The 57,671-nt window shown below is 54.4% G+C and carries 43 protein-coding genes, 3 tRNA genes and 11 pseudogenes (1 of these 57 running past the window's edge); 28 read left to right on the top strand and 29 right to left on the bottom strand.

The features are described from left to right. The 6 genes and pseudogenes from purB to B4967_RS17310 all read right to left on the bottom strand — a co-directional run. Positions 1-752 (bottom strand): annotated as a pseudogene (purB, locus tag B4967_RS17330) (adenylosuccinate lyase); it reaches 633 nt to the left of the window's first position. Between the two features lie 55 nt (positions 753-807). After that, positions 808-1,446, bottom strand: coding sequence for a high frequency lysogenization protein HflD (gene hflD, locus B4967_RS17325; RefSeq protein ID WP_083026589.1), 639 nt, complete (start codon positions 1,444-1,446; stop codon positions 808-810). Further along, positions 1,443-2,601, bottom strand: a pseudogene (gene mnmA, locus B4967_RS17320) (tRNA 2-thiouridine(34) synthase MnmA). Before mnmA ends, hflD begins: the two are co-directional and overlap by 4 nt. Before the next feature lie 73 nt (positions 2,602-2,674). Next, complete coding sequence (locus B4967_RS21130; protein WP_340638804.1) at positions 2,675-2,911, bottom strand: NUDIX hydrolase; 237 nt, start codon at positions 2,909-2,911, stop codon at positions 2,675-2,677. 6 nt (positions 2,912-2,917) lie between these two features. Continuing rightward, the gene (locus B4967_RS21125) at positions 2,918-3,139 is read right to left on the bottom strand and encodes an NUDIX domain-containing protein (protein WP_340638803.1); all 222 of its coding nucleotides are present in this window, start codon (positions 3,137-3,139) and stop codon (positions 2,918-2,920) included. Then, complete coding sequence (locus B4967_RS17310) at positions 3,136-3,843, bottom strand: pseudouridine synthase (RefSeq protein ID WP_083026587.1); 708 nt, start codon at positions 3,841-3,843, stop codon at positions 3,136-3,138. Before B4967_RS17310 ends, B4967_RS21125 begins: the two co-directional genes overlap by 4 nt. A 38-nt stretch (positions 3,844-3,881) precedes the next feature. On the opposite strand from B4967_RS17310, the gene B4967_RS20565 reads away from it, so the two are divergent. The 4 genes and pseudogenes from B4967_RS20565 to clpA all read left to right on the top strand — a co-directional run bounded on the left by B4967_RS20565 (position 3,882) and on the right by clpA (position 9,481). Further along, positions 3,882-4,004: a hypothetical protein gene (locus B4967_RS20565; RefSeq protein ID WP_266100062.1), complete on the top strand. Its 123-nt coding sequence runs from the start codon at positions 3,882-3,884 to the stop codon at positions 4,002-4,004. A 153-nt stretch (positions 4,005-4,157) separates the two neighbouring features. Then, positions 4,158-6,391 (top strand): annotated as a pseudogene (locus tag B4967_RS17305) (NADP-dependent isocitrate dehydrogenase). A gap of 350 nt (positions 6,392-6,741) precedes the next feature. Then, positions 6,742-7,050, top strand: a complete 309-nt coding sequence (clpS, locus tag B4967_RS17300; RefSeq protein ID WP_083026654.1) for an ATP-dependent Clp protease adapter ClpS — start codon at positions 6,742-6,744, stop codon at positions 7,048-7,050. A 154-nt stretch (positions 7,051-7,204) separates the two neighbouring features. Continuing rightward, a pseudogene (gene clpA, locus B4967_RS17295) lies at positions 7,205-9,481 on the top strand (ATP-dependent Clp protease ATP-binding subunit ClpA). Positions 9,482-9,657: 176 nt separating this feature from the next. On the opposite strand, the gene infA reads toward clpA, so the two are convergent. The 3 genes and pseudogenes from infA to aat form a co-directional block, all read right to left on the bottom strand. Beyond that, the gene (gene infA / locus B4967_RS17290; RefSeq protein ID WP_007111068.1) at positions 9,658-9,876 is read right to left on the bottom strand and encodes a translation initiation factor IF-1; all 219 of its coding nucleotides are present in this window, start codon (positions 9,874-9,876) and stop codon (positions 9,658-9,660) included. 138 nt (positions 9,877-10,014) lie between these two features. After that, positions 10,015-10,749, bottom strand: a complete 735-nt coding sequence (locus tag B4967_RS17285) for an arginyltransferase (protein ID WP_044627798.1) — start codon at positions 10,747-10,749, stop codon at positions 10,015-10,017. A 30-nt stretch (positions 10,750-10,779) separates the two neighbouring features. After that, positions 10,780-11,528: pseudogene (gene aat, locus B4967_RS17280) on the bottom strand (leucyl/phenylalanyl-tRNA--protein transferase). A 117-nt stretch (positions 11,529-11,645) separates the two neighbouring features. Between aat and B4967_RS17275 the strand changes: the two are divergent. Continuing rightward, positions 11,646-14,873 (top strand): DNA translocase FtsK, encoded by a 3,228-nt coding sequence (locus B4967_RS17275; RefSeq protein WP_083026585.1) that lies wholly within the window; start codon positions 11,646-11,648, stop codon positions 14,871-14,873. 148 nt (positions 14,874-15,021) lie between these two features. After that, positions 15,022-15,678 (top strand): outer membrane lipoprotein periplasmic chaperone LolA, encoded by a 657-nt coding sequence (lolA, locus tag B4967_RS17270; RefSeq protein WP_083026584.1) that lies wholly within the window; start codon positions 15,022-15,024, stop codon positions 15,676-15,678. Positions 15,679-15,724: 46 nt separating this feature from the next. Here lolA and B4967_RS17265 read toward each other — a convergent pair whose 3' ends face one another. Next, positions 15,725-17,050: a replication-associated recombination protein A gene (locus B4967_RS17265; RefSeq protein WP_083026582.1), complete on the bottom strand. Its 1,326-nt coding sequence runs from the start codon at positions 17,048-17,050 to the stop codon at positions 15,725-15,727. A gap of 238 nt (positions 17,051-17,288) precedes the next feature. Between B4967_RS17265 and B4967_RS17260 the strand changes: the two genes are divergently transcribed. The 5 genes and pseudogenes from B4967_RS17260 to B4967_RS17240 all read left to right on the top strand — a co-directional run bounded on the left by B4967_RS17260 (position 17,289) and on the right by B4967_RS17240 (position 26,151). Further along, a complete protein-coding gene (locus B4967_RS17260) occupies positions 17,289-17,834 on the top strand; it encodes a hemerythrin domain-containing protein (protein ID WP_083026580.1) in 546 nt (181 codons plus the stop codon). A 165-nt stretch (positions 17,835-17,999) separates the two neighbouring features. Next, positions 18,000-18,797 (top strand): glutamate racemase, encoded by a 798-nt coding sequence (gene murI / locus B4967_RS17255; protein ID WP_083026578.1) that lies wholly within the window; start codon positions 18,000-18,002, stop codon positions 18,795-18,797. 57 nt (positions 18,798-18,854) lie between these two features. Beyond that, positions 18,855-19,981 (top strand): annotated as a pseudogene (gene trmA, locus B4967_RS17250) (tRNA (uridine(54)-C5)-methyltransferase TrmA). A 177-nt stretch (positions 19,982-20,158) separates the two neighbouring features. Next, a pseudogene (locus B4967_RS17245) lies at positions 20,159-24,980 on the top strand (NAD-glutamate dehydrogenase). Between the two features lie 154 nt (positions 24,981-25,134). Beyond that, complete coding sequence (locus B4967_RS17240) at positions 25,135-26,151, top strand: quinone-dependent dihydroorotate dehydrogenase (RefSeq protein WP_083026577.1); 1,017 nt, start codon at positions 25,135-25,137, stop codon at positions 26,149-26,151. 82 nt (positions 26,152-26,233) lie between these two features. Here the strand turns inward: B4967_RS17240 and rmf are convergent, their stop codons facing one another. After that, on the bottom strand, positions 26,234-26,443 hold the full coding sequence (gene rmf / locus B4967_RS17235) for a ribosome modulation factor (protein WP_009722578.1): 210 nt from the start codon (positions 26,441-26,443) through the stop codon (positions 26,234-26,236). 390 nt (positions 26,444-26,833) lie between these two features. On the opposite strand from rmf, the gene rlmKL reads away from it, so the two are divergent. Then, entirely contained in the window at positions 26,834-28,939 is a 2,106-nt protein-coding gene (gene rlmKL / locus B4967_RS17230) for a bifunctional 23S rRNA (guanine(2069)-N(7))-methyltransferase RlmK/23S rRNA (guanine(2445)-N(2))-methyltransferase RlmL (protein ID WP_422821865.1), read from the top strand. A gap of 138 nt (positions 28,940-29,077) precedes the next feature. Beyond that, complete coding sequence (locus B4967_RS17225; protein WP_083026575.1) at positions 29,078-29,413, top strand: glutaredoxin family protein; 336 nt, start codon at positions 29,078-29,080, stop codon at positions 29,411-29,413. A gap of 33 nt (positions 29,414-29,446) precedes the next feature. Here the strand turns inward: B4967_RS17225 and B4967_RS17220 are convergent, their stop codons facing one another. Then, on the bottom strand, positions 29,447-29,728 hold the full coding sequence (locus B4967_RS17220; RefSeq protein WP_083026573.1) for a hypothetical protein: 282 nt from the start codon (positions 29,726-29,728) through the stop codon (positions 29,447-29,449). An 84-nt stretch (positions 29,729-29,812) separates the two neighbouring features. Between B4967_RS17220 and pdxB the strand changes: the two genes are divergently transcribed. Further along, on the top strand, positions 29,813-30,958 hold the full coding sequence (pdxB, locus tag B4967_RS17215; protein WP_083026572.1) for a 4-phosphoerythronate dehydrogenase PdxB: 1,146 nt from the start codon (positions 29,813-29,815) through the stop codon (positions 30,956-30,958). Positions 30,959-31,034: 76 nt separating this feature from the next. Here the strand turns inward: pdxB and htpX are convergent. The 8 genes and pseudogenes from htpX to B4967_RS17175 all read right to left on the bottom strand — a co-directional run bounded on the left by htpX (position 31,035) and on the right by B4967_RS17175 (position 39,508). Continuing rightward, positions 31,035-31,939, bottom strand: a pseudogene (gene htpX, locus B4967_RS17210) (protease HtpX). Positions 31,940-32,053: 114 nt separating this feature from the next. Then, entirely contained in the window at positions 32,054-33,301 is a 1,248-nt protein-coding gene (locus tag B4967_RS17205; RefSeq protein ID WP_083026570.1) for a pyridoxal phosphate-dependent aminotransferase, read from the bottom strand. Positions 33,302-33,356: 55 nt separating this feature from the next. Continuing rightward, complete coding sequence (gene ylqF, locus B4967_RS17200; RefSeq protein WP_083026569.1) at positions 33,357-34,310, bottom strand: ribosome biogenesis GTPase YlqF; 954 nt, start codon at positions 34,308-34,310, stop codon at positions 33,357-33,359. Positions 34,311-34,403: 93 nt separating this feature from the next. After that, entirely contained in the window at positions 34,404-34,802 is a 399-nt protein-coding gene (gene msrB, locus B4967_RS17195; RefSeq protein WP_083026567.1) for a peptide-methionine (R)-S-oxide reductase MsrB, read from the bottom strand. A gap of 109 nt (positions 34,803-34,911) precedes the next feature. Beyond that, positions 34,912-36,429: a gamma-glutamyltransferase family protein gene (locus tag B4967_RS17190; RefSeq protein ID WP_279384734.1), complete on the bottom strand. Its 1,518-nt coding sequence runs from the start codon at positions 36,427-36,429 to the stop codon at positions 34,912-34,914. A 134-nt stretch (positions 36,430-36,563) separates the two neighbouring features. Then, positions 36,564-37,890, bottom strand: a pseudogene (locus tag B4967_RS17185) (TRAP transporter large permease). A gap of 3 nt (positions 37,891-37,893) precedes the next feature. Beyond that, positions 37,894-38,403 (bottom strand): TRAP transporter small permease subunit, encoded by a 510-nt coding sequence (locus B4967_RS17180; protein ID WP_083026565.1) that lies wholly within the window; start codon positions 38,401-38,403, stop codon positions 37,894-37,896. Position 38,404: 1 nt separating this feature from the next. Next, positions 38,405-39,508: a TRAP transporter substrate-binding protein gene (locus tag B4967_RS17175; RefSeq protein WP_083026562.1), complete on the bottom strand. Its 1,104-nt coding sequence runs from the start codon at positions 39,506-39,508 to the stop codon at positions 38,405-38,407. A 363-nt stretch (positions 39,509-39,871) separates the two neighbouring features. Between B4967_RS17175 and B4967_RS17170 the strand changes: the two genes are divergently transcribed. Then, positions 39,872-39,947, top strand: a tRNA-Glu gene (locus B4967_RS17170). 35 nt (positions 39,948-39,982) lie between these two features. Next, positions 39,983-40,058, top strand: a tRNA-Gly gene (locus B4967_RS17165). 177 nt (positions 40,059-40,235) lie between these two features. Here the strand turns inward: B4967_RS17165 and B4967_RS17965 are convergent. Further along, complete coding sequence (locus tag B4967_RS17965; RefSeq protein WP_243470681.1) at positions 40,236-40,811, bottom strand: methyl-accepting chemotaxis protein; 576 nt, start codon at positions 40,809-40,811, stop codon at positions 40,236-40,238. Positions 40,812-40,870: 59 nt separating this feature from the next. Next, positions 40,871-41,914 carry a cache domain-containing protein gene (locus B4967_RS17960; RefSeq protein ID WP_139794534.1) on the bottom strand — a complete coding sequence of 348 codons (1,044 nt, stop codon included), beginning with the start codon at positions 41,912-41,914 and terminating at the stop codon, positions 40,871-40,873. Positions 41,915-42,191: 277 nt separating this feature from the next. On the opposite strand from B4967_RS17960, the pseudogene B4967_RS17155 reads away from it, so the two are divergent. The 9 genes and pseudogenes from B4967_RS17155 (at position 42,192) to B4967_RS17115 (ending at position 48,965) form a co-directional block, all read left to right on the top strand. Beyond that, positions 42,192-43,153, top strand: a pseudogene (locus B4967_RS17155) (ABC transporter ATP-binding protein). Further along, on the top strand, positions 43,150-43,923 hold the full coding sequence (locus B4967_RS17150; RefSeq protein ID WP_083026560.1) for an ABC transporter permease: 774 nt from the start codon (positions 43,150-43,152) through the stop codon (positions 43,921-43,923). The pseudogene B4967_RS17155 and the gene B4967_RS17150 overlap by 4 nt, the downstream one beginning before the upstream one ends. A gap of 54 nt (positions 43,924-43,977) precedes the next feature. Further along, complete coding sequence (gene queF / locus B4967_RS17145) at positions 43,978-44,811, top strand: NADPH-dependent 7-cyano-7-deazaguanine reductase QueF (protein WP_083026558.1); 834 nt, start codon at positions 43,978-43,980, stop codon at positions 44,809-44,811. Positions 44,812-44,840: 29 nt separating this feature from the next. Then, on the top strand, positions 44,841-45,401 hold the full coding sequence (locus B4967_RS17140; RefSeq protein ID WP_083026556.1) for a nitroreductase family protein: 561 nt from the start codon (positions 44,841-44,843) through the stop codon (positions 45,399-45,401). A gap of 32 nt (positions 45,402-45,433) precedes the next feature. Further along, positions 45,434-45,940: a YiiD C-terminal domain-containing protein gene (locus B4967_RS17135; RefSeq protein WP_083026555.1), complete on the top strand. Its 507-nt coding sequence runs from the start codon at positions 45,434-45,436 to the stop codon at positions 45,938-45,940. 92 nt (positions 45,941-46,032) lie between these two features. Further along, positions 46,033-46,120, top strand: a tRNA-Ser gene (locus tag B4967_RS17130). Positions 46,121-47,214: 1,094 nt separating this feature from the next. Beyond that, positions 47,215-47,715, top strand: a complete 501-nt coding sequence (locus B4967_RS17125) for a replication/maintenance protein RepL (RefSeq protein ID WP_083026553.1) — start codon at positions 47,215-47,217, stop codon at positions 47,713-47,715. 426 nt (positions 47,716-48,141) lie between these two features. Further along, positions 48,142-48,645: a hypothetical protein gene (locus B4967_RS17120; protein WP_083026552.1), complete on the top strand. Its 504-nt coding sequence runs from the start codon at positions 48,142-48,144 to the stop codon at positions 48,643-48,645. Positions 48,646-48,653: 8 nt separating this feature from the next. Next, positions 48,654-48,965: a hypothetical protein gene (locus B4967_RS17115; RefSeq protein WP_083026550.1), complete on the top strand. Its 312-nt coding sequence runs from the start codon at positions 48,654-48,656 to the stop codon at positions 48,963-48,965. A gap of 59 nt (positions 48,966-49,024) precedes the next feature. Here B4967_RS17115 and B4967_RS17955 read toward each other — a convergent pair whose 3' ends face one another. The 3 genes from B4967_RS17955 to B4967_RS17095 all read right to left on the bottom strand — a co-directional run bounded on the left by B4967_RS17955 (position 49,025) and on the right by B4967_RS17095 (position 50,774). Beyond that, on the bottom strand, positions 49,025-49,789 hold the full coding sequence (locus tag B4967_RS17955) for a hypothetical protein (RefSeq protein ID WP_139794533.1): 765 nt from the start codon (positions 49,787-49,789) through the stop codon (positions 49,025-49,027). Between the two features lie 69 nt (positions 49,790-49,858). Continuing rightward, positions 49,859-50,434, bottom strand: a complete 576-nt coding sequence (locus tag B4967_RS17100; protein ID WP_083026545.1) for a relaxase/mobilization nuclease domain-containing protein — start codon at positions 50,432-50,434, stop codon at positions 49,859-49,861. Further along, positions 50,415-50,774 (bottom strand): plasmid mobilization protein, encoded by a 360-nt coding sequence (locus tag B4967_RS17095; RefSeq protein WP_161491534.1) that lies wholly within the window; start codon positions 50,772-50,774, stop codon positions 50,415-50,417. The genes B4967_RS17100 and B4967_RS17095 overlap by 20 nt, the downstream gene beginning before the upstream one ends. A 351-nt stretch (positions 50,775-51,125) precedes the next feature. Here B4967_RS17095 and B4967_RS17090 point away from each other — a divergent pair, with 351 nt between their 5' ends. Beyond that, entirely contained in the window at positions 51,126-51,515 is a 390-nt protein-coding gene (locus B4967_RS17090; RefSeq protein ID WP_083026541.1) for a hypothetical protein, read from the top strand. A 298-nt stretch (positions 51,516-51,813) separates the two neighbouring features. Here the strand turns inward: B4967_RS17090 and B4967_RS17085 are convergent, their stop codons facing one another. After that, on the bottom strand, positions 51,814-53,334 hold the full coding sequence (locus B4967_RS17085) for a tyrosine-type recombinase/integrase (RefSeq protein ID WP_139794532.1): 1,521 nt from the start codon (positions 53,332-53,334) through the stop codon (positions 51,814-51,816). Between the two features lie 292 nt (positions 53,335-53,626). On the opposite strand from B4967_RS17085, the gene B4967_RS17080 reads away from it, so the two are divergent. Beyond that, positions 53,627-54,499, top strand: coding sequence for a GGDEF domain-containing protein (locus B4967_RS17080; protein ID WP_083026538.1), 873 nt, complete (start codon positions 53,627-53,629; stop codon positions 54,497-54,499). 29 nt (positions 54,500-54,528) lie between these two features. On the opposite strand, the gene B4967_RS18095 is transcribed toward B4967_RS17080, so the two are convergent. Both B4967_RS18095 and B4967_RS17075 read right to left on the bottom strand, forming a co-directional pair. Further along, the gene (locus B4967_RS18095; RefSeq protein WP_161491533.1) at positions 54,529-54,675 is read right to left on the bottom strand and encodes a hypothetical protein; all 147 of its coding nucleotides are present in this window, start codon (positions 54,673-54,675) and stop codon (positions 54,529-54,531) included. Between the two features lie 2 nt (positions 54,676-54,677). Next, positions 54,678-55,460, bottom strand: a complete 783-nt coding sequence (locus B4967_RS17075) for a CLCA_X family protein (protein ID WP_083026536.1) — start codon at positions 55,458-55,460, stop codon at positions 54,678-54,680. A 487-nt stretch (positions 55,461-55,947) separates the two neighbouring features. On the opposite strand from B4967_RS17075, the gene B4967_RS17070 reads away from it, so the two are divergent. Then, entirely contained in the window at positions 55,948-56,634 is a 687-nt protein-coding gene (locus B4967_RS17070) for a type 1 glutamine amidotransferase domain-containing protein (RefSeq protein WP_083026535.1), read from the top strand. Here B4967_RS17070 and B4967_RS19905 read toward each other — a convergent pair. Further along, positions 56,590-57,362: pseudogene (locus B4967_RS19905) on the bottom strand (MipA/OmpV family protein). The gene B4967_RS17070 and the pseudogene B4967_RS19905 overlap by 45 nt on opposite strands. Positions 57,363-57,671 lie beyond the last annotated feature (309 nt).

Below are 57,671 nucleotides of genomic sequence, written 5' to 3'. Positions count from 1 at the left end.
TCGTGGGGTTCGATTTGCGTGGTGTAGGGGTTAAAGCTTAATCCCAGGCCTTCAACGAAGGTGCGCGCGTTGGCTTCCCAGTCGATATCCGGGTAGGTGGTCAGGTGAGCATTGTAGTTGCCTACCGCTCCGTTGATTTTGCCCAGAATCTCCACGCTTTCGATCTGCTTGAGCTGGCGCTTGAGGCGATACGCCACGTTGGCCATCTCTTTACCCAGCGTGGTGGGGCTGGCGGTTTGGCCATGGGTGCGTGCCAGCATCGGCTGGCCTGCATGGGCAATCGCCAGCTTGGCAATCTCATCGGCGACCTCATGCATCGTCGGCAGCATGGCTTTCAGGCCATCTGCCAGCATCACGCCGTAAGAGAGGTTGTTGATGTCTTCACTGGTGCAGGCGAAGTGGATAAATTCGGTAACGGCGTTTAGCTCTGCTTGGCCTGCAATCTTCTCTTTTAGGAAGTACTCCACCGCTTTAACGTCGTGGTTGGTGGTGCGCTCAATCTCTTTGATGCGCTCCGCGTCATCGACTGAGAAGTCACGAATAAGCTGCTCTAGAAACGCGGTGGCTTTCGCGGAAAGCGGCGGGACTTCGACAATCTGGCCGTGCTCAGCAAGGCGCTGCAGCCAGCGCACTTCCACAATCACGCGCGCACGGATCAGGCCGAATTCGCTGAAGTGTTCACGTAGCGCGGCGGCTTTGGCGCCGTAGCGGCCGTCAACGGGAGAAAGGGCGGTCAGAGCAGAGAGTTGCATGGCTTGGTTTCCAGAGTGGTCAAGGACGGAGGTCGAAAGTAAGGTATCTTGGCGGCTAGCTAAAGTTATCCAGCGCTCGGCGTAGCGCCTTGCGTTGAAACACCAGCTTCCAGCGGCGGCCGCCCTGCTGATGCCACAACAGCGCAAAGCGAATACCGGCCATTAAGCAAGCGCGTACCCGTTCCGGCATCATGCGGGTTTGCAGTAGCGAGGGGTCGCCCTGCACCACAATGCGCGTTTTAAACGTCGAAATGGTCTCTTGGTAAGTTTCACCAAGGCTGGCAATGACGTTTTCGTGGGTAGTGCCAAAGTGGTCTGCTTGCCCTTGAACATGGGACAGCTTTTGGCCTAACACGTCCATCATTTGGCGGTCGGTGCGCAGCTTATTCATTAGCAGCAGCAGGGAAAAGCCGTAGCGCAATACCACCGGGTTGGCCTGCTTACGGCCGACGAGCGCTTCCAGCGTATCCGGCCCGCGGCGTAGGTTGTTCGGATGGCCGCCGTAGATGGCTTCAAAACTTTCCGGGTTGGTGTCTACCGTCGCGTTGATCAGCGTTTCCCACGCGCGTGTATCAACTTGTCCCGTACGGGCGAGTTCATCGACGAGGCTTGCTGCTTGAAAGACCGCCGCCAGGGCGAGGGCTTGGCGGGCGGCGGGGGTGTCGGGCGCGCGGTGAATAGGGGTTGCGCTCATGCAGCGGTCTCCGAGGCATTCCAGGTGGCGCGAATAACGCCGCCGCCTAAGCAGATGTCGTTATCGTAAAGCACCAGCGACTGGCCGGGCGTGACCGACCACTGCGGGTCGTCAAAAATAACCTCAACGCTGCCATCGGCCTGGGCGACAATTTCGCAGGGGCAGTCGCTTTGGCGGTAGCGGGTTTTGGCGGTAAAGCGGCCTTGCTGAACCGGCGGCTTTTCAGCGACCCAAGTCCATCGCCTCGGTGGCGAGTGCATTGGTGTAAAGCAGCGAATGATGCTTGCCTTGCACCACGATCAGCACGTTGCGCTCGAGATCTTTTGCCGCCACGCACCAGGGGTCTTCGGAGTAGTTGGCCAAACCGCCAATACCTAACCCTTGACGCTGCCCCAGGGTGTAATACATCAAGCCCATGTGCTGGCCAATTTCATCGCCTTCAGGGGTCTCGATGGTGCCCGGCTGGGCGGGCAGGTACTGCTGCAAGAAGTCGCGGAAACGACGCTCACCGATAAAGCAGATGCCTGTGGAGTCCTTTTTCTTCGCGGTGATGAGGTCGTGCTGCTCTGCCAGGGCACGTACTTCGGGTTTTTCAAGCTCGCCGACCGGGAACAGCGTGCGAGCAATGGCGGCTTCCGGTACGGCGTGCAGGAAGTAGCTTTGGTCTTTATTGCCATCCAAGCCTTTCAGCAGGCGCGGTAGGCCATCGCGAATGCCCTGGCGCACATAGTGGCCGGTGGCAATTTTGTTCGCACCGAGCATCTCGGCATACTCTAAGAAGACCTTGAACTTGATCTCCCGGTTACACAGGATGTCAGGGTTGGGCGTACGGCCTGCTTTGTACTCTGCCAAGAAGTGCTCGAACACGTTGTCCCAATACTCGGCGGCGAAGTTAGCCGTGTGCAGCTTGATCCCTAGCTTGGCGCACACCGCTTCGGCATCGGCGAGATCCTCCTTCGCCGTGCAGTACTCGGTGTTGTCGTCCTCATCCCAGTTTTTCATAAACAGGCCCTCGACCTCGTACCCCTGTTGGAGCAGAAGGAGAGCAGAAACGGAGGAGTCGAAGCCGCCGGCCATGCCGACAATCACTTTACCAGTGGCAGCGGTGTGGGTGTCTGACGCGTCCTGGGTGGCTGTGCCATCGGTGGATGTCATTGGCATCCTCAGTTGAAGTGGTGTGCAATTGGGCGGCGATTATACACGATGGGGGCTCGATGCTTCGAGTGCTTCACTCTTGGATCACCGAAAGCGGGAAGTGACGGTGGTTCAGGGCATCGTCAATGCGTTTCAGCACCAGCGGGCTTCTTAACCGCTGCGCGGCCGCGAGTGCGACGATCTCATCGCGTGTTAACCAATGGGTAGCCACAATGGCCGGGTCAATCGCCGTGGTGAGCGGCTGTTCAGGGACGCCGGTAAATCCATGGCTATGAAACGTTTCTCCCTCTGGGGTGTGAAAAACGTACAACCCTAATTAGCCGGTGAGCAATACCTGCCACGCCGTTTCCTCTTGCACCTCGCGCTGTATGGCGGCTACCGGCCCTTCGCCAAGTTCCACATGCCCGGCTGGCTGATTAAAGAGCGTGTGGGCACCACCTTTATCCTCTTCCACCATTAAAAAATGCTCGCCCTGCTGAATTACACAGGCCACCGTGCTGCGAATGGTTGGCCGAACAGTAGGAGAAGGCGTATTCATTTTTTAGGGCCTCTGGATTTGGTGCTTCGTTTGGGGGCTGCTTTTGCGGCACGCGCTTTATTGGTACCTGAGCCTTTTGGTGAGGCGCTTTTCGGCTTGGCGTTTTTTGGCTTAGCCTTTTTTGGCACGGCGCGAGGCTGCTTGGCGTTGCCCGGGCGCGGTGCGTGCAGGGTTTCTTTACGCCATTCTCCAGGTGCCAGGTCGCCAAGCTGCCAGGGGCCAATGGCCGCACGAATCAGGCGCAGGGTAGGAAAGCCTACGTGGGCAGTCATACGGCGCACCTGGCGGTTGCGGCCTTCGCTAATAGTGAGTTCTAGCCAGGTGGTGAGAGGGTGGCGCTTAGGGTCGATCGGCGGGTCACGTTCAGCAATAGCAGGCGGCGCTATACGGCGCGCTTTGGCGGGTAGGGTCGGGCCATCTTTTAACGTAATGCCTGATTTGAGCGCGCGGATGGCTTCATCGGTAATGTGGCCTTCAAGCTGCACCCAATAGGTTTTTGGCTGCTTGTGTTTGGGGGGGGCAATGCGGTGAATAAGGCCCCCGTCATCACTGAGTAGCAGCAGGCCTTCAGAATCAAAATCAAGGCGGCCAGCGGCGTACACCCCTGGGGCGCGAATCACCTCTGCCAAGGTGGCCCTGCCCTGGCTATCGGTAAACTGGGAGAGCATACGGTAGGGTTTGTGCAGTAAATATAAGGTGCTCATCGTCTCACAAGCTGTCTCAAGAACTAGAGGTGGAGGATTTGTCGACAATCGCTCATGCGGTTAAAGTGCAGCGCTGGTATAATCTGGCGCAGCTGTTTGAGATGAACCGTTGGCATCGTGATGACCACCGTTTTCATCTGTCGTCATCGTTACCGCAATAACCACCGAGTGACCAGTAGTGCCACCGACTGACCAAAGGGGCAGCGCATACAGGATGCTCCACCCGCTTCGCGGCATGGCTAATCGTTGAATGAACCGCGTAGCTCAGGATTTTTTATAATCACAGCGACCGAAAAAAAGAGGTTAACGCAAAAATGTCTAAAACGCCGAAGATCATTTATACGCTCACCGATGAAGCTCCTGCGCTCGCTACCTACTCTCTCTTACCCATCATTGATGCCTTTACCGACTCTGCCGGTGTCGAAGTAGAGACCCGCGATATTTCTCTTGCTGCCCGCGTATTAGCACAATTCCCAGATATTCTGAGCGACGAGCAGCGCGTGAGCGATGACCTGGCGGAGCTTGGTCAGCTGGCGAAGACGCCTGAAGCTAACATTATCAAACTACCCAATATCAGCGCCTCGGGCCCGCAGCTAAAAGCAACCAACAAAGAGCTGCAAAGCCAGGGCTACCCGCTGCCTGACTACCCGGAAGAGCCGAAAAACGACGAAGAAGCCTCCGTTAAAGCGCGTTACGACAAAGCCAAGGGCAGTGGGTAAACCCGGTGCTGCGCGAAGGTAACTCCGACCGCCGCGCGCCGAAATCGGTCAAGAACTACGCTCGCAAATACCCGCACCGCATGGGTGAGTGGAGCGCTGACTCTAAGTCCCATGTGGCTCATATGAGCGAAGGCGACTTCTACGGCAGCGAACAGTCGGCGGTGATGGAAAAAGCCGGCACGCTGAAGATTGAGCTGCAGCAAAAAGATGGCACCAACGTGGTGCTAAAAGAGGGCCTTGCGGTACAAGCAGGCGAAGTCATTGACGCCGCCAGCATGAGTAGCCGCCGTCTGCGCAGCTTTATTGACAGCCAAATCAGCGATGCCAAAGAGAGCGGCGTGCTGTTCTCGCTGCACTTGAAAGCCACCATGATGAAGGTCTCCGACCCAATCATGTTCGGTATCGTGGTAGAAGAGTTCTATAAAGAGGTGCTGGAGAAGCACGCTGACGTGCTGAAGAGTGCTGGCTTCAACCCGAACAGCGGTATCGGCGACCTTTACAGCGCTATTGAGAAGCTGCCCAGCGACCAGCAAGAGGCGATCAAAGGCGATGTAGAGGCCCTTTATCAAACTCGCCCGGCCATGGCGATGGTGAACTCCCATAAAGGCATCACCAACCTGCATGTGCCCAGCGACGTGATCATCGATGCCTCTATGCCGGCGATGATTCGTGATTCCGGCAAGATGTGGAACGCGAATGACGAGCTGCAGGATGCGAAGGCTGTTATCCCTGACCGCTGCTACGCCACCATTTATCAGGCGGTGATCGAAGACTGCAAGCAGAACGGCGCGTTCGACCCAACTACCATGGGCAGCGTACCCAACGTGGGCCTGATGGCGCAGAAAGCCGAAGAGTACGGCTCTCATGATAAAACCTTCCAAATGCCTGCTGATGGCACCGTCGTAGTGACCGACGATTCTGGCCAAACGGTGTTCAGCCACCCAGTAGAAGCAGGCGATATCTGGCGTATGTGCCAGACCAAAGATGCCCCGATTCAAGATTGGGTGAAGCTGGCCGTGACTCGCGCTCGCGATAGCGGTGCCCCGGCGCTGTTCTGGCTCGACGCTAACCGCGCCCACGACGCGCAACTGATCAAAAAGGTCGAAACGTACCTGAAAGATCACGACACCGCTGGCCTGGATATTCGTATCCTCGCGCCGGTCGAGGCGATGAAGGTGTCTTTGGAGCGTATCCGTAAAGGCGAAGACACGATCTCTGTCACTGGTAACGTGCTGCGCGATTACCTCACCGACCTGTTCCCGATCATGGAACTGGGCACCAGCGCCAAGATGCTCTCCATCGTACCGCTGATGAACGGTGGTGGCCTGTTTGAAACCGGCGCTGGCGGTTCCGCTCCGAAGCACGTTCAGCAGTTCCTGGAAGAGAACCACCTGCGTTGGGATTCGCTGGGTGAGTTCCTGGCCCTGGCGGCGTCGCTTGAGCACCTGGGCAGCACCTTCGGTAACGCCCGCGCTACGCTGCTAGCCAAAGCACTGGATGAAGCCAACGGCCAATTCCTCGACAGCAACAAGTCCCCGTCGCGTAAAGTGGGCGAGTTGGATAACCGTGGTAGCCACTTCTATCTGGCGCTTTACTGGGCCGAAGCCCTGGCTGCTCAAGACCAAGACGCCGAAATGAAGACGCTGTTCGCCCGCCTGGCCGAAACGCTGAAAGCCAACGAAGCCGCTATCGTGGACGAACTCAACAGCGTTCAGGGGCAGTCGGTGGATATTCAAGGCTATTTCCGCCCGAGCGGCGAGCTGGCCAGCCAAGCCATGCGTCCGAGCAAAACGCTGAACGACGCACTGGCGATGGTTGCCAAGGGCTAATTGCCCCACTCAATCGTAAATTGAGTGCTGCTACACCCCCTGCCTGCTTTGCGGGCAGGGGTTTTTTGTTTGGCCCAGTGTGATAATTTTGAGTTTTTCATGAACCCTTGTTGATGGCGCGCGTCTTATACAGCAGATTATGTGTGTACAACCGAGCCCAGTGTTAACAGCACCTAGTGTTGCCTGAGCTTAGTATTAGCCAAGCATAATGTTGGGCGAGCACAGTGCTGTAATACCTTCGTGTAAGACATCGCCTGTCAGCCGAGAGAAGATGATCCTTGTTGCTTATGCCTAATACAGAAAGCCTATATATGGTGGCCACCTTAAATGCAGGCATGACACGCCCTGGCATGCCTGAGCATGACGATGACCTAGCAGTACAGTCAGCTGAGCCAGCAGTGGCACAGCCGCCGCTGTACAAGGTGGTATTGCATAATGACGACTACACTCCCATGGAGTTTGTTGTCGAAGTGCTGCAAGGCTTTTTTAATATGGATAGCGAAAAAGCCGTGCAGGTGATGTTGGCGGTACACACCCAGGGGAAAGCCACTTGCGGCATTTTTACCCGGGATATTGCTGAAACTAAAAGTTATCAAGTGAATGAGTATGCCCGTGAATGCGAGCACCCGCTAATGAGTGACATCGAAGCTGCTGATTAAGCCTATTTAAAATGAGTAGCGTTGAAAAAAAGTAGCACAGGGGCTTGCAACCACGCCATTTGTACCCGATGTTGAAAGTGCCGGTCGATTAAACTGATCCGACGCAAGCCCTAGGTGGCGATATGCCCTAGGTAGTAGCGAAAAGGGGACTGCCATGCTGAGCAAAGAACTTGAACTGACCCTGAACACGGCCTTCACCGTGGCTCGCTCAAAGCGCCACGAATTCATGACCGTAGAGCACCTGCTTCTGGCGCTGCTAGACAATGCCTCTGCGGTGGATGTGCTGAAGGCGTGTGGGGCAAACCTCGACAAGCTGCGGTCCGATCTGCAGGATTTCATTAACTCGACCACACCGCTGATCCCAGAAGGTCAGGGTGACCGTGAAACGCAGCCAACGCTGGGCTTCCAGCGCGTGCTGCAACGTGCTGTATTCCATGTTCAATCTTCCGGTAAAAGCGAAGTGACTGGCGCTAATGTGCTGGTGGCCATCTTTTCCGAGCAAGAGAGTCAAGCGGTTTACTTCCTTAAACAACAAAGCGTGGCGCGGGTAGACGCGGTGAACTACATCGCCCACGGAATTTCTAAAGTCTCTGGTCATGGCCCGTCGCCATCACCTGCCTCTCAAGAGAGTGACGACGCAGAAGAGGGGAGCGCTGAAGGCGCTGCTCATCCGCTGACCGGCTACGCCACCAACCTCAATGAGCAGGCACGTCAGGGTAAAATCGACCCTCTGATTGGCCGCGACCATGAGCTTGAGCGCGTTGTGCAAATTCTGGCCCGCCGTCGTAAAAATAACCCACTCCTGGTGGGTGAAGCGGGTGTGGGTAAAACCGCTATTGCCGAAGGCTTAGCCAAGCGCATCGTCGAAGAAGACGTGCCGGAAGTCATTGCCGACGCGGTGGTTTACTCACTGGATATGGGCGCACTGCTGGCAGGCACCAAGTACCGAGGCGATTTTGAAAAACGCCTCAAGAGCCTGCTAAGCGAGCTGCGTAAACAGCCCAATGCTGTGCTGTTTATTGATGAGATTCACACCGTGATTGGTGCGGGTGCTGCATCGGGTGGCGTAATGGACGCCTCTAACCTGCTGAAGCCGCTATTGTCATCTGGCGAGCTGCGCTGCATCGGTTCGACGACGTTCCAAGAGTTTCGCGGTATCTTCGAAAAAGATCGTGCGCTGGCGCGTCGTTTCCAAAAAGTCGATGTGCTTGCACCGTCTGTTGAAGACACCATCAAGATCCTCAAAGGGCTTCGCTCGCGCTTTGAAGAGCACCACGAGCTTAAGTACACCGATGGTGCACTAGAAAGTGCTGCTCGCTTGGCGGATCGCTATATCAATGATCGCTTCCTGCCCGATAAGGCGATTGATGTCATTGATGAAGCAGGCGCCCATCAGCGCATGCTGCCACCGGAAGTGCGCACTAACACGATTGATGTGGAGCAGGTAGAAGCGGTAGTGGCCTCTATTGCCCGCATTCCACCGAAGAGCGTGTCGAGCTCGGATCGCAAGCAGCTTGAAAAGCTAGACCGCGATCTGAAAATGCTGGTGTTTGGGCAGGATGAAGCCATTGACTCCCTGTCTGCCGCCATCAAGCTCTCCCGTGCGGGTCTGAAGTCGCCAGACAAACCCGTGGGTAACTTCTTGTTTGCCGGGCCAACCGGGTGGGTAAAACGGAAGTCGCCAAACAGCTTGCGCATATCATGGGCATTGAGCTCGTCCGCTTTGATATGTCTGAGTACATGGAGCGTCACACCGTATCACGCTTGATCGGTGCGCCTCCTGGCTATGTTGGGTATGACCAAGGCGGTCTGTTAACAGAAGCAGTCACCAAGCAGCCGCACTGTGTACTGCTGCTTGACGAGATCGAGAAGGACCACCCGGAAGTCTTTAACCTGCTGCTGCAGGTCATGGATCATGCCCGCCTGACCGATAATAACGGCCGCGAAGCGGACTTCCGTCACGTGATTTTGATTATGACCTCTAACGCAGGGGCAGAGCAGGTATCACGTCGCTCTATTGGCTTCCAGAATCAGGATCACTCTACCGATGCCATGGAAGTGATTCGCCGCACCTTCTCGCCAAGGTTCCGGCAACCGCTTGGACGGCATTATCCAGTTCCATGCGCTGCCCACCACGGTGGTGCGTAACGTTGTCGATAAGTTCCTGATCGAGCTACAGGCACAGCTAGACGAGAAGCGAGTACAGCTAGATGTAGACGACACGGCGCGAGACTGGCTGGCAGAGAAAGGCTACGACCCGGATATGGGCGCAAGGCCAATGGCTCGCCTGATCCAAGAGAAGCTCAAGAAGCCGCTAGCAGAGATGATTCTGTTCGGTGAATTAGCGGAGCACGGTGGGATTGGGCATGTCAGCTTAGAGGAGGGTGAGCTACACCTGACAGCTGCGTCGGAAATGGCAGACGCGCCCTGAGAAGGGCGCTAAGTACCCGCAAGCTCTGACTCAATTACCCGCTAACGCACAGCGCCCTGTCTTCGACGGGGCGTTGTCGTTTTCAGGGAGCGGCGCCGTAATTACGCACTATTCACAGCCAGCCATCCGACGTACACGCGCGAACAGACGTTCATTGCTTGAAGGTGTTTCAAGGCTTAGCGCGAGCGGTAAACAATACGGCCTTTGGAGAGATCGTAAGGCGTCAGCTCTACCTTAACCTTGTCGCCGGTCAGAATGCGGATGTAGTTTTTACGCATTTTGCCAGAGATATGGGCAGTCACAACGTGACCGTTTTCCAGCTCAACCCGGAACATGGTGTTGGGAAGGGTATCAACAATAACGCCTTCCATTTCAATATGATCTTCGCGTGCCATATAGGCAGATCCTCACTTATTTTACATCGTGGTTGGTCGAATGATTGTTTCAATAAGCGTTGGCACAAACCTGCTCGCCTAAGAAACAGCGCTATATTGTGCCGTAAGCCCGCCGTCAAGGCAAAAAAGCTGACCAGTTTAACGAATTATAGGTCGCCAGTGCCGTCCATCCAGCAGTTCAATCGGTGAAAAAGCTTGCTTGTAGCGCATCTTACGACACTCCTCAATCCAGTACCCGAGATAAAGGTGCGGCAGCGCTTTTTCTTGGCAGAGCGCAATCAACTTTAAGATAGCAAAGGTGCCCAGCGAGCGCTTTTCAAGCGACTCATCCACTTTGAAAAACGTATAAATGGCCGAAAGACCATGCTCTAGCTGGTCAAACGCTGCCACGGCCACCAGTTCGCCCTCTAGATACATCTCCAGTAGGTGTGCATAGGGCTCTTCTAGCGTTAAGAAGGTACGGTATTGGTCGCGGCTAGGGGGGTACATATCGCCATCGGCATGACGCTGACGAATATAGTCGGCGTACAGCGCATAGTGGGCCGCATCGAAGCGTGCGGCAATCACCCGGGTCTCAATATCGGCATTGCGTCGCCAAAGTTTGCGCTGGGTGCGGTTGGCGCTAAATTCGTCTACTGGAATGCGTACCGAACGGCAGGCATTGCAACCCTCGCAGTGAGGGCGGTATAAGTGGCGTCCGCTGCGTCGAAAGCCAAGCAGAGACAGTGAGTCGTACACCCCAGGCACCGGCGACTCCTGAGGGTCCAGAAACAGTGTTGTTGCCTCTTTGCCAGGAAGATAGCTGCAGGCATGAGGAACGGTTAGGAAGAAGCGCAAATCCCGCACAGGGCGGCGAGGAGCGTTACTACTCACGGCTTGCCTCCTTGGTGAAAAACGGCGCGGTCACTCTGCTTCAGCGCCTGAAGGTATCGCCGCCAGCCATGGTGAGGCAGGCACGGATGGCGTCTGATGAGCAGGTGGTGATAAGCGAAAAGCCTTTTCTGGCAACCATTGTTCAAGATAGTTGATGAACGTGCTACGGGCGACTGTTGTCGCACCCAGGCTGGCTAAATGCGGCGTGTGCATTTGGCAGTCGATGAGTGCACCACCATGGCGTTGCATGGCGCCTGCCAAGTAGGCCAGCGCAATTTTGGAAGCATCGGGTTGACGTGAAAACATCGACTCACCAAAGAACCCTGGCCCCATGGCCAGCCCATACAGCCCGCCGACCAGCTCGCCGTCACGGTGTACCTCAATGCTGTGGGCGATGCCAAGTTCGTGAAGGCGCTGATAGGCGCGACGCATATCCGGGTTAATCCAAAGGCCCGGTTCATTTTTACGGGGAGCAGCACATGCCTCAACGACCTGGGTGAACTGTTGATCTAGTGTCACGCTAAAACCACCATGTCGCAGCCGTTTAGCTAGACTGCGGCGTCGTTTAAACTGAGCAGGCAGCAGTATCATGCGCGGGTCAGGGCTCCACCATAAAATGGGGACCTCGTCGCTATACCAAGGAAATATCCCTTTCCGGTAAGCGTCTACCAGCCAGGCTGGTGTAAGCTCTCCACCGGCGGCTAGGAGGCCGTTGGGAGACTCTATGCCTGTTCGGTAGATGGAAATGAAGGGTGTGGCGATGAGAGCCAAGGTAGCATCGCTTGCTCCTGTTGCTGATAGCTTCTATAGAAGCGCTGTGACGGCGGAAGGATGCTCGGTATGATGCAAACTCGCCAGTGGATTAAAGACACCGTGTGGTGTAAAGGGAGAATCGCTTGAAAGTAAATAAGGCGGTAGACAAGCGAACGCAGCGACAGTCGCGTCAGTCACCATATAGTTCTAATTCATCGACGCGGGTGAATGCCGCGAAGGATAAGGCGCGCCGATTTGGCTTGCGCCTGCAAGGATCCGCCCGTGAAGGGGTGGTGGTTGTGATGCTGGCGCTCTGCGTCTTTTTGCTATTGGCGCTGTTTAGCTACCATCCAGCCGACCCCGGCTGGTCGTACCAAGGGCCTGAAACCGATGTGCGTAACTGGATGGGCCCGGTTGGTGCATGGCTGGCCGACGTGCTCTATTCACTGCTCGGGGCCAGTGCCCTGTGGTGGCCGGGAATGTTTGGTTACGCCGCTTGGTGGCTGATGCGCTCACGCCAGGTGCGCTTTGAGTTAGACCCCGTCGCTATTGCCGTGCGTGCAGGCGGTTTGGTGTTGCTAATGTTCGGTACGACCATGCTGGGCGCACTGCACTTTTATCATCCAGATAGCATTCTGCCCTATGCCTCAGGCGGTATTTTAGGCGAAGGGCTCGTCGGTACGCTGAAACCGTTGGTGAGTAGCGGTGGTGTGGGCTTGATTGCCGCCGCGCTAATTCTGATTGGCTTCCCGTTGTTCCGCGGCATGTCGTGGTTACAGGTGGCCGATGAAGTTGGACGCAAGCTGTGCCGTATCGGCGGATGGTTTAGCGCTCGCCGTGCTAAAGGTCGCGAAAAGCGTGCTGAGCGCGCTGCCGTGCGTGCGGCTGCTAAAGCGGCGTCTAAAAAAGTGAAGCAGCGCTCCTGGGCAGAGCCTAGCGATACCAGTACGGACGCTGTAGATGAGGAAGAAGAGACGCCAGCCGTCAATGCTGCACCTCGCGCCAGTGAATCGCCTGCGCAGCATGAGCGCCCTGCCGTTAGTGAGCGTTCACCATCAAGTCGTCGCGAGCGGCGTGAGCCAAGCTTCTCAGCACCTGCAGAAGAGACGCAAGAAGAGACATCTACTACGGATACCTCCATTCCTTGGGAGGCAGCCGCTGTACTGAGCGAACGCCATGGAGCGAAGCCGCAAAGCACCTCAGAGCCTCGGACGGCCGCGCCAGAAGCGACTCCGCCAGCGCCTGCCAAGACGCAGGAGCCAGAAGCGCCCAGTGAACCACTAATGTCGTTATCCGCTAAAGAGCCGGAGCCAACGCAACAGCCAGAGTCTGCAGTTGAAAAAGTTCCAGCGCCTAAGCCTGAAACACCCGCGCCAACTGAAACACCCGAGCCGGTGCCTACCCATGAATTGGGTAGCAATAAACCGCTGCGGGTTGAAGATGAGCAGGAGCGTGAGCTCTATGCAGCTTCTGTACCGCTGCGTGCAACGCGCGATGAGCGGGAACCGGAAGCTACTGAGCCATCAGCACCCACCGCGTTTACGAGCCTCCCAGAGCCGGAGTCAGAGCACCCCGAACCAGTAACGCTGCGCAGTGAAGACAGCCAGCCAGCCTACCAAGCCCCCTCCATAGCGGCTGAACCGCGCCGGGAGCGAGTGCCGGAAGTAGTGCCAGAGCCAGTGTGGGATGACGAAGATGACGATGAGTTATCCGTCAGGCCTGTCGCATCTGCTACTGCCAGCTCGCGCCATGAGCCAACCTTCTCTACCGAGCCCGTAGAAGAAGAGACAGATAGCGGCCCCACGCTGTGGACGGTGGAGCATCTGCAGAGCCAGCGCCCAGCGTTTGAAACGCTGTCCGAGCCTGAAGGCGATGTGCCCAGTTTGCAGCTGTTAACGCCCCCAGAGCCGCATCAGCCTAACTATACCGATGAACAGCTGGCGGACATGGCCGAGCTTCTCGAAGTGCGGCTGCGGGAGTACGGTGTCAAAGCGGAAGTCGTTGATACTTGGCCTGGCCCGGTGATTACGCGCTTTGAGATTAAGCCGGCCGCTGGGGTGAAAGTTTCTAAGATCAGCAATTTGGCGAAAGACCTTGCCCGCTCGCTGATGGTGAAAAGCGTTCGCGTAGTAGAGGTCATTCCCGGTCGGCCAACGGTGGGGATCGAAATTCCTAACCCGCACCGCGCGATGATTCGCCTGCGTGAAGTGATCGACTCTGACCGCTATCAGCAGGAGAGCTCACCGCTGACGATGGCGCTGGGCCAAGATATTGGCGGTGGGCCGGTGGTCGCGAACCTAGGCAAAATGCCCCACCTGCTGGTGGCCGGTACGACCGGTTCGGGTAAATCGGTGGGGGTCAACGCGATGCTGATCTCCATGCTGCTCAAGGCTAAACCCGATGAGCTCAAGCTGATCATGGTTGATCCCAAGATGCTGGAGCTATCGGTGTATGACGGTATTCCGCACCTGCTGGCGCCGGTGGTCACAGATATGAAAGAGGCGGCCAACAGCCTGCGCTGGTGCGTGGCGGAAATGGAGCGTCGCTATAAGCTGATGGCGGCGATGGGCGTACGTAATATTGCCGGCTTTAACGCCCGCCTAGACGAAGCCGAGCGTGCCGGTGCCCAGGTGGCCGACCCATTATGGGAGCCGCAGCCCTGGGAGATGCACCAAACGCCGCCGGTGCTGGAGAAGCTGCCCTACATCGTGGTGGTCATCGATGAGTTTGCCGATATGTTTATGATCGTCGGCAAAAAGGTCGAAGAGCTGATCGCACGTCTGGCACAAAAAGCGCGGGCTGCCGGTATTCATCTGATTCTTGCCACCCAGCGTCCATCGGTGGATGTGGTGACTGGTTTGATCAAGGCGAACATTCCTTCGCGAATGGCCTTCCAGGTCTCCTCGCGAATCGATTCGCGTACCATTCTGGATCAAGGTGGGGCAGAGAGCCTGCTGGGACACGGGGATATGCTCTACCTGCCCGCCGGTTCCGGGCCGCCTAACCGGGTTCACGGTGCCTTCGTGGACGACGATGAAGTCCATCGGGTGGTCGATGATTGGAAGCGTCGCGGCGAGCCTGAGTACATTGAGGAGATTCTTTCCGGCGGTGTTTCTGCGGATGCACTGACTGGGCTTGAAGCGGAAGGGAGCGATGGCGACGATGCCGAGCAGGATGCGCTTTACGATGAAGCGGTGCAGTTTGTGACCGAGACCCGTAAGGCCTCGATTTCTGCCGTGCAGCGGCGATTTAAAATTGGCTATAACCGAGCGGCACGCTTAGTTGAAGCCATGGAGGGCGCAGGCGTTGTCTCCTCTATGGGCACCAACGGCGCTCGCGAAGTGATGGCACCGCCACCGGTTGGTCACTAAGCGTGGCCTCACCAATCATGCAATAAGCGTGAAAGTCGCGCCGCAGGCGAAACCCTGCGGCGCTTTTTACGTCTGAGAGGCATACGGAACGTCTTATCGCTCCTTGCCTCGTCCGCTATTCGGCAATGAATGCCTAGGGAGAAAGAACATGCGGGAACCCTCTAACCGTCGCTCACCTGCTTTGGTACTTGCCGCCAGTGCGCTCGGGTTAACCTTTGCTGCACCGATGACAGCGTGGGCCAATGAGGCCGCAGAGCGGCTTACCGAGCGCTTGGATCCTCTGGAAAACTACCACGCGACTTTTGAACAGCAGATTCTGGATGGTGGCGGTGAGCGTCTTCAGAGTGCCCGTGGGGAAATGTGGTTAGCGCGCCCGGGTATGCTGCGTTGGGAAGTTGAAGCTCCGTATTCGCAAACCGTGGTCTCTGATGGTGAAGATGTCTACCTTTACGATCCAGATCTTGAGCAAGTGACCGTGCAAGCGATGGATGACCGTGTTACCCACACGCCCGTGATATTGCTGTCAGGTAGCGCCGATGAGCTAACCGCCAGTTACGATGTGTTTTACGAGCAGCAGGACGGCGATGACGTGTTTACGCTGATTCCTACGCTGGCAGACACGCTATTTGAAGAGTTGAGCATGGTCTTTGAAGGCCAGACCCTGACCGAGCTGTGGATGATGGACAGCACTGGCCAGCGCACCGCCATCACCTTCAGCGACATTACTCGCAATGGCAGCATTGATCGTGGCCTATTTGATTTCCAGATTCCTGAAGGCACCGACGTTATCCGCGAAGAGCTTTAAATCTCTGGCGGTTACTTCACCGTGTTAACGCAGTTTATCAGGCACTTTAGGGTGCCTGATCTGCTTCCTGATCCCGCTGCTCCCGCCACGCCATGATTTCCCCAAACCGCTTCTCCTGGCCAAACGGACTCGGCTCGTAAAAGCGTGTTTTCGGCACGCCTTCCGGCCAACAGTCGTGAGCGCTGCCCGCTGGATAGCCATCCGCTTCGTTATGAGCATATCGGTAGCCCTCGCCATGGCCTAGCTGCTCCATCAGTTTGGTAGGTGCGTTGCGCAGGTAGGTGGGTACTTCCACCTGGGGCTGCTGCTGGACAAACTGCTGGGCGCTTTTCCAGGCCCGGTCAATGCGGTTACTTTTAGGTGCCACTGCCAGATGAATCGCCGCATGGGCAATCGCCCGTTGGCCCTCATAATCGCCCAGGCGCAAATAGGCATCCCAGGCGGCGATGACGAGCGGCAGGGCGCGCGGGTCGGCATTGCCCACGTCTTCCGAGGCAATGGCGGTTAAGCGCCGCACGATATCCAATGGGTCGCCGCCGCCCTGGATAAAGCGCGCCATATACAAAAGTGCGGCATCAGGGCGCGACGATCGGATCGATTTATGGATGGCGGACAGCAGGTCATAGTAAGCATCGCCCTGCTTATCAAACGCGCTGGACTGATGGCCGACTACATCCGCCAGTACCGCTTTGCGTAGCACCTCGCGACCATCTTGCTGTTCGGTAAAATCACAAGCCGTTTCCAGTAGCCCTAAGGCTCTCCGGGCATCCCCCGCGCTAGCGTGGGCGAGGGCTTCCAGTACGCCAGGCTCTATGTCAATTGGTCGCTTGCCCAGGCCGCGCTGGTCATGTGCCAATGCTTGCTGCATCACCTGAATGAGCTCTTGCTGGGTCAGTGGCTTTAGCACATAAACACGCGCGCGTGAGAGCAGCGCTGAGTTCACCTCGAAGGAGGGATTTTCAGTGGTGGCGCCAATCAGCGTTAACAGGCCGGACTCCACATGAGGCAGCAGGGCGTCCTGTTGGCTCTTGTTCAAACGGTGAATCTCATCTAAAAAGAGAAGCGTGGGCGAGGAGCGCTGGCGAGCGCGCTCTACCACCGCACGAATCTCTTTTACGCCAGCCATCACCGCACTTAGGTGCTCAAGATGCGCTTCAGACGCACGTGCTAACAGCTCTGCCAGGGTGGTCTTGCCTACGCCCGGTGGCCCCCACAAGATCATAGAGCGCACTACGCCCGACTCCGCCATGCGGCGCAGCGGTTTGTCCGGCCCCACAAGCGCCTGCTGGCCAATGTAGTCATCAAGCGTCAAAGGGCGCATGCGAAAGGCAAGCGGAGCGTCTTCACCTGGAGTGGCTTCAAAAAGATCCATATAAACTTCCGTTGTAAATCGAGGCGTTGAACAACTAACGCTTAATAAGTGTCTGTGGTAAATAGGGTAACGTCAGACTACCTTGTGGCATAACAATAAGAAGCGCCCGCCAGCGTTAGTAATCTTAGAGGCGCAAGGCAAGGATTAACGCTAGTGTAGTAGAACCCAGCTCATGATCGCGTGCCTAATGCTCCGTAGGGAGAGCGGCAGGCATGACACTTACGAAGGAGACGGCACGATGTTAAACCAACTGCGTCTAGATCATGCCAACATGGCGCGAATGCTCCATGTGCTGCAGCTAAAGCATAAAACCTTGGCCAACGGCGAGCGGCCCGACTTTCAACTGATGCGTGAGGTGGTCGATTACATTTTGTCCTACATGGATGGTTTTGCTACGCCCCTTGAGCGCATCTGCGTTGAACGGCTCAAAACCCAGGCTCCAGAGCACCTCCCGCTGATGGAGCAAATGGCTAACGACTATCGCGAGCTAAAGCCGCGCTTAATGCGTCTGTCCCAAGATATCGATATGATCCTGATGGACAACATCCTGCCCATGGATCGCTTTGCCGAAGATCTCAAAGCGTACCTGGAAGCCCACCGCGGCTATCTGCGTCACGAGCGCGAGGGGCTTTTCCCGCTGATCGATAAGCACTTCAGCGAAGAGGATATGGAAGAGCTACGTCAGGCCCTGCCCGAAGGGGCCGAAAAAGAGCTGGAGCGTCTGCAACTCGCCTACCCAGAGCTTTACGCTGAACTATGCGGTGCGGAAGTTCCAGCACTGTAACTCCTGTCAAATGTGAATCCTTCAGAGCCGAACGGGGCGTGTTAAACTGGCGCCCCGTTTTTATTGGGCGGCTGAAAAGCTGAGTCATTGCGTGGTGGCCGTTGCCAGTAGCGCCACTATTAATGGGGTGGGTTTCAACATAGCGGACTGTGCAGGTGAAGGGTGATGTCAGGGCCTATACTGATTTTTGATTCCGGCGTGGGCGGGCTTTCCGTTGCCCGTGCGCTGCGCCAGCACTATCCACCGGCTGCCCTGTGCTACGCCTGCGACAACGCTTGGCTACCTTACGGCCTTCGCGACGATGCGACCCTCGCTAAGCGGATTGTGATGGTTTGCCAGGCGGCAGTCCAAGCGTGCCAAGCCAGCGTGCTGGTGGTTGCCTGTAATACTGCCAGCACCCTTGCCCTAGAAGGGCTGCGCCAAACGCTCTCAATTCCTGTCATTGGTACCGTGCCCGCGATTAAACCGGCAGCGCTGATGAGCACATCGCGCCATATTGGCCTGTTGGCCACGACGGCTACGGTGAATCGCCCCTATACCCAGGGGCTAATCGACAGCTTTGCCAGCGACTGCGTGGTGACCAAAATAGCGGCAGATGCCCTGGTTACCGAAGCTGAAGCGTGGCTAGCCGGAACGCCGCTCAACGCACCGCGCATTCAGCAAGCGCTAGCGCCGCTATGGCAAGCCACCCAAGAGAGCCCCGCGCTAGATACTGTCGTGCTTGGCTGCACCCACTTTCCGTTGCTGCAACCACTATTAGTCCGCGTGGCACCAGCGCCTATCGCATGGGTAGACTCCGGTGATGCCATTGCCCGCCGGGTGGGGCAGGTGGCCACTACCCTGGTGAGCAGTGCACACGATGGCCGTTGCTTCACCACGGCGCCTGCTCAGGCGCTTACCGATGGCTTCGCCCGCTACGGCTTTCATGAACCACGGCCGCTCGTACTGCCCGGCGCCCGCTAGGCGGCGGTGAATAAACGTCTTTTTTCCTATTTTAATACTTAGTGATGAGGAGCCACCTTGGCGATCCCTACAGTAGATCCAGCACGCTACGACGAACAGGTGGCTGAGAAGCAAGCCTATGTGGGGAGCACGTTTGCAGCGTTTGATACGCCTGCGCTAGAGGTGTACCCCTCGCCGCCCAGCCACTATCGCCAGCGCTGTGAATTTCGCATTTGGCATGAAGAGAATGACCTCTTTTACGCCATGTTCGAGGTCGACCCGGAAAACTCCAAAAACAAACGAGTGATTCGCTTAGATCAGTTTCCGGTGGCCAGCGCCCATATCAACGAGCTCATGCCTAAGCTGCGCGACGCCTTTCTCGCCAGCGACGAGTTGCGCCGTCGTCTATTCCAGGTGGAGTTTTTAACCACGCTCTCGGGGCAAGCGCTGGTCACGTTGATCTACCATCGCCCGCTGGGCGATGCCTGGGAAGCCGAAGCCCGCGCTCTGGAAAAAGCCCTAGATATCATGATCATTGGCCGTTCGCGTAAGCAGCGCCTGGTACTGACCCAGGATCACGTATGGGAGCGGCTCACGGTGGATGGCGCACGCTGCACTACCAGCAGGTAGAGAACAGCTTTACCCAGCCCAACGCGCATATTTGCCAAACCATGCTGAGCTGGGCCAAAGAAGCCACGCAAGGCCGCCAAACAGAAGATCTGGTGGAACTATATTGCGGCAACGGCAACTTTACCATTGCGCTGGCTGAGAACTTCCGCCGCGTGCTGGCCACCGAGATTTCACGTACCTCTGTCGCTAGCGCCAACGTCAACCTTGAAGCCAATGGCGTGACCAATGCCCACGTGGCCCGCATGTCGGCGGAAGAGTTTGCACTGGCACTGAAAGGGGAAAAAGAGGGCCGGCGCGTGGCCGAGATGGCGCTGGACGAGTATGACTTTTCAACCGTTTTAGTAGACCCGCCCAGGGCCGGGCTGGATGAACAAAGCTGCCATCAAATCAGCGAATACGCTCAAATCGTCTATATTTCATGCAACCCGGCCACGCTTGCCGAAAACTTAACGCTACTGACTAAGACTCACGATATTGAGCGTTTTGCGCTATTTGACCAGTGCCCGTTTACCCACCACTGTGAGTGTGGCGTATTGCTGACCCGTCGGCAGCCAGAAGCGCCCTCACAAAGTTGATACGCTGAACTTGTCAATAGTGCTTATGATGCACAAGCGGCATACTCCATGAATAACCTGTCAGATGGTTAGGGTGGCGGTCCTGGGTAGCGTAAGCTAACAGGTAGAGTGGCCTAAAGGCCTATTGTCCTTCGTTTTTTTGGCCTATGTAGTGGCCCCAGGCAGTCGAGGTGATGGATGCATTACGTTGCGATTGAAGAGAGTCGGCGGGATCTTTTAAAGCAGCTACAAGAGCGATTGGAAGCGCGACTGGAGCCAGCAAGGGCGGCCGCCATCGAAGCCTTTGCGCGCCACTTTTACGCCACGGTACCAGTGGAAGACCTAGTAGACCGTCGGCTGGACGACCTTTACGGCGCGACGCTCTCCATCTGGCAGTTTTTACAGCACCATGACCCGCAAAGCCCCAAAGTGCGTATTTTTAGCCCGGACTTTGAAGAGCATGGCTGGCAGTCGACCCACACCTTTGTGGCGGTGCTCCATGAAGATATGCCGTTTTTGGTCGACTCCGTAGCATTGAACTCAACCGTCGCGGCCTAACGGTACACGCCATTCAAAACGCTGTGTTCGCCGTGGCGCGTGATAGCCAGCATCAATTGAAGGCGCTGACCTCTCCCAAAGATGAGAACGCACCGGACGCCCGTGAATCGCTGATTGTGATCGAAGTAGATCGCCACACCGACGCCGAGTCCCTGGCGAAAATTGAGCGCAATCTGCATGAAGTGCTGCGCGATGTGCGCACCGCCGTGGGCGATTTTGATGCCATGTGCGGTCAGATTACTTCCGCCATTCAAGAGCTGGAAAAGAACTGCCCACCGCAAATTGACCCGGATGACCACGAAGAAGCCATTGCCTTCCTAGAGTGGCTGTTGAAGGATAACTTCACCTTCCTAGGCTACGACGAGTACCTACTGGACGGTAACGAGCTGCAGCGCGATCCTAACAGCGTGCTGGGTGTATTCCGCCTAGATCAGCCGCGCTACCGTGAGCGTATCCGTACCGAAGAGGGCATCGACGAGCACGACCACTACGTGCTGGTGCCGCAACTGCTCTCGTTCGCCAAAAGCGCGCACCACTCCCGCGTGCATCGCCCCACTTATCCAGACTACATCACCGTCGACCGCTACGACGATGACGGCAATGTGATCGGCGAGCGTCGTTTCTTTGGCTTGTTCACCGCCACGGTATACAACGAGTCGCCGCGCAATATTCCGCTGCTGCGCCGCAAGCTCAAGGCCGTGATGGATATTGCTGGCTTCAACCCCCAGGGCCACAACGGCAAGCAGCTGCTGCAGGTATTGGAAGTCTACCCCCGCGATGACCTGTTCCAGATCAGCACGGAATCCCTGGCCAGCACCGCGTTGGGTATTCTCAATATTCGTGAACGCCGTCAGGTGCGCCTGTTCATCCGCGCGGATGTCAGCGGTAAGTTCTACTCCTGCTTAGTGTTTGTACCACGGGATGTATTCTCCACCGACCTGCGCCAGCGCATTCAGGGCATGCTGTGTGATGAGTTGGATGCCCACTTTGGCGACTTCAATACTTACTTGTCTGAGTCGGTGCTGGCGCGTATCCAGCTCATTCTACGTTTCAACGGCGATGCCCCCAGCCAGTACGACCTGAAGCGTCTGGAGAGCAAAGTCGCCCGCTTGGCGCGCAGCTGGCGCGACGAGCTGCAGGCAGCCATGGTCGAAGGTTTTGGCGAAGAGCGTGCTAACCACCTGATCGATCAGTTCCACGATGCGTTCTCCGCTAGTTACCGGGAAGACTTCAATGCCCGCACGGCGGTATTTGACGTTCACCACCTGTTAACCTTGGATAGTGGCGATGACCTGTCGCTATCGCTCTACCGCCCGCTGGAAGAGCAGGCAGGCGGCATGAACCTGAAACTGTTCCACCGCGAATCGCAAATTCCGCTCTCTGATGTGTTGCCGATGATGGAAAATCTCGGCCTGCGCGTGATTGGCGAGCGCCCCTACGATATCAATGCGCCGCAGCAGCGCTATTGGATTCACGACTTTGAGCTGGAACATAGCCGCGAAGGCGTCAACCTGAGCGAAATGCGCGACACCTTCAGTGAAGCGTTCAAGCGCATTTGGGCAGGCGAGGCCGATAATGACGCCTTTAACCGCCTGATTATCGGTGCTGGCCTGGACTGGCGTGAAGTGGCTATGCTGCGCGGCTATGCCCGCTACCTGAAGCAGATCCGCTTCGGCATGTCCCAGGACTACATCGCCGCAACGCTGGCCAACTATCCGGCCATCACCCAAACCCTGGTAGAGCTGTTCCGCTTACGTTTCGACCCGGCCCAACAGCCCAGTAACCTAGACGACTGCTTAGCACGCCTTAACGAGCACCTGGAAGGCGTTGCCAGCCTCAATGACGACCAGCTGCTGCGCCGCTTTATGGAGCTGATCCAAGCGACCCTGCGCACCAATTATTACCAGAAAACTGACGATGGCCGCTTTAAGGATTACATCTCCTACAAGCTTGAACCGTCGAAAGTAACGGGTATGCCCAAACCGCGCCCGGCGTTTGAAATCTTTGTCTGCTCGCCGCGTGTCGAAGGCGTTCACCTGCGCGGTGGCAAAGTGGCGCGTGGCGGCCTGCGCTGGTCGGACCGTCTTGAAGATTTCCGTACCGAAGTGCTGGGGCTGGTTAAAGCGCAGCAGGTGAAAAACGCGGTCATCGTGCCCGTTGGTGCGAAAGGCGGCTTTGTGTGCAAACGCATGCCGGAAAACGCCGACCGCGAAACCCAGCAGAAAGAAGGCATCGCGTGCTACCAAATCTTCATTCGCGCGCGGCTGGATGTCACCGATAATCTCGTGGGTGGCGAGGTGGTACCGCCGCAAAACGTGGTGCGTCACGATGAAGATGACACCTACTTAGTGGTTGCCGCAGATAAAGGCACCGCGACCTTCTCCGATATCGCCAACGCGATTTCCGTGGAGTATGGCCACTGGCTGGGCGACGCTTTTGCCTCAGGTGGCGCAAACGGCTACGACCATAAGAAGATGGCGATTACGGCCCGCGGCGCATGGGAATCTGTGAAGCGTCACTTCAAAAATCTGGACGTGAATACCCAAGAAGACCTGTTCACCGTGGTAGGTGTGGGCGATATGGCGGGTGACGTGTTCGGCAACGGCATGCTGCTCTCTGACAAGATCCAGCTGGTCGGTGCGTTTAACCACCTGCACATCTTTGTCGACCCGAACCCCGATGCCGCGGCGGCCTTTGCCGAGCGTAAGCGCTTGTTTGATCTGCCGCGTTCCAGCTGGGAAGACTACAGCGCCGAGCTGATTTCCCAGGGCGGCGGTGTCTTTAACCGTAGCGCCAAATCGATCACCATCACGCCGGAAATGCAGCAGGTGTTTGGTATCGAAGAGCCCCGCCTGTCTCCTAACGATCTGATTCGCGCCATGCTCAAGGCGAAGGTGGATCTGATTTGAACGGCGGTATCGGCACTTATGTGAAAAGCTCTGAAGAGACCGATGCGGACGTGGGCGATAAAGCCAACGACGCGCTGCGCATCAACGGTAAAGAGCTAAACTGCCGAGTGGTCGGCGAGGGCGGTAACCTGGGCCTGACCCAGCGTGGCCGGATGGAAGCCGCCGCCAACGGCGTGCGCGTCTACACCGACTTTATCGACAATGCGGGCGGCGTGAACTGCTCGGACCACGAGGTCAATATCAAAATCTTGATCGATGAAGTGGTCAAGCGTGGCGATATGACCGACAAGCAGCGTAACCAGCTGCTGGCCGACATGACCGAAGAAGTTGCCGACCTGGTGATTCTAGATAACTACCGCCAGACCCAGGCGCTTGATCTGTCGGAAATTCTTTCCCACCAGGGCATGGGGCCGTACCGTCGCTTTATCAGCGGGCTGGAGTCCGCTGGCCAAATCGACCGCGAGCTTGAATTCCTGCCTGCCGATGACGTACTCAAAGAGCGTGCCAGCAGCAATCAGGGAATGCATCTGCCGGAGCTGTCGGTACTGATCTCCTACGCTAAGAGTCCCCTGAAAGGCGACTTGATCAACTCCGACGTGCCGGACGATCTGTATATTCACCGTCACTTGGAGCGCCTGTTCCCCGCCGTACTCACCGAGCGCTATCAGACCGAGATGTACGACCACCGCCTGAAGCGTGAGATTGTTGCCACCCAGGTGGCCAACGACCTTGTCGATCATATGGGGATCGTGTTTGTACGCCGCTTGATGGATTCCACCGGTGCTGGCCGTGCGGATATCGCCCGCGCCTACGTCGTCGCCCGGGATGCCTTCAATCTGCCCGCGCTGTGGGCGCAGATTGAAGCGTTGGATAACCAGGTGTCCAGCCGCGTGCAGTACTACATGATGCTGGACCTGATGCGCATGATCCGCCGCGCAACGCGCTGGTTCCTGCGCCAGCATTTGGGTCTCTCGACCCAGGACACCATCGAGTACTTTGGCCCGCGTTTGGCGCAGTTACAAGAGAGTATTGGCGAGCTGCTCAGCGGTGAAGAGCAGGCCGCGTGGCGCAAGCGCTGTGACGAGCTGCAAGCCGCTGGCGTGCCCGAAGCCCTGGCCGCCACCGTGGCGGCCGCACCCAGCCTTTACGCTGGCCTGGGGATCATTCAAGCGGCACGGATCACCAACGAGAAGCCCCAGAGGGTGGCCGAGGTGTTCTACGAAATCGGCAGCCGCCTAGAGCTACCCTGGATGATCCGGCAGGTCACGCATCTGGAAGTACGCGACTCCTGGCAGGCCCAGGCGCGGGAAACCTTCCGCGATGATATCGACCGCCAGCAGCTGGCGCTGACGACAAGCGTCTTGAAGCTGGAGGCGGGCAGTCGCGATACCCAGGAGCGCGTGGCCCAGTGGTTGGAGCAGCACGCTGAACTACACCGCCGCTGGTGCCGCTTGATCGACGAAGTGCGTGGCGGAAGCGAAGGCGGGTTCGCGCTGTTTGCCGTCGCGGTTCGCGAGCTGGTGGATTTAGCGGAGAGCGATAGCGAAGCATAAGCCCTTACGGGTTCTATGAGAAAAGCTACGTTCTAACGAAAAGCCGCGCCCTGGGAGACCAAGACGCGGCTTTTTTCATTCTGCGAAGAGGGGGCGATGTGCGTTATACTGCGCCCGCCCCGCACTTCGCCCACCGCTCAGGAGAGTCTTGCCGATGTATCCAATTGCCCGCTCGCTGCTGTTCCGCCTGGACCCCGAAACCACCCATGGCATGGCGTTGAACGCGCTTGACGCGCTGCACAAGGTGGGCGGCATTAAGCGTGTGTATGGCGAGCCGGTGAGTGATCCTGTCGAACTCATGGGGCTGCGCTTTCCTAACCGGGTCGGGCTGGCCGCCGGGCTGGACAAAAACGCCGACCACCTTGATGCGCTGGGAGAGCTGGGGTTTGGCTTTGTGGAAGTGGGCACCGTGACCCCTAAAGCACAGCCGGGTAATCCTAAGCCGCGTCTATTTCGCCTAGCCGGGCATGAAGCGATCATTAACCGCTTTGGGTTCAACAACAAAGGGGTAGAGCATCTTGTTGCCCAGGTTAAAAAGCGTCACTACAACGGTATTGTGGGCATTAATATCGGCAAGAACCTGAGTACCTCTGTAGAACACGCCCTGGACGATTACCTGGCCTGCCTCAACGCGGTACACGGCGCGGCGGACTATATTGCGGTGAATATCTCCTCGCCTAACACGCCAGGGCTACGCACGCTGCAGTTCGGCGAGCAGCTTGATGCGCTGTTAGGGCCTATTCGGCAAAAAAGCCGTGAGCTGGATACCCAGACCGGTCGTAAGGTGCCGCTACTGGTGAAAATCGCGCCGGATATGAGCGAAGAAGAGGTGGCGCTTGTGGCAGGCAGTATTGCCCGTAATGAGCTGGATGGCGTAATCGCCACCAATACCACCGTTTCTCGGGAAGCGGTAAAAGATGATCCGCAGGCCCAAGAAGCGGGCGGGCTTTCCGGTAAGCCGGTATTTGAGGCCTCCAATACGGTGATTCGTCTGTTGCGCGCTCATCTTCCCACGCTGCCGATTATTGGGGTAGGCGGTATTGATAGTGGTGAAGCGGCCAAGGCGAAAATTGCCGCCGGTGCGGACTTGGTGCAGCTCTATTCGGGCTTGATTTACCAAGGGCCTGCGCTGGTGAAGCAGTGTGCACAGGCGCTTAAGCAGAGCGCTTGAAGCGGCTGGCGGTGTGGCAATAAAAAGCCCGCCTGGCAGCGGGCTCCGTTCTCCAAATGTTTGGGTAAAAAAGGTAAATAAACTAGGTCATGACCATGGGGTTTTTATGGATACCGGAAACGCCGGTCATCCCATCCCACTGGTCGCCGCGACCTTCACGCCAACCGCTCATCCAATACTCGCGTAAATTGACATCTTGACTGGGGCAATCATCACGGGAGCGACCCGTAATACCAGCTTTGTAGCCGTGAACATAAGCCCGTTGGAAGCGATCACGTTTTTGTCGTTTCATTGGCTAACCTCTTTGCATGAAAGCCTTTGATAAGAAGCAGGGCGTAAGGCGACATGGTATAAGCATGCCTGTTAGGGCGCGCCTCACCAAAATGGCCAACTCTACTTCGAGAGGTGACTTCAAGTTCAAGAGTGAGTTGCTGCCTCTGCGCTAATGCCTAGCACTCACGTGCTGAACGGGCGAAGCGGCAAACTCAAACAAGCCATGGGTCGTTACCGGTGTTATGAAACATGCACAATAATGACCCAGACAAGCAACGCATGCGTTTTTAGTAGCTACCCTCTTATTGTTAGACCATGATGGGGTCACTTGTCGACCATCAAATTGTCATAATACGTAAACTCATTTGCCATATATAGGAATAACGCGCGGTTACGCGCGGCGATCACCATGACCGAGCTGAGCCAAACTGCCCCCCTAAACCTCCTGGCGACCTGCCCTAAAGGCATTGAAGGCCTGCTAGCGGACGAACTGACAGCCCTGGGCGCCGCGCCGGGTAAAACCACCGTGGCAGGGGTCTATTTTTCTGCCGACCAAGCCACTGCCTATCGGGTATGTTTGTGGTCTCGCTTAGCGAACCGCGTGATTTTGCTATTGGCGCGTGAAGCGATGATAGAGACCGCAGAGCAGGTGCGCGATGTGGTTGCACGCATCTCCTGGAGCCAGCACCTTGCCACCGGCAAGACCCTGGCCGTGGATTTTCATGGCCGCAGCGACCACATTCGCCACACGCGGTTTGGCGCACAAACGGTGAAAGATGGCGTGGTGGATGCGCTGCAGCTGGCCGGTCAAGAACGGCCCAATGTCGATACTAAAACCCCCGACCTGCGTATTTACGCCCACCTGCACCGGGCCAACCTGAGCCTAGGGATTGATCTCTCTGGCGAGAGCCTGCACCGCCGTGGCTACCGCCGCGATGTGGGCCACGCGCCGCTTAAAGAGAACCTAGCGGCAGCGCTGCTGGTGCGGGCCGGCTGGCCAGAGCGGGCTAAAGCGGGCGAGCCACTGATTGACCCTCTATGCGGTGCGGGTACGCTGCTGATTGAGGCGGCGCTGATGGCGGCTGACCAAGCCCCTAACCTGAACCGCGAGCGGTTTGGCTTTCACGGCTGGGCAGGCCATCAAGACGCGGTGTGGAGTGAATTAAAACGCGAAGCTGAAGCACGCGCCTCGATTGGCCGCAAACGCTGCAAAACGGAACTGATGGGCTTTGATCAAAGCCCGGCAGCGCTGACCGCCGCGAAATCTAACGCCATGCGGGCGGGCATTCCTGCGCTGATAACGCTCCACGGCCAGAGCCTTGCTCAACTGACCCGGCCAGAGACCCTGACCGCCGAGCAGGGGCTATTGATCACCAATCCGCCCTACGGCGAACGCTTGGGCGAGCTGCCTGAGCTGGTGCAGCTTTACGCCCAGCTCGGTGAAAAAGCTAAGGCGCTGTTCCCCGGTTGGACGCTGGCGATGTTTACCGGCAATCCGGATCTTGGCCACCGCTTAGGCCTGCGTGCCCATAAACAGTACGCGCTAAAAAACGGCGCGCTGGATGCCAAACTGCTGTTAATGGAGATTGGCAGCGTCCGCCCTGCGCCTCAGGAGAGCGGTGAGCCGTCAGAAGCGGGCGTGGCGCCCCAGGCAAGCAGCACTGCAAAACCGGCGGTGTCGGAAAATGCGCAGATGTTTGCCAATCGTCTAGCGAAAAACCAGAAACGCCTGAAAAAGTGGCTGAAGCAGAGCGGTGAGACCTGCTACCGCATTTACGATGCCGATATGCCGGAATACGCGCTGGCGGTGGATCGTTACGGCGACCGCGTGCATGTGCAGGAGTACGCCGCGCCCAGCTCTATTAACCCGGCGCAGGCGCAAAAACGGCTGTTCGATGCCCTGGAAGTGCTGCCCGAGGCACTGGGTGTCGACCCCAGCAAGATTTACGTCAAGCGCCGCGAGCGGCAAACCGGCGCTGCCCAGTACCAAAAGCGCGATGCCAGCGGAGAGCGTTTTGAAGTGCAGGAGGGCAGCGCACGGTTATGGGTCAACTTGCGCGATTACTTGGATACCGGCCTGTTTCTGGATCACCGTCCGGTACGCCGGATGCTCGGCGAGATGGCCAGCGGCAAGCGCTTTCTCAACTGGTTCTGCTATACCGCGACGGCCACTGTGCAAGCCGCGCTGGGCGGGGCGAGCGACAGCGTTAGCGTGGATATGTCCAACACCTACTTGGAGTGGGCGCGGGACAACTTTGCGCTCAACAAGCTCGACCCTAGGCTGCACCGTGTGGTGCGGGATGACTGCTTCCGCTGGCTGGAAGCCGCCAACGCGCAGTTTGATCTGATCTTTATGGAGCCGCCGACCTTCTCGAACTCGAAAAAGATGCGCGACACGCTGGATGTGCAGCGCGACCATCCGCGCTTAGTGGAACTGGCCATGGCACGCCTAGCCCCCGGCGGTACGCTGGTGTTCTCCAACAATCAGCGGCGCTTAAGCTGGATGAAGCGCTGAGCGAGCGCTACGCGGTAGAGGAGATCACCACGCGCACCTTCGACCCGGATTTCCAGCGGCGCACCAATCTGCACCACGTGTTTTTGCTGCGCCACTCTTCGTGAGCCACTCCTCCGGAGCCGATAAAGAGCAAGGGCGATGATTGAACTATCGATTTACACGACGCTGGGGTGCCATTTGTGCGCCCAGCTAGAGGCGCTGGTGGCCACACTGGCTAATCAAGAGGTGAGGTTGCACCACATCGAAATCAGCGACGACGACGCGCTGGTGGAGCAATACGGCACGCGGATTCCGGTACTGGTGGATGCCAACGGGGTTGAGCTGGATCGCGGCTTCGATGTGGAGCGTTTAAGCCACTGGTTGAACGAGCGGGGCTGGTTGGATGAGGCGGCACGTGCCGCGCTGACCACGCCGCCGGAAAAAGCGTCCCCTGTGGGGGTGCATCAGCGCAATGGGCGGCGCTTCTTAGGTTAACGAAACGGGCGAATCCGGCTAACAGGTGATGCGTCAGAGTGCGTCTAATAGCGACAGCTGGCGCATCGCTTCCTGGCCTTCCGGTGTGTGGTCGGCGGCTTCCAGCACCTTGCGGAATCCGCGGGAGGATTGAATCGTTGTTTCATCCTCCAACCACATCTGTGCTTGCTCCAGGCTATCCGCCAGCTGGTGGTTCAGCCCGCCAAACTGGGTGCCGATTTGCCCCCAGGCGCGGCTGAAAATCCAGTCGCCGAACATATCCTGGTGAATATGCACCAACACATAGTCATGGTCGGTTTCCCAGCGTACGATCACACCCATCTCCTTAACAACTTCTTGATCATGCCTGCACAGCAAGCCATTGCGGGCGTATTGTAAAGCCCGGATACCAAAACGCCTATGAAACTTGTTATCGACGCTAATATCCCCGCCGCCGACGCCTGTTTTGGGGGCGTGGGTACGTTGCACCGCCTGCCGGGCCGCGAGATCCGAGCGACTGACCTGCAAAACGCCGATGCGCTGATCGTGCGCTCTATCACCCAGGTGAATCGCGCACTGCTGGCGAACAGCCCGGTACGTTTTGTGGGCACCTGCACCATTGGCACTGACCATATTGATCTCGATTATCTCAAAGAGCGCAATATTGGCTTTGCCAGCGCGCCGGGGTGCAATGCGGAGGCGGTGGTCGATTATGTGCTCAGTAGCCTGCTGACGGTGAGCGAGCGAGAAGGCTGGCCGCTGCTGGAGCGAACCGTGGGTATTGTTGGGGCAGGCAATGTGGGTAGCCGTTTGCAGCGTCGCTTAAAGGCGCTCGGTGTGGCGGTGCGGGTGTGTGACCCCCCCAGGGCGGAACAAGAGGGCGCAAGTGGGTTTGTATCACTCGATACGCTGATTGATGAGTGCGACGTGATTTGCCTGCACACCCCGCTGGTGAAGGCTGGCCCTCACGCCACCTATCAACTGCTGAATGCTCAGCGCATCAACGAGCTGGCCCCTGGCACGCTGCTGTTAAACGCCGGGGGAGGCGACTGTATTGATGGCCTAGCGCTGCGCAGCCGTTTGGCGGGGAAGGGCGATATCACCGCCGTGTTAGACGTTTGGGAAGACGAGCCGGGCATTGATGCGGGGCTGCGTGATCTGGTTGCTTTAGCAACGCCGCATATTGCCGGACATAGTCTGGATGGTAAGCTGCGCGGCACCTGGATGATTCAACAGGCGTTGGCAGCGCAGTTAAACCAGCCCAGCGGTATGCCGTTTAGCGAGCTTTGCCCGTCACCAGCCCTGGCCACGCTAACGTTGCAGAGCGCATTGCCGGTGGAAGAGGCACTTCGGCTGTGTGTGCGGGCCGTGTATGACGTGCGCCGTGACCACGATGCGTTGCAGCGTCAGGTGATGCTCCAGGGGATTGCCAAGGGCTTTGATAGCTGCCGCGCCAACTACCCGCTGCGCCGCGAGTTCGCCACGCTGACCGTTTACCTGGAGAACGATGCGGTGTCATTGCAGCCATCGCTTCAGGCAGCAGGCTTTCAGGTGCGCTGCGGCTAACCCACCTTATGGGCTTGCCGAAACGCACAAGGCCCGAATTGGCGGGCCTTGGCGTATTTTATTGAGCGCTCACAGCTTACTGACGGTACGCGGCTTCTTTTAGGGCGCGAATACGCTCATCCAGCGGCGGGTGGCTGGCGAACAACTGCTCCACCAGTGAGCGGGTCTGGCCTTTGGTGATGGCCATCGCACGCAGGGTGCCGGCATTTGGTCGGGCATCTCGGTTTCAGCCTTCAGGCGTGCCAGGGCGTTGACCATCGCACCGGTGCCTGCCAAGCGGGCACCCGCTTCATCAGCCCGGTACTCGCGGTAGCGGGAGAACCAAGCCACAATCGCGGAAGCGACGATGCCAAACACAATTTCTGCCACCATCACCACCGCAAAATAGCCTATAAAGCCCAGGCCACCTTCGCCGTCGCTGCGGCTTTTCAGGAAGCTATCGACCAAGTGGGCGACAACGCGGGCAAAGAACATAACAAAGGTGTTCACTACGCCCTGAATCAGCGCCAACGTCACCATGTCACCGTTAGCCACGTGGCCAATTTCGTGCGCCAGCACCGCGCGAACTTCTTCAGGACGCATGCGGTTGAGCAAGCCCGCCGATACCGCTACCAGGGCATCGTTTTTATTCCAGCCGGTGGCAAAAGCGTTGGACTGCTGGGCGGGGAAGATGCCTACTTCCGGAGTTTTAATGCCCGCTTCCCGAGACAGCTCGGCCACGGTATCCACTAGCCACTGCTCGGTGGAGTTCGACGGGTTTTCGATAATCACCGTGCCGGTTGAGCGCTTCGCCATCCATTTAGAGATAAACAGCGATACCAGCGAGCCCGCCATGCCAAACACAAAGCAGAAGATCAGCAGGCTGGTGAAGTTAATACCCTGGCTGTTGAGATAGCTCTCAACGCCAAACAGCCGCAGCGTAATGCTGGCGACCAGCAACACCGCTAAGTTAGTGGCTAAAAACAGCACGATTCGCATCATGGATGAAGATCTCCCTCAAGGTCATAACAAGTGTTAATGGAATGATGGCTTAGATACGTGCATTTCATGTCAGTTTCAAGTCGCTGGTTGAGTGTCGATAGCTGCTGCCGATAACTACTGGCGATAGCGAGACAAGAAATTGGCAAAGCGGTCAAGCGCGTCACCGAGCTGGTCGGCCCAGGGCAGCGTGACAATGCGCACGTGATCGGGTTCTGGCCAGTTAAAGGCGGTGCCCTGTACCAGCAGAATTTTTTCCTGCAGGAGCAAGTCCAGCACCAACTGCTGGTCATCTTTAATATTGAACACTTTGGGGTCTAAACGCGGGAACGCGTAGAGCGCGCCTTTGGGCGTTACACAGGAGACCCCAGGAATTGCGTTGAGCTTCTCAACGGTAATGTCGCGCTGGGCCAGCAAACGCCCGCCCGGCAGAATTAAATCGTTGATCGACTGATAACCGCCTAGCGCCGTTTGAATGGCGTGCTGGGCAGGAACGTTGGCGCATAGTCGCATCGAGGCCAGCATGGTCAGGCCCTGAATAAAGTCCTTCGCCCGCTGTTTCGCTAGAGTGCCGGCAATCGTCATCCAGCCAGAGCGAAAGCCCGCGCAGCGGTAGCTTTTAGACAGCCCGTTCATGGTGATCACCAGTTGGTCATCGTCGGCCAGCGCGCCGGTAGCGGTGTGTTCAACCCCGTCGTAGAGAATCTTGTCGTCTATCTCATCGGAGAACACCACTAGATTGTGCTCTTGGGCGATATCCAGCACTTCCCGCACCACTTCCGGTGGGTAGACCGCACCGGTGGGGTTATTGGGGTTGATGATCACAATGGCGCGGGTACGGCTGGTGAATTTGGCACGAATATCGGCCATATCCGGTGCCCAGTCGGCCTGCTCGTCGCACAGGTAGTGCACGCCATGGCCGCCGGAAAGGTGGGCGGCTGCGGTCCAGAGCGGGTAATCCGGCGCGGGGATCAGCACTTCGTCGCCGTCGTTTAACAGCGCCTGCATGGCCATGACGATCAGCTCGGAAACGCCGTTACCAATATAGATATCTTCGATACCCACCCCAGGAATCTGCTTACGCTGGCACTCCTGCATAATCGCCTTACGGGCGGAGTAGAGGCCTTTGGAATCACAGGAGCCCTGTGCGGTGGGCAGATTGCGCATCACATCCTGCAGAATCTCTTCCGGCGCTTCGAAGCCAAACGGGGCCGGGTTGCCAATGTTGAGCTTCAAGATTCGCTGGCCTTTCTCTTCCAGGCGCTTGGCGTGGTCGAGTACCGGGCCGCGAATGTCGTAGCAAACGTTGTGCAGTTTGTGTGATTTTTTCAGCGTGTGTGATTCTCTAGGCTGCGGGGTGTCCATGGGGTGCGTTATCCAAAAGTGTCCAGTGCCGTGGAAGTGTTTGACGTGTGGCTCATTATGCGTCGGATGAGGCCGGGCTGTCTTGGTCGTTTTGCGCTGGCGGCGGTGGAATATCTGCCGGGGTTTCCAGCGTGACGCGGCCAAGCTTGCCATCGCGTAACTCATGCAGCAGTACTTCCGCGCCGCGGTGCAGGTCTACTTCGCCGCCAGGGCGCAGGCCGCCGCGTTTTCCGGCGATCTCTTTGAGAATGGCGTGGCCGTCAAACCCGGCAATAGTAAGGAAATCAGGCTTCTTCGGGCCGTCGGCGTCGACTTCCTCCACCACGGGGGCTTCGTAGGTGGGCAGTTCTTTCAGCTTGTAGCGGGCGGTTAGCTCGGCAGGGTAGCGTTTGGCGAGCTCCGCGCTGGCCACAATAGCCACATCGGTATACTCAATGGCGGTATCGCGAATCGCGCCGCTGGCCGCCAAGCGGTAGGCGCTGGCTTGGTCTTCGATTTTGGGCCAGAGCACTCCAGGGGTGTCGATCAGCGCTACTCGGCCATCAATGCGCACTTTTTGCTGGCGCTTGGTCACCGCAGGCTCGTTGCCGGTTTTGGCAATTTTGCGCCCGGCCAGGCCGTTAATCAGCGTCGATTTCCCTACGTTGGGAATGCCCATCACCATTACGCGCACGTCGCGGTCGGCGCGCACCGCCCCTGCCAGCTCGTGGCAAAGCTTAGGAATCTTCTTAAGCTCGCGGGTATTGGTGGTGGTAATCGCCAGGGCGCGAGTGTCTTCCTGGGCGTCAAAAAAGGCCACCCACTCGTCGGTACGGGCGGGGTCTGCCAAGTCGGCGCGGGAAAGAATTTTCAGCACCGGCTTATGGCGGGTCAGCTCGGCCAGCATGGGATTTGCGCTGGAGTAGGGCAGGCGCGCATCGAGCACCTCGATCACCACATCAATTTCCGGCAGCGCGTCCTTGATCTGGCGGCGGGCCTTGTTCATATGTCCGGGGAACCAGCCGAGCATGGGTTTCTCCTACAAGCGCAAAAATACAAGCATAAAAAAGCGGGCGACCATTCTAGCAGATGGTGCCCGCCTTGCCGTGCTTCCTTTCAGGGGTTACTCGTCAGGGTGAAACTCTAACGAGACCGAGTTGATGCAGTAGCGCAAGCCGGTGGTGTCTGGCGGTCCATCGGGAAATACGTGGCCTAGGTGGGCATCGCAGTGGGAACACACCACTTCGGTACGAATCATGCCGTGGGTGGTGTCGCGGTTCTCTTCTACGCTGCGGGCACCTAACGGGCGGTCAAAGCTTGGCCAACCGCAGCCCGCATCGAATTTGTGCTCGTTTTCAAATAGCGGCGCGTGGCAGCAAACACAGTGATAGATACCTTGGGCATCGCTCACTTGGTAGTCACCGGTAAACGGCCGTTCGGTGCCTTTCTCCCGTGCAACCCGGTACTGCTCTGGGGTGAGCTGCTTGCGCCATTCGTCGGGGGATTTTTCTATTTTCGCCATGGGGGTCTCCTCTCCCTCTGGTTACCGTTAACCAGAGGCTTACTTGGCAGACTAGCCTATCACCGTTAGGCCGTCTTATGGCTAATGACAATAGGCTGCCTGCCCAAGTTCAGCATGTGCGGAAGTGGAAAAATCCGCCAGTGGGCTTTATAACGCTCGCAGCACCGCCGTTGCTGCGAGGGTCGTGAGCGCTCTCAATCAGCCCGTCTGGGTGGCGCACAATGCCGCCTGCGTGGCCCATGGTGTCGCTGAAGGCCTCGGGCAGTACTTCTACGTCGTGGCCTGCGGTGGCAAGTGCGCTCACTAAGCGGTCATCAAAGCGCTCTTCTAACTTCAGGTTGGTGCTGGACTCTCCCCAGGTGCGGCCTAATAGCCAGCGCGGTGCGGTGACTGCCTGCTGCAGCGGCATGCCGTGTAGCGCGTAGCGGGAGAACACCGCTGCCTGGGTTTGTGGCTGGCCTTCGCCGCCCATGGTGCCGTACACCATGGTGCGACCATCGTTAAACAGCGCCAGCGCCGGGTTAAGCGTATGGAAGGGTTTGCGACCAGGGGCTAAGCCGCGTAAATCGTCTGGGTTGAGAGAAAAGCTAATGCCGCGGTTTTGCCACAGCACGCCGCTTTCAGGCAGCACCACGCCGCTACCAAACTCCCAGTAGATGCTCTGAATAAAGCTCACCGAGCGGCCTTCGCTGTCGATAGTGCCCATCCAAATAGTATCGCCGGGCGCGGGTTCATAGGGCCAAGGCAGCGCCTGGGCAGGGTTAATTTCGGCGGCTTCTGCACCAATGCGCTCTTCGCTGAGCAGTTCTTGCAGCGGCGTGGGCACTCGGTGTGGGTCGGTGACGTAGCGGTCGCGCAGCATAAAGGCGCGTTTGGTGGCTTCAATTAACCCGTGCAGGTGGTCAAAGCCGTTGGGCTCGGCGGCTTTAATGCGCTCGTAAATGCCCAAAATCATCAGCGACGCCATGCCTTGCGTCGGTGCGGGCAGGTTATACAGCGTAGCGTCATTGAGTTGTACGTGCAGCGGTGTGACTTGCTGAGCGCGGTAAGCGTGAAAATCGTCTAGGCGCAGCGGGCTGCCTAGAGCCTCTAAATCCTTCGCCATGCTGGCGGCAAGCTCGCCACGGTAGAAATCATCCAGCCCGGCACTGGCCAAGCGCTTTAACGTATTGGCCAAGCGCGGCTGGCGCAGGCGCTCGCCTTCACGGGGAACTTGGCCGTTAAGCAGCAGCGCATCGCTAAAGCCGGGGCTTTGGCTCAGGCGTTCCAGGTGTTTGGCGGTGAGCGTTTCCTGGCTTTGAGAAACAGCAATGCCCTCATCGCAATGGCGAATGGCATCGGCCAGCAGCGTGGGCAGCGGCAGTGCTTTACCCCAGCCTGCCGCTACGTTGAGCGCTTCCTGCCAGCCGCTAGTAGTGCCCGCCATGGTAAGCGCGGCTTTTGGCCCACGTTCAGGGATCTGCGACTCGCCTGCGTAAAAATCACGGTTGGCGAGTTGGGCGGCAGGGCCGCAGGCGTCGATGGCCACTGGTGCTTTGCCTGGCTCGTGAATCAGCCAAAAGCCATCGCCCCCCAAGGCATTCATATGCGGGTTGACCACGGCGATGGCCGCCGCCGCGGCGACCATGGCTTCGACGGCATTGCCGCCTTGCTTTAATACATCCGACCGGGGCTCGCGGCAAGGTGGTGCGGCGCGACACAGCTGCCGCCGTAACTACGTTGGGTATGGAGCATTGAAAAGTCCTTTGTTATTGGTTGTGGTTACCAGCCAATGGCGTTAGGCAGCCACGTGGCAATGCTTGGAAAGATAAACACCAGCGCCACGGCTAAAAACTGTAGCCCGATAAACGGCAGCGCCCCTTTGTAGATATCTAGGGTGGAGACTTCTTTAGGCGCCACGCCTTTCAAGAAAAACAGCGACCAGCCAAACGGTGGAGTAAGAAACGACGTTTGTAGCACCAGCCCCACCAAAATGCCCAGCCACACCATATCCACGCCCATCTGCCCGAAGAAGGGTAAAAAGAGCGGCAGGGCGATATAGCTAATCTCAATCCAGTCCAGGAAAAAGCCAAGTACAAACATCAGCAGCAGCATGAACAGCAGGGCGCTGACTTCTCCACCGGGCACCCACTCAAACATCCGTGCGACCAAGTGCTCGCCGCCCAAGCCCCGGAACGCGAGGCCGAACACCTGAGCGCTGATCAAAATAAAGAACACCATGGCGGAGATCACCAAGGTGGCTTTGGCCACTTCGCTCAACAGCGATACGGTTAAGCGTCCCGAGCAGGCAACAAACACAAGCGCCCCCAGCGCGCCCATTGCGGCGGCTTCGGTTGGGGCGGCAATCCCGCCAATGATGGAACCCAAGACCGCGAATACTAGCCCTACCGGGGGGCCGACCACGGGGACCGATTTATACAGCAGCCGTTTCTTGCTGAGCTGGGCCCGCTCTTCAGCGGGAATGGGCGGCATCATGCCAGGGTAGAGTTGGGCTACCACTAAAATTGCCACGATGCAGATGCCTGCCAGCGCCAAGCCAGGCACCATCGCGGCGGCAAACATAGTACCAACAGATTCGCCGAGGATTTCTGCTAAGAGAATCAGTACCAAACTAGGAGGGATAATTTGCCCCAGCGTACCTGATGCGCAGATCATGCCGGTGGCCAAGGTTTTGGGATAGCCGCGGCGCAGCAAGGTAGGCAGGGTGAGCAGGCCAAGTGTGACGATGGTGGCACCCACGACACCGGTGGCCGCTCCTAACAGTACACCCAACGAAAATAATCGCCACGCCCATACCGCCGGAAATCCCGCCGAACAGGTGGCCAATCACATCGATTAACTCTTCGGCCAGTTTCGACTTCTCTAGCATGACCCCCATAAATACGAATAGCGGTATCGCCATAAAGGTGTAGTTCGTCACTACCCCATAAATGCGTGACGGCAACAGGTTGAACAGCATTGGGCCAAAGCCCAAATAGCCAAACACAAAGGCGGTGACGGCAATACTGATGGCCACCGGTATACCAATGATCAGCAGCACAAAAAAGGCGGCGATCATACCGATCGCGAGCCACTCATTAGGAGACATGCGTTATTCACCTCGGCTTGGAAGGGCAAACCCTTGGCGCAGCGCGTGGGCCAAGCCCTGCATTGCCAATAAGAGAAAGCCAAAGGGGATCAGGGCTTTGAGCACCCAGCGAAGCGGAAGGCCGCCAGGGTTGGGGGAAGCTTCGTTACGTAGGTAGGACTGTTCCACCCAGGGCAGCGTGAGCCAAGCGATATACAGCCCCATGGCGAGCAGCAGCAGGCCACCAATCACTTCAATTACCCGCTGTAGCGCCACTGGGAAGCGCTCATAAAACACATCGACCCGCACCTGTTCGCCCATAAACAGCAGATACGACATACCAAACAGAGCAATGGGGGAGATTAAGTGCCACTGCAGCTCTTGAAGCCATACGGCACCAATGCTGAAAAAGTAGCGCATCACCACATCGCCTGCGACCAGGGCCACTAGTACCACGCAGGTCCAAGCGGCGATCCAGCCAAACAGCCGGACCACCGCCTCGATCCCGTGGACAACACGTTCCACGGCTTGCATATCACACCCCGATAATGTCGTTTAACCAAGCACGTTCGCTGGCGCCTGCCCAGCGGTCATGGTTGGCCTTAAAGGCCATGTAGCTATCGTGTACTTTGCGCACCAGTGGATCGGCGTTGGCTTCTGTGGCCAGTGTGTCCATGGTGGCTTCGCGCAGGGCGCTCACTACGGGTTCCGGCAGCATGCTGGCGGTCACGCCGTGGTTATCAACAAGGTCGGTCATTGCTTCGCCGTTCACCGCTTCTGACCACGTCACGCTTTCCAGACAGGCTGCCATACAGGCGCTCTTCACGATCATCTTCAGGTCATCAGGCAGTTCGTCCCAGTGCTGCTTGGAAATCAGCAGCTCGCCGGTGGTGGAAGGTTCGTGCCAGCCGGTGGTGTGGTAGAACTTGGCCGCATTTTGCAGCCCCATGCGGCGGTCCTGGTAAGGGCCAACGAATTCAGCGGCGTCAATCACGCCACGCTCCAGCGCTGGGAAAATTTCACCGCCGGGCAGTACACGGGCATCGACCCCCAGCGCTGAGTACACCTTGCCTGCCAGGCCGGGTACGCGCATGCGCAGGCCGTTCAATTGGCCGATGTCTTCAATCGGCTCGCGGAACCAGCCGGTCATCTGCACGCCGGTGTTGTTGAGCGGCAGAGCGATCATGCCGTAGGGCGCGTAGACCTCTTCCCATAGCTCCAAGCCGCCGCCGTGGTACAGCCAGGCCATGTGGCCCATAAAACTCATACCGAAGGGCACGGTGGTGAAGTACTGGGCAGCGAACGTAGTGCCCGACCAGAAGTAGCTGTTGGCCGCGTTCATTTGAATCGTGCCGCTTTGCACCGCCTCGAACCCTTCCAATGCAGGAATCAGTTCACCCGCAGAAAAGTGCTGAATGTTTAAACGCCCGCCAGACATGGCGTTAATTTTGGCAATCACATCGGTGGGGCTGCCGGGGCCTTCTACATAGAAAGGTGAGCCGGGGCTGTAGGCGTTGGTCATGCGCCAGTTAAACCGTTTGTAAGACTGGGCTTTCGCAATAGAGGGTGCGCCCAGCACCAAGCCAGCGGTGGAGGTGAGCGCAGCGGTGGTGAGGAATTTGCGACGGGTAAAGGACATAAGGCACCTCAAGCAGTCAGGAGTAAACGAGGGTTAGCAAATAAGACACGTCGTTTGTTCACTAACGAAGTTGCAAGGGGCGTGCCAAAAAATCGATTTTATTCAAAATGAAAGATTTTTAGCGGTTTGTCGTTACTTTAGAGAGGGGATTACCTAACCGCAGCTGACATTGGAAAAAGCCGATGCACCGCAATGATGCGAGATAGAGGTGAAAAAAGCAGCGCCCGGCACTATGATTGCGCACGCAAGGCGCGCGATGATAAATCCTCAAATCGTCATCCAATCAACGTTTTGATATCAGAGTGCTTGACAGCTAGATGAGGTCTGGGTAACATACGCGCCACCTCGACGAGGCAATGAAACGTCCCATTCGTCTAGTGGTCTAGGACACCGCCCTTTCACGGCGGTAACAAGGGTTCGAACCCCTTATGGGACGCCACTCACTTTATAAAACATCGCTGTATTGTTTGCGTTGCGGGGAATAGCTCAGTGGTAGAGCATCGCCTTGCCAAGGCGAGGGTCGAGAGTTCGAATCTCTTTTCCCGCTCCATGCAAACCTCTTTTCTGAAGTCTGAAATCCTTATTGCCTGATCCCTAATTTAGTTATTGCTATCCACCGCTTATCAATAGCGGCGTTTTTGCGTGCGTGCCGTTTGGGCGGCGCTAATGATAGCGCCCAGGCGTAAGGCCTGAGCGCTGTAGGGTTAATCCACCAACGTGAAGTGGCCTACCACGCTGTTAAGTGACCGTGAGCACAAGGGTTCGAACCCCTTATGGGACGCCATTCCGATGGTAAGTAGTTTGTAGAGTGATAGCTTGTTACTTGCTTAAGGTTTTGGGCGGCTGTGGCTGTTTGCTGCACCATCGAGGCGTTGTCTTGGGTCGCCTGATCCAACTGGGCGATGGCCACATTAATTTGCTCAATGCCACGGGTTTGCTCGTGGGTGGCGGCGGTGATGTCTGCAAACAGGTCGTTCACCCGTTGGATGCGCTGATCAATATCCTGCATACGCTGCTTGGCGGTATCTACTAACGTGGCGCCGTTGCTCACTTGGGTGTTCGACGCGTTGATCAGCCCTTTGATCTCATGAGCGGCACTGGCCGAGCGGTTGGCTAACTGGCGAACCTCCCCGGCCACCACTGCAAAACCGCGGCCATGTTCCCCAGCGCGAGCCGCTTCAACCGATGCATTAAGGGCCAGGATATTGGTCTGGAAGGCGATGCTATCGATCAGCGTGACGATATCGGTGATTTTGTCTGCTTCCGCAGTGATCTCTTGCATAGAGGCTACCGCATCGCCAATGGCTTTCTGGCCCGCTTGAGACGTTTCCCCTGCGCTGCGTACCAGCTCTTTCGCTTGCTCTACCTATCGGCGGTTTGGCGCACTGTCGCGGTTACTTCTTCCATGCTGGAGGAGGTTTGCTGCAGTGCGGCAGCCTGCTGTTCGGTGCGCGAAGAGAGTTCCTGGTTGCCCTCGGCAATATCCGCTGCGTTGTGGTCAACCGCAGCGCTAGTCGTTTGGATTTCTTGCATGGAATCGCGCAGCTTATCGCGCATGTGGCGAATATCATACAGCAGGCTGTTGGTGTCGTTTTGCTGCAGTATCACGGGGGCTGTTAAATCGCCTTGAGCAATGCGCGATACCACGCTAGCGGCATAGTCGGGTTCGCCGCCTAAACGACGCAGAATCAACGAGACCATGCCCCAGAAGGCTAGCGTAACCAGCGCTCCCGCCAAAATGCCGACCAGGACGCTCTCGATTAGCTGTTTCAGGATGGTGCTGCTCACATCGCCCACAAAAACGCTGCTGGCAACGTAGGCATCCCACGGGGTAAAGGCGGCAGAGTAGGCGCGAACCTGCGGTTGGGCATCACCGCCCCGAGCGAAGTTAGAGAAATACTCGGTAAAGCCGCTGCCCGTTGCCTGGGTATTCTCCAGCATGGTTTGGAATATCAGCGTGCCTTCCGGGTCTTTTACCTGGGAAACATCCTCACCCACTTCCCGTTTAGGGTGGGCAAGTATGTGTAGACTGTCATTAAAAGCGAATAGGTAATTGTCCTCTTCGCCAAAACGCACGTCGCGCAGCGTGTTAAAGGCTTGTCGCTGTGCTTCCTGGTTGGAGAGCTGGCCTTGTTCGGCTAGCTGGTGAAAGTGCTCCAGGGTTGAGATGGCGATATCGACAGCGGTCACCATGCGCTGTTCGCGTTCGGTGTAGAGCAGCGCACGGCTTTGAAACGCGTTGATCGCGATCATAACGGCAAGGATCAGCCACAAGATGGCGATGCCTAGCAGCCGCTGTCGGCGCAGTGGCAAAGCGGCAAGCCCTTTATGAGCATTTCCTGATGAAGATGGCGTTGAGGTATAGGCATTCATGCCTAAAGACGGAGTAATAGTAGTAGTGCTCATTATTGGTGAGTTCTCTTATTAAAAAGGGTGCTTCTTGGGGTGCCGCTAGGAGGAGGGGGAGGAGCGGCGCGCAACTAATACTAAAGTATTAAATAGTGAGTTACCTCAGTAATAGCGTGGCAAAGTGTCACTTAATGTAGTGCGAAATAGAGGGAAATCAGGGGCATGGCGGTAGGTGTTCAAGCGTTATAAGCCGCTAACTTGAAAAAATATATGCATGCCCCGATATCCTCCCTTCTAGCTCTTTTGTGCTCCCACTTGCTGACAGGACATATTCATGGCCGAACCGGCATTGTCGATCCGTGGCCTTACCAAGGTGTATGGCAACGGCTTCCAAGCGTTAAAAGGTATTATTTAGACGTCCAGCAGGGCGATTTTTTTGCGCTGTTGGGCCCCAACGGCGCAGGAAAGTCCACCACCCTTGGCGTCGTTTGCTCGCTGGTACAGAAAACGGCGGGTAAAGTGTCGATTTTTGGAATCGACATTGATAAAGACTTCGCTAAAGCCAAGTACCAGCTGGGCGTGGTGCCGCAGGAGTTTAACTTCAACCAGTTCGAGAAAGTGCTGGATATCGTGCTGGCCCAGGCGGGTTACTACGGCATGAAGCGCAGCGAAGCATTGCCTCGCGCCAGCAACTGCTGACCGATTTAGGGCTGTGGGAAAAGCGCAACGGCAGTGCGCGAATGCTCTCAGGAGGTATGAAGCGCCGCCTAATGATTGCGCGTGCCTTGATGCACCGACCCAAGTTGCTGATTCTCGACGAGCCCACTGCCGGGGTCGATATCGAACTGCGCCGCAGCATGTGGGAGTACATGCGCCGCATTAACCGCGATGAAGGCACCACGATCATTCTGACCACGCACTACCTCGAAGAAGCCGAGAGCCTGTGCCGTAATATCGCCATTATTAATCATGGTGAAATCGTTCGGAACACCAGCGTGCGAGAGCTGCTGGCGGAGCTGGACACCGAAACCTTCCTGCTGGATCTCGCCGAGCCGGTGGAGCAAGTGCCCACCATTGAAGGCTTTGAGCTGCAGCAAATCGAGTCCTCCCAGCTGGCGCTGGTGATTCATCGTGGCCAGCAGTTGAACGATGTGTTCAGTGCGTTAAGCGCGCAGGGCATTCAGGTGGTATCCATGCGTAACCGTGCCAACCGCTTAGAGGAGATGTTCTGTTTCCATGGTAGAGAGCAGTCAGCAGGCCATCGACCAGCGTGAAAAGCAGGAGGCCCGCGCATGAATGCAATGCAAACCCTCGTGGCTTTATGGACGCTAGTACTTAAAGAGATCAAGCGCTTCACCCGAATCTGGCCGCAAACCCTGCTACCGCCGTCCATCACCATGGCCATGTACTTCATCATTTTTGGCAACCTGATTGGGACGCGCATTGGTGATATGGACGGCTTCAGCTACATGGACTTTATCGTGCCAGGGCTGATCATGATGTCGGTGATCACCAACAGCTACTCCAACGTGGCGTCCAGCTTCTTCTCCAACAAGTTTCAGCGCTCCATCGAAGAGATGATGGTGTCACCCATGCCCAATGGCGTGATCCTTTCCGGGTTTATTCTGGGCGGCATGGCGCGGGGTTTGGGCGTCGGGCTGATTGTGACGCTGGTGTCGCTGTTTTTCACTCGCTTAACGGTTGAGCATCCGCTGCTCACGGTGTTGGTGGTGGTGCTCACCTCGCCGCTATTCTCCATTGGCGGCTTTATCAACGCCCTGTTGGCGAACAAGTTTGACGATATCTCCATCGTGCCGACGTTTATTCTGACGCCGCTGACCTACTTGGGCGGTGTGTTCTACTCGATTTCGATGCTGCCGGATTTCTGGCAGGGCGTCTCGATGCTCAACCCGATTCTGTATATGGTGAACGTCTTCCGCTACGGCTTTTTGGGCGTCTCTGATATTCCGGTAGTCTGGGCATTAGCGGCTATTTTCGCCTTTATTGTTGTCCTGTTTATGGTCGCGCTGACCATGCTAGAGCGCGGTAAGGGCATTCGCAGCTAATTCACGGCCTGACTGCAATGCCCTTATTGAACTAGCACGACTGAGAGAGTTTCCATGGCACATCGCCCCGACACTTTAGAACACGCGCCCCTGGGGCGCGATTCCGCTTACCCCGAGCAGTACGATGCAGGGTTGCTGTACCCCATTCCCCGTGCGGCCAATCGTGCGCCGCTGGGCATTGAAGAGGGCGCACTGCCATTTGTTGGCGAAGATGAGTGGCACGCGTTTGAAGTCTCCTGGCTCAATGGCCGCGGCAAGCCGATCGTCGCCGTGGCACGCTTCCGTCTGCCAGCAAGCTCGCCCCATCTGATTGAGTCCAAATCCTGGAAGCTCTACCTCAACAGCCTCAACCAAACTCGCTTTGCTAGCCAAGCTGAAGTAGAAAAGACGCTAGTGCGCGACCTCAACAGCGCTGCCGGTGCCAGCGTGAGCGTTGAGCTACTGGGGGTGGATGATAGTGAACTGGCCCCTCAGCGCCTGCCGGGGGAGTGCTTAGACGACCTGGATATCGAGGTTAGCGACTACACGCCAAGTGCCACGCACCTTACTGCCAGTGATGAGATCGTCGAAGAGACGCTGCATTCGCATCTGCTAAAATCCAACTGCCCGGTGACCGGTCAGCCGGATTGGGGAAGCGTCTTGATTCGCTATAAAGGCCCCAAGCTCGACCGAGAAGGGCTACTGCGCTACCTAATTGGCTACCGCCAGCACCAGGATTTTCACGAGCACTGCGTCGAACATATTTTTACTGACGTAATGCAGCAAGCGAAGCCAGAAGAGCTGTTGGTATTGGCCCGCTACGTTCGCCGTGGTGGCTTGGACATCAGCCCTTGGCGTGCAACGCCGGGTCTTGCGCCCCCCAGCCCGCTGCGCTTAGCACGGCAGTAACGCTCACCTTTAATGGAGAAGAAGTTATCATGGACGCACTCGCACTGCTTCACGAACGTAGCTCCATGGGCAAGCTCACCGAGCCTGCCCCCAGCGCCGACCAGCTCAGCGCCATATACCAAGCGGCCCTACGCGCCCCTGATCACAAAGAGCTTCGCCCGTGGCGCTTTATCGAGTTCTCCGGCGAAGGCCGGGAGCGCCTGGGCGAGCTGTTTGCTGAAGCCGAATTTCAGGAAGACCCCCACGCCAGTGACGACACGCTAAACTCCGCGCGCAAAAAGCCCCTGCGTGCACCGATGATTATCGCGGTGATTGCCAAGGTGACGCCGGACCTTCCCAAAGTGCCTAAAATCGAGCAGGTGATTTCAGCAGGCTGTGCCGCTCACGGCATTTTGCTGGCGGCCCACGCGCTAGGTCTAGGAGCCATGTGGCGCAGCGGCAAATACGCGTTTGATCCCGTGGTGCGCAAAGGCCTGGGTCTGGATGAAGATGACAAAGTCGTTGCCTTTACCTATTTGGGCAGCCTAGCGGGCCGCCACAAGCCAGTAGCAACCCACAACAGTGCGGATTTTGTCGAGCGTTGGGATTAAACCTAAGCCCCTGTAATGCCAAGGAGGTCGCCATGAGTCAGCCCCGCCAACCCGGTATTCCACATCCCCGCCTGCCGCTACCGGAAGGCGAGGAGGACCTAGCTGCCTTTCAGCGCTGGCTGGAGGCGGCCATTCCTATGGTAGAGGCGCTGGGCATTACTCGCATGAGCCAAGCCAACGGCGCGCTCACGTGGCAACTGGCGCTTACGCCCAACCTCAACGACAAAGGTACCGGCTTTGGCGGCGCGCTGAGTGCACAAGCCACGCTACAAGGCTGGTGCTGGGTCACCCTCTGGCTACGCCAGCAGGGCAGGGCGCAGGATGTGGTGGTTGCTGAAGCCAGCCAACGCTTTCTTGCCCCAGTCACGGGTGATTATCGCATGACTTGTGCCCCTAGCCATCCGGATGGCCCTGCACAGCTTGCTGCTAAACTCAGTGAACGAGGTAAGGGCAGCATCGAGCTAACGCATCAGCTCTACTGCGGAGATTCGCTCTGCCTAGAAGCCATAGGCCGCTACGCCGTGCTGCCAAACGCCTAGGCAGGAAAAAGGCTTGCTATTTCACGGCTTAGACCATAGAATATGCGCCGTTCTGTTGAGAAAGGCAGCGCCTAACAGCAGAGCTAAAATGTGGAGAGGTGTCCGAGTGGTCGAAGGAGCACGCCTGGAAAGTGTGTAAGTCGAAAGGCTTCGAGGGTTCGAATCCCTCCCTCTCCGCCAGAATTAAAAAATCCCCGTAAATCAATAGATTGCGGGGATTTTTGTTTTCAGATTTGTCCCAATATTTTGTCCCAAAGCTTTTCATAAAACACAACTTAGCACTGTTCAATTGATAGACGTGCCCAGTTAGCTAATACCCCGATATAAAGCCCCGCCAAAAGCTAAAAAAACCGCCTTTACAGCCGTTCTACCCCTCTGCCCTAGGGCGATGTAGCCCCAGGCACCCTAAACGCCTTAGAAAGCCGTGCAGGCGGAAAACCGATTTTCTCGCAAATAATGCTTGACATTGAATAAATAATATGCTCACTTCTCCTTCCTTTTGCTTTGATTTAGCAATTTCTCATGTGGGCAGACGTATGAAACCACCTAAGCAAGTAAAGAAAATGAGAATCGTTCTTTAAAAATATGCAACAACCACTTTAATTCGTAAAAACTAACTGCCGTGATTAGATTTGCTAACTGTCACAGTTAGCAGTTGGGTAGGCGTGATGGTTAGACTTTTGCTGTTCTCTTTGTTCTAAGAAAACTAATACCTCCTTGCTCAATAACCCCAACCGAAGGGCGGGAGTAATTAAAAACAATAAAACAAGGGAGCGAAGCGAGCTTTGCGGGTTATTTTCAACATCGGAATTTCTAATCGTTAGAAACTAATCGCAGTGGTTAGAAAATAGGTGCTAAATATAATAGAGGGGGCGACTTCAAAAAATAATGTCAAAAACAACGCAAAAGACCTATAAATATGACGTTTTTTTGATTAAAAGTTTCTAATCAGGGGGGTTAGAGTTTCTAATCACCGGGGTTAGAGTTTCTAATCACCCTGATTAGAAACTAGGGTATTGCGATATCTGGTATAAAAAATAAAAACGCCTTATTTAAAGCTCTATAGCTTAAATATTGCAGTCAATAACGCACACTCTAAAAATACCGTATTTTATGCATAAGTTTCTAACCGCAGTGATTAGAAACTTAACGCCATTTTTAAGCCCATAAATACGCATTGGAAAATATTTCTTTCTAACTTCTTGAAGTTTGTTTTATTATGTTATAATAATATTATCGCAAACAATAAAAAGTTAGAAAGTGGAGGAATAAAAATGGCAAATGCAAAGAAAAAAGTCACAATGATTAGCAAACATACGCGCTTTAATCCTGGGACGGGAGAGGTAACAGAATCAGAAGAATGCAAAGTATATAAGATGCCTTCTGAACCTCCTTTCATTAAGTTGTATATACAGGATTTGACAGCAATACATAACCTTCCTAACTCAACATCAAATATTCTTTTTGAGTTAGTTAAGAAGATGAATTATGAAGGAACTGTGATTTTAAACAGCTACGTTAAGCTAGAAATTATGGAAAGGCTAGGCATCAAGCCGACTAAAGCTAGACCAACCCAAATGTTTGATAATGCGCTAATGAAATTAAAAAAATCAGGTATAATCAAGCAGATAAGCAGAGGGTATTATGAGTTTAACCCTCACTATTTTGCTAAAGGTGACTGGAATGATGTTCGAAAAAGAAGAGAAAATTTCGAGCTAACAGTAACTTACACAGAGAATGGTGAAAGAGTTGTGAAAGGTGAGTTTAAGAAATAAAAAAGAGTAAAACAGGCCAGTTAGTTGCTGGCCTATATTTGCTACCAATTTTCAAGCTGTTCCGCTATCTGTTCCTTCGCATACTTTTTAATTTCTAAAAAATACATATCGTCTCTGGTGGTAGGCTCCTGAACGGGGTCAAAATCCGCACCCTCGGCCTTTCCAGGCTTTTCTAATCCCCTACAATTGACGTTCCCCTTGTAGTGAATCTATGAACGATTCTGCGGTCCTATGATTACGATTAACGCCACTCTATCTTCTGCCAAATATTATTTGTGAACAACACAATTTCATTGAACCTTCTATACTGTAAGACTGTCAATTTATCTGCATTTATGCAGTGGAAATAGCAACAACAGGAAACTAGAGATGTGAGAACCATACTCTCTTACTCAATCAATAAAGCTTAAAACGGAGTGAATAGTTATGAATATAAATCGAAGCATCATAAACAAAGAAGCACTAAACAAGATTTTGAATAACCCTCTGCAACGCCAATTTGAACAATTTCGATCCGAAACTGAGCCCTTTCATAAGCCTTTTCAAGATGGATGTAATCGGTTGCTAGACGAATCAAACTGGATAACCGAAGTTGCTCATTACCTTAAAGAACGAAACGAAGCTACCCCAATCTTATTTCTAAAGGCAGGCTGGCCTCCTCCCCTTGATTTTCCAGCTAGCCAACTGGACAAATTAATGGATGATTTTTTAAATATATTAGAAAACGAGACGAGGCATATAGATAAATTCATAAAAGAAATGAGCAAGGTTTTCATTGACTTTTATGATAATGAGAGAATAGATGAAATAGAAGATCGGTGGTCTAAAAACCCCTTTCTATCTAATCGAATGTGCATACTTAAAGAGGGATTGTTGAACTACCGGGAGAAACGATTTCAAGTTGTGTTGCAATTATTCTCCCTCACATAGAGGGTCTCGTGGTAGAGCGTCTGCTTGAAGTGCTTGACGAAGAAGATGACAAAGAAGAGTTGAAAAAGATAAGAAAAGGAAATATCAAACCTTTCATAAATGATTTTTTTGCTTTTATGGAGGATGGTATTTCTAGGGAGTTCTACGAAAATATTTTATGGTCAGGTTTTGTTTGGGGCGATGAAAAAGAGGACGTTCTGAGCAGACATCGAATCTTTCATGGGAATAATGTAGATTATGGTACGGCAGAAAATGCACTGAAAATAATACTGATATTTGACGCATTTCAAAAAGCTATCTTTGATAAAAATAATGGCTAAGTATTAAGGGATGAAACGTGGTTAAACATCCCGTTATTTCAACGGGATGTTTAAATCAATCAATATTTTGGATGATAGTCCATTCTTGGGTAGTTGTTTTGCTTTTTTTGTTTTAGCTTGTTAGCAATTCTTTGTGAGTCTTTTCGATGATTTTCACTCTCTCGTTCAAACTCTCGTAGTTTTTCAAGATTATCTCGTAAGATTCGGTTATCGTGCTGTAATTTTTCTCCATATTCTTTTGATTTTCCAAGACTTGTTCTAGCCGTTTGGAGAATTCCTCCAAGAATACGTTTAAGGCTTCTTCTTTTTCTTCGTATTCTTTCGAGAAATTCTTCATAAGTTGCATTATTTCTTTTTCTATTTGTGTCTGCATCGCTTTCTGTCTCCTTTTTTATAGTTGGCAAAACTTCTGGTTTTTTATTTCGTAAAACTCCTGGCACTGGATAAGGTTCCGGTGGTCGGGGTGGGTCGTTACGATGGCTTTGTTTTCTAGGTAGTACATCGCTACCGCTCCCAAGGCTATTCCTAGCGTCAATACGACTAGCAGGGCTGTTATCGGGGCGTATATGCGCCACAGGGTCAGGCTTCGCATATTTTGTCCTGTTAAGCCTTTCACGCCTTTCACATAGTTCCTTAACTCGGTTTCTAGCGTTTCTAGCTCTTTCCTGATTCCTGCGGTCATAATCTTCGCTTCTTCTTCTAACAGCTTCTTCCGTGTGTCTATCCGGTCTAAAATCTCGCTCCCATAGTGAGCCTTTGAGTCGGATGTTTTGCCCTCCTGCGGGGTCTTTGATTGAGATTGATTTGTTTGTTTCACGCGACACCTCCAATTTTAATTGTTTTAATCCATTTTAAAATGCCATCTCTGCTTGGTTCTATTGCTCCTTTTCCAATCATTTCAAGCATATAGCGCTTAATGCTTCGACAATTTCCTTTCTTCCCTTTGGTAAATTACTGGCATACGAGATTCTTTCTTTGTTGCTTGGGTGGTTTGGATCTTTGAATCCATACTCAACGTTTATTGCTTCTTTCCACGCATTTATTCTTGTGCTATCGGCTCGGTGATAGTAAGCATTTAAACGCTTGTTTGTGTGTAGTTCCTCGCCAGCAAACATAAAGTGAAGTTCTAGCCTCCCCTTGTCTCTATGTCTTACCCACAAGCTGGAATACTGGTCAAACTCAAGACCTGGCAACAACACGCTTTCAAAATCATCAATGATTTTTTCTTGTAAATCTTCGTCAATGTCGCTCTCTGCAAAGCTCAAAACACCACTTGTGTAGCGTCCCGCATGGTTCCCGTAAGCCACAATATCTGAAAATCCTTGTGGGTCGCCCCTGACAGTTTCAGGCTTAACAGAACGCTGTATTTTGTTTGAATCCACTTCACTGTAGAGATAGCCAACTGCTTGTTTTACCGACTTCGCGGGATTGTTCGTATTTTTCCCGTATTTAAAAAACTTTACGATCATAAGTGTGAGCCTCCTTAATCTCGTTTAATGATTCTGTTATTTTTGTGAGCTCAGATAAAATATGGAATAATTCAAGGGGCATTCCTGACTTCGAATCTTGGTTTACCTTTCTTGCAATCTGGTTTAAATTTATCCCCAATTTTTGAAGCTCAAAAATTAAATCTGGGTCAACTGGCGTATATATTTTTTTTATTTTGTAAACTTCTTTGATGGTATTGCCGAGCCCAGCATTTCTCAAAAATGCACCTAGCGGTTCGCCATTTGCATTCGTTCTCAATAGCTCAATCTCCGTTTCGTTGAAACGAGATTTTACGATTTTTGTTCTTTTTTCCACCTTCATTTTAATCCTCCTTAAGAATAAATTACCCTCCATCGGTCGCCGGTTTGGGGTTGGTTTTGGGGTTTGGTTTTCGGGGGTCAAGGGGGCGGTAGCCCCTTTGCGAGTATCACAGGGAAATGAGCGAAGCGAGTGCCCCCTGTGTATGCTCGCTTCTACCCAAAAACTAACTTTAAACATTATAACATACTTATATGGCAAGCCTTGTTTGGGCTTAGTTATTGAATGTGATTGATTAAAGCACACTATTTTTTAAAGCCATTTTAATCCGTAAAAATCAGTTTTCATATTACCTATTTATTCTAATTGGTTAACCTGTGTTATACTTAATATAAAAAATAAAAGGAGGCTTTTATGAAGAGAATTTTAAAAACAGTTTTAGCAATAGGGTTGGTTGCTTCATCATCATTGGCAGTAGCAGAAGGGAAGTTTGCTTATAGGCAACAGCTTAAAGGGGTAGATGCGAGCCCCACTTTTGGGATGACTGAACAAGAGAAACAAGAACATTTAAGTAATGTAGAAATGTGCTCAAATGAAGGTGTATTCGAAACAGGAGAGCATGAGGAAACAATAATATATAATGTTGAAATAACTTTGGAGGCAGGAGTTCCTGTATACAATAAAGATTTTGGCACATATTGGCAAGTTCAAAACTGTTCAGCATACCCGGCTGGTCAGGCTTACCCTAGACCCCATGTTGACGGCAAAAGGGTTGATAACTCTCTATTTATTAGGGGGGATTAAGGAGTAGCGTAAATTGCGGAAACCAGGGATCACTTTTATGAAATAATACCAAAAGAAGATTATACTTACATCGGAAGAAAAATGGAGAAAAAACCCATTTTTGCTGAAACTGAGAATTATCAATGGTGTAAAAATAACGGATACAATACCGCCAACTAAATAAAACGCCAGCAATTAAGCTGGCGTTTTTATTATTTAACCCCTAAATCATTATAATTTTTGATCCCAAAATCTCTCAAAAGCGGTTGATGTAGCTCGAAGCTCTCCGTGTGCCTGCCGATAATCCTGATATTTAACTTTATTCAAGTCTCGGTAATGTCTTTATCGCTTCTAGTTTTTGTTGTGGGCTGGCTCCGTCACTATATATATCAAAAGTGATGGTTCCAGTTTCGTGACCGACGATTGATGCAATTATCAGTGGTTTAACATCATTATGCTGTAGAGTGGTTATTACCGTTTTTCGTATGCTATGAAAAACATAACGATAATCGTAGCCAAGTTCTTTTTTTAATCGGCCAAAAGCTTTGCTTATTGAGTCTGAACGGATTCCATATTTATTACCGCCCGATGAGTGTATTAGATAGCCCTCGGAGTCGGCATTTTTTACCAACTGCTCAACAAGCGGTTTCAAGCTTGGATGAATCGGAATTTTTCTAATGCTAGCATCTGTCTTTCCTTCCTCAATATATAGGCTTAAAATCCCATTTTCAGCAACGATATGCCTTTTTGTGAGCCTACATACCTCTTCAATGCGACAGCCCGTTAAACTAGCTATTTTGACAGCATACGCCACTTGATGTTTTTGCTTCGATATAGCAAACTCATAAAGTTTTTTAATTTCTTCGTTTTTAAAAGCAAGTCTTTTATCTTCTTTCTTTTTGCCTTTTTTCTTACTATTGGGTAACTCATGGCCTAAAAATGGGTTGATTCTCGTATCATAGCGATTTTTATAGTCTAAATCGTATTTTGAAGCCCATTTATGAAAACCCGAGCCAGCATGGATATGGTTTTGCTTTGTTTTTGCTTGAATACTACTTAAGCTGTCCAAAAACTGTTGATAGATTTCAAAAGTTAATTCTAGCTTTTCCTCTTCAAGATATTTTTTTAAAATCTTTAGTTTGGAAACATAACTATCCACGGTTTTTTGTGCAAGCCCCTTAACTTCTACTTGGTGCTTGGCGAAGGCTTCAAGCCGTTGTGGTGTAAACGGAGATTTTGGAGAATAGGTTTCAGGCTTATTAAAAATGCGGGTGATTGTTTCTGTTTGCTCTTTGCTGTAACCTTTGGTTTTTGATATATAATCATTTTTAATAACAACAAATTCTTCTACTGCTTTTAAAAAATCGGCAACTAAATCTGTTTTGGGCTTATCATCACTTTGGTCGTAAAAATCGCTACCCATTTGGTAAAACCGATGACGCCAAATTTTAGCTTTTTCTGTATCGTTTTTAAATATTGTTGAAATGTCTTTATCAAAGGTCTTGATAAGGCTCAAAGCATTTTCTTTTGTAAATATTTTTTCGCCACGTATATGTTTTATAAGTGTGGATTCAAAAAAACCTCTGAGATGTTCACTTGTGTTTTTTAGAAGATGCAACTCATTTTCAAGCTCTTCAGCAGTTATTCCGTTTCGTGCTTTTGTTATAACTGATTTCCATTCCGCTAGGATTGGCAGTTTTCTAGCGTGTGCCTCGGCTTTGTTTCCTGTTTTGAGAGATTTAGTTAGCTTCCTACGATTTCCGAACGCATGACGAACATCGTTAGGCAATTCCAACCGAACATGCCAAGTGGAGCCTTTCAAAATTAGATTATCAGCCATACGTTTTCCGCTAATTTGTCCCAAAGATTTGTCCCAAAATAGCAAGATATCGTCGTATATCAAGCATTTCAGCGGGTTAGGTAGAAAATCAGATAGTCCCTCCCTCTCCGCCACAGAATTTAAAAAAAGCCCGCTGAGCAATCAGCGGGCTTTTTTGTGTCTGAGATTTTCGCGAATAAACAAACAGTGCTCATGCCTCAGCGTGCAGAATTCCCCTCTCACCACCATAAGAGTTGTCCAGGCAACCCTCGATCCGTCTATACTCGAGAAAAGCCACCCAACTAGGCTGTCCATGTCCGTTGATTTGCAGGCGCTCTATCCTAAGCTGATTCACTTGATGCTCGACACTGTGTTCGTCGTGGATGCGGATCATCAGATTCTTTTTGTCAGCGATGCCTGCGAATCGCTGCTGGGCTACCGTGCCGATGAGCTGGTAGGCACGCTAATTACTCACTATATGCACCCGGAAGATCTGGCTATTACCAAAGCCTCTATTAAGCGAGTCATGAATGGGCAGCCCCATCTCGATTTTCGTAACCGTTATCTGCATAAAAATGGCAGCGTGGTGTATGTGCTTTGGTCGGCTCGTTGGTCGGATGAAGAGCAAGTAAGAATTGGCGTTGCTCGAGATGTAACCGCACAGGTGCAAGCGGAAGACGACCTGCGCTTTCTGGCACATCACGATCCGCTCACCAAACTGACCAATCGTTCACTGTTTTACGATCGTTTGGAGGCGGCGTTAAGTACGGCAAGGCGCTATCAAAACCGTTTTGCGCTGCTGTTTTTAGATGTAAACGACTTCAAACGAATTAACGATGTGCATGGCCACGCGGTGGGAGATGCGGTGCTTTGCGAGGTAGCTCGCCGTTTGAGTTGCTGCGTGCGTGAGACTGATACGGTGGCACGTATGGGGGGCGATGAATTTACGGTGATATTAACCGACGTTCACTCTAAAGAGGCCGCCATCGAAAAAGCTGCCCAAATACTGGAGGTGCTCTCTGAACCGCTCGCGGCAGAGGTAGGAGGGGCGGATATGCGGGATATCGGCATGCCGCCTTGGAGTGTGGGTGTGGCCAACTACCCAGAAGACGGCAAAGATGCTGATACGCTACTGAATTATGCAGACGTGAAAATGTACCGAATGAAAAGGCGTCGTTCGCGTTAGTAAAGCTACTGACTTTAAAACGGTAACTTTTAAAACGGTAGCCCACCGCTAAAGCCAAAAATTGCCACGGCAATCACAACAACGACAACAACAATGGTAGTGGTAGACGGCATGTTCTCTTCCTCTGAGAAATAAGTGTGCCTTAAGCCTAGCTGCTGGCTAGCGGTTTCGCACATTTTTATCCGCGTGCGTGGTTCAGCGCTGCGCCTAGCGCTGTGAAGTAGTCGCTAAACGCGCTATTAATTTGTTCGCGTTGTTCCCCTTGTGGGTATAAGCCGCGTTCGGCTTCTGTCGAGCTTTTGGTGCCTTTCACCAAAAAGTGATTTTTGAGCGGGGCATCCTGCACAAAAGCCTCAAAGGCTCGGGCGCATAGCTCTTCTGGCTTGCTGTAGTAGAGCTGGCCTAACACTTTATCCATCGCCGCAGAGTGGTGAAACAGAGGGCTGGGCTGCTGACCATCTGGCTGAAGCATAATGGCCCGGAAGCAGGCGATTAACCGCTGATTTAACGTGTGGTGAATAGGCTTGGTGTCGGCCAGCCAGGCGGCGGAAGCAAAGACGCTGTTCGGCACGGCTTGAAAGCATTTAGGCGCAATGTAGTGGTCGAAGGCGTGAAACCACTCATGGGCAATACTGCCAGGGCCTGCGTTTTTGGCCAGCGCGAAGCTACGCTGGCTAGGGTCGTAGTGGGCGGATACACCGGGTCTGCCACCAGTACCGTATTGCAGCGCGAGAGAGCCCCTTAGTGAAATCAGCGTTTCGGTAACTTGGAGAATTAGCATTAGGTCGCAAAGCGCATCGTGAAATAGCTCCGCTGCCCGATCTCGCTCAGCGCTCGTCACCCAGCGGCCAATCTCGATGGAGCGAAAATCAAATTGGCGACGAATCAAGCCAAAACTGCTGGCCGATTCCAAGCGGTGCGAAGGGCCGTTGCGGAAAAATGTTCGTTCGTGAAAACTCACTCTCTACCTATTGCTGTCTGCATGAATGGCCTTGTGATACGCGGCCAAGGTGTGATGAGCCAGCCTTGCACCCATGAAAAAGCGCCCTCATAAATGAGGACGCTTTTTTAAGCACCAATGCTTCTAGTACCTAGCCTTCCGTGGTGTCACGTAGCTCATCCTGAGCTGACTCCTTCCGTGGGTAATATTCGCTGATCCTTATCGTACATTCCCTTGTGACGCGGTATCCCTGCCGCGAACCTTTTTAACTATAGGGTAGGGTTAAATGATGTACAAGATAATATTGTATGTTTATTGTACTTAAATAGTACGTAAATGATGGTTTATGTTAACTACCCATATTAAAACAAAGAGTTAACGATGAATCTGAAGAATATTGTTTTTTATACACGGATGGTAGATAGGGCTTGTAACCTTAGACGAGCGCCCCAAAGTAATTAAAGTAACGCACAACGCTATCCCACTCTTCACTATCAGGAGCATCGAGATGAGCAAGCGTATTCTAGTGGTACTAACCTCACATGATCAGCTAGGCGATACTGGCGAGAAGACCGGTTTCTGGTTGGAAGAGTTTGCAGCGCCTTACTACGTGTTTAAAGACGCGGGAGCTGTGGTCACGCTGGCATCACCGAAAGGCGGCCAGCCGCCGCTGGACCCTAAAAGCGATGCAGAAGATAGCCAAACCGACGAAACGCGTCGTTTTAAGCAAGACGAAGCTGCCCAAGCAGAGCTTGCCAATACACACCTGCTGAGCGAGATGAAAGCGGACGATTTCGATGCAGTCTTCTACCCCGGAGGCCACGGTCCGCTGTGGGATTTAGTGGATGACAAAGACTCCATCAAACTGATTGAAACCTTCATTGCCCAGGGCAAGCCGGTGGCGTCTGTTTGTCACGCGCCAATCGTGCTAGTAAATGCCAAAGACAGTAACGGCGAACCGCTGGTGAAAGGTCGTCAAGTTACTGGCTTCACCAACGGTGAAGAAGATGCTGTCGGCCTCACGGATGTGGTACCGCACTTGGTAGAAGATGCGCTGCAGAAGTATGGCGGTATCTATAGCAAAGCCGATATCTTTACGCCCTATGTACGTGAAGATGGCCAGCTAATTACCGGCCAGAACCCGCCTTCTTCAGCACCTACAGCTGAAGCGCTGATGGCGTGGCTGACACGCTAAACGAGCGGCTCGATAGTAAAAACGGCGGGTGGTGGGCCCGCCGTTTTCCCACCTTATATTGCAACTTAGAAGCGGTAGGTCAACGATACGCCGGTTAATGCCTGCCCGCCAGTAACCGCCATCAGGTGTGTAAGCCGCTATGCCGCTGCGGGCGCTGTCTTGTGCCGAGACGCCAAAGAACGATTCTGTCCATTTTTCATTGGAGTAGCTCACATCGGTGTCAGAGTGAAGAGCGTGCGTTCGCTCATGGGCAGGCGCAGGGCTGCATCACCTGTGAAGTTAGCGCCTTCGACATCCCCCGTCACCGCCGTACTGCCCGCGACGCTGTAACGCCAAAGGCCTTGTTGATAGCTCAAGCGCAGGCCAAGAGTGGCACCGCCATCGACTTTCTCAAAGCGGCTGATGTCGCCTTCGTTATCGCGCCCGAAGGTATAGCCGATAAACGGAGAAGCGGTCCAGTTGCCCTGGCGAATTGCGTGCCAAGCAATACCGTCGCGCAGGTTGATGGAGAGCTGGTCGCCGTAGGTAAGATTGAGCACTGGCAGCGCTTGGATATCGTAATCGTCGCTACCCAGGTAATCAGGGGCGTAGGTGGCGCCAGCACCAAAGGTGCCTTCCCAGTTATCAGCTAACGCTGGTGTGGCCAAGGCGATGCCCAGCGCAGCCGCTAGCCAGGGGGCGAGGCGTTTTGCCGTGGTGGTTGTGAAAGGGGAGTGGCTCGTCGTCACGGGTATGTCCTGATAAGTTACAAACGTGCATGATTGTATGTTTTTGATTGAAGCAACTGCAAGGTGTCGTGTGTTTATCCGCCGATAAAGCAAAAACTTTTAGCGTTTCATATCCTATGTTAGATAACTCAACGGCTATAGGGCGCACTGTGTGCACATAACGCAGGGACGGCGTTACAAGGAAGTGCAAGCAGGGAGTGCTTGCGGCGCACAAGGAAGCATGAACAGGAAGTTCGTGAAGTAGGATTATGGAGGACCTGATGAAACCCCGGCCAGCAGTGGCCGGGGTTTTTTTATGGTGCGCCAGGC

This window comes from Vreelandella lionensis (assembly GCF_002087295.1).
GTDB classification, from domain to species: Bacteria; Pseudomonadota; Gammaproteobacteria; order Pseudomonadales; family Halomonadaceae; genus Vreelandella; species Vreelandella lionensis.
This window is presented reverse-complemented; position numbering and strand designations above follow the sequence as displayed.

What these genes read in the sequence shown, in the direction of transcription:
- hflD (WP_083026589.1), bottom strand. Translation starts at nt 1,446, where the DNA reads ATGAGCGCAACCCCTATTCACCGCGCGCCCGACACCCCCGCCGCCCGC.
- B4967_RS21125 (WP_340638803.1), bottom strand. Translation starts at nt 3,139, where the DNA reads ATGAATACGCCTTCTCCTACTGTTCGGCCAACCATTCGCAGCACGGTG.
- B4967_RS17310 (WP_083026587.1), bottom strand. Translation starts at nt 3,843, where the DNA reads ATGAGCACCTTATATTTACTGCACAAACCCTACCGTATGCTCTCCCAG.
- clpS (WP_083026654.1), top strand. Translation starts at nt 6,742, where the DNA reads ATGCCTGAGCATGACGATGACCTAGCAGTACAGTCAGCTGAGCCAGCA.
- infA (WP_007111068.1), bottom strand. Translation starts at nt 9,876, where the DNA reads ATGGCACGCGAAGATCATATTGAAATGGAAGGCGTTATTGTTGATACC.
- lolA (WP_083026584.1), top strand. Translation starts at nt 15,022, where the DNA reads ATGCGGGAACCCTCTAACCGTCGCTCACCTGCTTTGGTACTTGCCGCC.
- B4967_RS17265 (WP_083026582.1), bottom strand. Translation starts at nt 17,050, where the DNA reads ATGGATCTTTTTGAAGCCACTCCAGGTGAAGACGCTCCGCTTGCCTTT.
- B4967_RS17260 (WP_083026580.1), top strand. Translation starts at nt 17,289, where the DNA reads ATGTTAAACCAACTGCGTCTAGATCATGCCAACATGGCGCGAATGCTC.
- murI (WP_083026578.1), top strand. Translation starts at nt 18,000, where the DNA reads ATGTCAGGGCCTATACTGATTTTTGATTCCGGCGTGGGCGGGCTTTCC.
- B4967_RS17240 (WP_083026577.1), top strand. Translation starts at nt 25,135, where the DNA reads ATGTATCCAATTGCCCGCTCGCTGCTGTTCCGCCTGGACCCCGAAACC.
- rmf (WP_009722578.1), bottom strand. Translation starts at nt 26,443, where the DNA reads ATGAAACGACAAAAACGTGATCGCTTCCAACGGGCTTATGTTCACGGC.
- rlmKL (WP_422821865.1), top strand. Translation starts at nt 26,834, where the DNA reads ATGACCGAGCTGAGCCAAACTGCCCCCCTAAACCTCCTGGCGACCTGC.
- B4967_RS17225 (WP_083026575.1), top strand. Translation starts at nt 29,078, where the DNA reads ATGATTGAACTATCGATTTACACGACGCTGGGGTGCCATTTGTGCGCC.
- pdxB (WP_083026572.1), top strand. Translation starts at nt 29,813, where the DNA reads ATGAAACTTGTTATCGACGCTAATATCCCCGCCGCCGACGCCTGTTTT.
- B4967_RS17205 (WP_083026570.1), bottom strand. Translation starts at nt 33,301, where the DNA reads ATGGACACCCCGCAGCCTAGAGAATCACACACGCTGAAAAAATCACAC.
- ylqF (WP_083026569.1), bottom strand. Translation starts at nt 34,310, where the DNA reads ATGCTCGGCTGGTTCCCCGGACATATGAACAAGGCCCGCCGCCAGATC.
- msrB (WP_083026567.1), bottom strand. Translation starts at nt 34,802, where the DNA reads ATGGCGAAAATAGAAAAATCCCCCGACGAATGGCGCAAGCAGCTCACC.
- B4967_RS17190 (WP_279384734.1), bottom strand. Translation starts at nt 36,429, where the DNA reads ATGGTCGCCGCGGCGGCGGCCATCGCCGTGGTCAACCCGCATATGAAT.
- B4967_RS17180 (WP_083026565.1), bottom strand. Translation starts at nt 38,403, where the DNA reads ATGCAAGCCGTGGAACGTGTTGTCCACGGGATCGAGGCGGTGGTCCGG.
- B4967_RS17175 (WP_083026562.1), bottom strand. Translation starts at nt 39,508, where the DNA reads ATGTCCTTTACCCGTCGCAAATTCCTCACCACCGCTGCGCTCACCTCC.
- B4967_RS17960 (WP_139794534.1), bottom strand. Translation starts at nt 41,914, where the DNA reads ATGAGCACTACTACTATTACTCCGTCTTTAGGCATGAATGCCTATACC.
- B4967_RS17150 (WP_083026560.1), top strand. Translation starts at nt 43,150, where the DNA reads ATGAATGCAATGCAAACCCTCGTGGCTTTATGGACGCTAGTACTTAAA.
- queF (WP_083026558.1), top strand. Translation starts at nt 43,978, where the DNA reads ATGGCACATCGCCCCGACACTTTAGAACACGCGCCCCTGGGGCGCGAT.
- B4967_RS17140 (WP_083026556.1), top strand. Translation starts at nt 44,841, where the DNA reads ATGGACGCACTCGCACTGCTTCACGAACGTAGCTCCATGGGCAAGCTC.
- B4967_RS17135 (WP_083026555.1), top strand. Translation starts at nt 45,434, where the DNA reads ATGAGTCAGCCCCGCCAACCCGGTATTCCACATCCCCGCCTGCCGCTA.
- B4967_RS17125 (WP_083026553.1), top strand. Translation starts at nt 47,215, where the DNA reads ATGGCAAATGCAAAGAAAAAAGTCACAATGATTAGCAAACATACGCGC.
- B4967_RS17120 (WP_083026552.1), top strand. Translation starts at nt 48,142, where the DNA reads ATGAATATAAATCGAAGCATCATAAACAAAGAAGCACTAAACAAGATT.
- B4967_RS17100 (WP_083026545.1), bottom strand. Translation starts at nt 50,434, where the DNA reads ATGATCGTAAAGTTTTTTAAATACGGGAAAAATACGAACAATCCCGCG.
- B4967_RS17095 (WP_161491534.1), bottom strand. Translation starts at nt 50,774, where the DNA reads ATGAAGGTGGAAAAAAGAACAAAAATCGTAAAATCTCGTTTCAACGAA.
- B4967_RS17090 (WP_083026541.1), top strand. Translation starts at nt 51,126, where the DNA reads ATGAAGAGAATTTTAAAAACAGTTTTAGCAATAGGGTTGGTTGCTTCA.
- B4967_RS17085 (WP_139794532.1), bottom strand. Translation starts at nt 53,334, where the DNA reads ATGGCTGATAATCTAATTTTGAAAGGCTCCACTTGGCATGTTCGGTTG.
- B4967_RS17080 (WP_083026538.1), top strand. Translation starts at nt 53,627, where the DNA reads ATGTCCGTTGATTTGCAGGCGCTCTATCCTAAGCTGATTCACTTGATG.
- B4967_RS18095 (WP_161491533.1), bottom strand. Translation starts at nt 54,675, where the DNA reads ATGTGCGAAACCGCTAGCCAGCAGCTAGGCTTAAGGCACACTTATTTC.
- B4967_RS17070 (WP_083026535.1), top strand. Translation starts at nt 55,948, where the DNA reads ATGAGCAAGCGTATTCTAGTGGTACTAACCTCACATGATCAGCTAGGC.